The 56,567-nt window shown below is 72.8% G+C and carries 48 protein-coding genes and 1 pseudogene (2 of these 49 only partly in view); 22 read left to right on the top strand and 27 right to left on the bottom strand.

Annotated features, from left to right (window positions below; genetic code table 11):
• From J2X36_RS12230 to J2X36_RS12215, 4 genes are all read left to right on the top strand, one after another.
• Window positions 1-2,061: the 3' portion of a polysaccharide deacetylase family protein gene (locus tag J2X36_RS12230; RefSeq protein ID WP_310349977.1), read on the top strand. It extends 1,311 nt beyond the left edge of the window; 2,061 of the gene's 3,372 nt are visible here — the last part of the coding sequence; the start codon falls outside the window, past its left edge; it ends in the stop codon at window positions 2,059-2,061.
• Between the two features lie 25 nt (window positions 2,062-2,086).
• Window positions 2,087-3,442 (top strand): polysaccharide biosynthesis/export family protein, encoded by a 1,356-nt coding sequence (locus tag J2X36_RS12225; RefSeq protein WP_132253789.1) that lies wholly within the window; start codon window positions 2,087-2,089, stop codon window positions 3,440-3,442.
• Entirely contained in the window at window positions 3,439-4,425 is a 987-nt protein-coding gene (locus J2X36_RS12220) for a glycosyl hydrolase family 18 protein (protein WP_310349975.1), read from the top strand. Before J2X36_RS12225 ends, J2X36_RS12220 begins: the two co-directional genes overlap by 4 nt.
• A 117-nt stretch (window positions 4,426-4,542) precedes the next feature.
• Window positions 4,543-4,827, top strand: coding sequence for a DUF6894 family protein (locus J2X36_RS12215; protein WP_310349974.1), 285 nt, complete (start codon window positions 4,543-4,545; stop codon window positions 4,825-4,827).
• A gap of 347 nt (window positions 4,828-5,174) precedes the next feature.
• Here the strand turns inward: J2X36_RS12215 and J2X36_RS26880 are convergent.
• Window positions 5,175-5,378 (bottom strand): annotated as a pseudogene (locus J2X36_RS26880) (DNA polymerase); the annotation flags it as partial.
• A gap of 381 nt (window positions 5,379-5,759) precedes the next feature.
• Here J2X36_RS26880 and J2X36_RS12205 point away from each other — a divergent pair.
• On the top strand, window positions 5,760-7,853 hold the full coding sequence (locus tag J2X36_RS12205) for a HAMP domain-containing methyl-accepting chemotaxis protein (RefSeq protein WP_310349970.1): 2,094 nt from the start codon (window positions 5,760-5,762) through the stop codon (window positions 7,851-7,853).
• Window positions 7,854-7,962: 109 nt separating this feature from the next.
• Here J2X36_RS12205 and polA read toward each other — a convergent pair whose 3' ends face one another.
• Together polA and J2X36_RS12195 are read right to left on the bottom strand one after the other, a co-directional pair.
• Entirely contained in the window at window positions 7,963-11,073 is a 3,111-nt protein-coding gene (gene polA, locus J2X36_RS12200; protein WP_310349969.1) for a DNA polymerase I, read from the bottom strand.
• Between the two features lie 71 nt (window positions 11,074-11,144).
• A complete protein-coding gene (locus tag J2X36_RS12195; RefSeq protein ID WP_132253777.1) occupies window positions 11,145-12,305 on the bottom strand; it encodes a YihY/virulence factor BrkB family protein in 1,161 nt (386 codons plus the stop codon).
• 376 nt (window positions 12,306-12,681) lie between these two features.
• Between J2X36_RS12195 and ybaL the strand changes: the two genes are divergently transcribed.
• Window positions 12,682-14,505 carry a YbaL family putative K(+) efflux transporter gene (gene ybaL, locus J2X36_RS12190; RefSeq protein WP_132253775.1) on the top strand — a complete coding sequence of 608 codons (1,824 nt, stop codon included), beginning with the start codon at window positions 12,682-12,684 and terminating at the stop codon, window positions 14,503-14,505.
• A 19-nt stretch (window positions 14,506-14,524) separates the two neighbouring features.
• On the opposite strand, the gene J2X36_RS12185 is transcribed toward ybaL, so the two are convergent.
• From J2X36_RS12185 to J2X36_RS12155, 7 genes are all read right to left on the bottom strand, one after another.
• The gene (locus J2X36_RS12185) at window positions 14,525-14,722 is read right to left on the bottom strand and encodes a DUF2283 domain-containing protein (RefSeq protein ID WP_132253799.1); all 198 of its coding nucleotides are present in this window, start codon (window positions 14,720-14,722) and stop codon (window positions 14,525-14,527) included.
• A complete protein-coding gene (locus J2X36_RS12180) occupies window positions 14,694-14,981 on the bottom strand; it encodes a DUF4258 domain-containing protein (protein ID WP_310349968.1) in 288 nt (95 codons plus the stop codon). Before J2X36_RS12180 ends, J2X36_RS12185 begins: the two co-directional genes overlap by 29 nt.
• Window positions 14,982-15,339: 358 nt before the next feature.
• Window positions 15,340-15,516, bottom strand: a complete 177-nt coding sequence (locus J2X36_RS12175) for a nucleotidyltransferase domain-containing protein (protein ID WP_310349967.1) — start codon at window positions 15,514-15,516, stop codon at window positions 15,340-15,342.
• A 48-nt stretch (window positions 15,517-15,564) separates the two neighbouring features.
• Entirely contained in the window at window positions 15,565-17,013 is a 1,449-nt protein-coding gene (locus J2X36_RS12170) for a UdgX family uracil-DNA binding protein (protein WP_310350093.1), read from the bottom strand.
• Between the two features lie 97 nt (window positions 17,014-17,110).
• Complete coding sequence (locus J2X36_RS12165) at window positions 17,111-18,322, bottom strand: putative DNA modification/repair radical SAM protein (protein ID WP_310349966.1); 1,212 nt, start codon at window positions 18,320-18,322, stop codon at window positions 17,111-17,113.
• 207 nt (window positions 18,323-18,529) lie between these two features.
• Complete coding sequence (locus J2X36_RS12160) at window positions 18,530-18,961, bottom strand: OsmC family protein (RefSeq protein ID WP_132253767.1); 432 nt, start codon at window positions 18,959-18,961, stop codon at window positions 18,530-18,532.
• Window positions 18,962-19,068: 107 nt separating this feature from the next.
• The gene (locus J2X36_RS12155; protein ID WP_310349964.1) at window positions 19,069-19,623 is read right to left on the bottom strand and encodes a RecX family transcriptional regulator; all 555 of its coding nucleotides are present in this window, start codon (window positions 19,621-19,623) and stop codon (window positions 19,069-19,071) included.
• Between the two features lie 152 nt (window positions 19,624-19,775).
• Between J2X36_RS12155 and J2X36_RS12150 the strand changes: the two genes are divergently transcribed.
• The 3 genes from J2X36_RS12150 (at window position 19,776) to J2X36_RS12140 (ending at window position 23,342) form a co-directional block, all read left to right on the top strand.
• Complete coding sequence (locus tag J2X36_RS12150; RefSeq protein ID WP_207919191.1) at window positions 19,776-21,182, top strand: TAXI family TRAP transporter solute-binding subunit; 1,407 nt, start codon at window positions 19,776-19,778, stop codon at window positions 21,180-21,182.
• A 251-nt stretch (window positions 21,183-21,433) separates the two neighbouring features.
• Window positions 21,434-21,847 (top strand): response regulator, encoded by a 414-nt coding sequence (locus J2X36_RS12145; RefSeq protein WP_310350090.1) that lies wholly within the window; start codon window positions 21,434-21,436, stop codon window positions 21,845-21,847.
• Between the two features lie 94 nt (window positions 21,848-21,941).
• On the top strand, window positions 21,942-23,342 hold the full coding sequence (locus tag J2X36_RS12140; protein WP_310349963.1) for an HWE histidine kinase domain-containing protein: 1,401 nt from the start codon (window positions 21,942-21,944) through the stop codon (window positions 23,340-23,342).
• Window positions 23,343-23,367: 25 nt separating this feature from the next.
• Here the strand turns inward: J2X36_RS12140 and J2X36_RS12135 are convergent, their stop codons facing one another.
• On the bottom strand, window positions 23,368-24,087 hold the full coding sequence (locus tag J2X36_RS12135; RefSeq protein ID WP_310349961.1) for a DJ-1/PfpI family protein: 720 nt from the start codon (window positions 24,085-24,087) through the stop codon (window positions 23,368-23,370).
• Between the two features lie 56 nt (window positions 24,088-24,143).
• Here J2X36_RS12135 and J2X36_RS12130 point away from each other — a divergent pair, with 56 nt between their 5' ends.
• Complete coding sequence (locus tag J2X36_RS12130) at window positions 24,144-25,133, top strand: GlxA family transcriptional regulator (RefSeq protein ID WP_310349959.1); 990 nt, start codon at window positions 24,144-24,146, stop codon at window positions 25,131-25,133.
• An 18-nt stretch (window positions 25,134-25,151) separates the two neighbouring features.
• On the opposite strand, the gene J2X36_RS12125 is transcribed toward J2X36_RS12130, so the two are convergent.
• From J2X36_RS12125 to J2X36_RS12105, 5 genes are all read right to left on the bottom strand, one after another.
• Window positions 25,152-26,774, bottom strand: coding sequence for an ABC-F family ATP-binding cassette domain-containing protein (locus J2X36_RS12125; RefSeq protein ID WP_132253751.1), 1,623 nt, complete (start codon window positions 26,772-26,774; stop codon window positions 25,152-25,154).
• 95 nt (window positions 26,775-26,869) lie between these two features.
• Window positions 26,870-28,189 carry a Gfo/Idh/MocA family oxidoreductase gene (locus J2X36_RS12120; RefSeq protein ID WP_310349956.1) on the bottom strand — a complete coding sequence of 440 codons (1,320 nt, stop codon included), beginning with the start codon at window positions 28,187-28,189 and terminating at the stop codon, window positions 26,870-26,872.
• 126 nt (window positions 28,190-28,315) lie between these two features.
• Window positions 28,316-29,026 (bottom strand): phosphatase PAP2 family protein, encoded by a 711-nt coding sequence (locus tag J2X36_RS12115; protein ID WP_310350089.1) that lies wholly within the window; start codon window positions 29,024-29,026, stop codon window positions 28,316-28,318.
• An 82-nt stretch (window positions 29,027-29,108) separates the two neighbouring features.
• Window positions 29,109-29,639, bottom strand: coding sequence for a 2'-5' RNA ligase family protein (locus J2X36_RS12110; protein ID WP_132253747.1), 531 nt, complete (start codon window positions 29,637-29,639; stop codon window positions 29,109-29,111).
• A gap of 64 nt (window positions 29,640-29,703) precedes the next feature.
• Complete coding sequence (locus J2X36_RS12105) at window positions 29,704-30,798, bottom strand: spore photoproduct lyase family protein (RefSeq protein ID WP_310349954.1); 1,095 nt, start codon at window positions 30,796-30,798, stop codon at window positions 29,704-29,706.
• A gap of 95 nt (window positions 30,799-30,893) precedes the next feature.
• Here J2X36_RS12105 and J2X36_RS12100 point away from each other — a divergent pair, with 95 nt between their 5' ends.
• Window positions 30,894-31,841 carry an alginate O-acetyltransferase AlgX-related protein gene (locus J2X36_RS12100; protein WP_310349952.1) on the top strand — a complete coding sequence of 316 codons (948 nt, stop codon included), beginning with the start codon at window positions 30,894-30,896 and terminating at the stop codon, window positions 31,839-31,841.
• Window positions 31,842-31,850: 9 nt separating this feature from the next.
• On the opposite strand, the gene J2X36_RS12095 is transcribed toward J2X36_RS12100, so the two are convergent.
• From J2X36_RS12095 to J2X36_RS12070, 6 genes are all read right to left on the bottom strand, one after another.
• Entirely contained in the window at window positions 31,851-32,069 is a 219-nt protein-coding gene (locus J2X36_RS12095; RefSeq protein WP_132253740.1) for a hypothetical protein, read from the bottom strand.
• A 260-nt stretch (window positions 32,070-32,329) separates the two neighbouring features.
• Window positions 32,330-34,015: a methyl-accepting chemotaxis protein gene (locus J2X36_RS12090; RefSeq protein WP_310349950.1), complete on the bottom strand. Its 1,686-nt coding sequence runs from the start codon at window positions 34,013-34,015 to the stop codon at window positions 32,330-32,332.
• 293 nt (window positions 34,016-34,308) lie between these two features.
• Window positions 34,309-34,521, bottom strand: a complete 213-nt coding sequence (locus tag J2X36_RS12085; protein ID WP_132253735.1) for a dodecin — start codon at window positions 34,519-34,521, stop codon at window positions 34,309-34,311.
• 52 nt (window positions 34,522-34,573) lie between these two features.
• The gene (locus J2X36_RS12080; RefSeq protein ID WP_310349947.1) at window positions 34,574-37,795 is read right to left on the bottom strand and encodes a CusA/CzcA family heavy metal efflux RND transporter; all 3,222 of its coding nucleotides are present in this window, start codon (window positions 37,793-37,795) and stop codon (window positions 34,574-34,576) included.
• Between the two features lie 11 nt (window positions 37,796-37,806).
• Entirely contained in the window at window positions 37,807-39,192 is a 1,386-nt protein-coding gene (locus tag J2X36_RS12075; protein ID WP_310349946.1) for an efflux RND transporter periplasmic adaptor subunit, read from the bottom strand.
• Window positions 39,193-39,326: 134 nt separating this feature from the next.
• Entirely contained in the window at window positions 39,327-39,707 is a 381-nt protein-coding gene (locus tag J2X36_RS12070) for a hypothetical protein (RefSeq protein ID WP_310349944.1), read from the bottom strand.
• A gap of 138 nt (window positions 39,708-39,845) precedes the next feature.
• Between J2X36_RS12070 and J2X36_RS12065 the strand changes: the two genes are divergently transcribed.
• The 6 genes from J2X36_RS12065 (at window position 39,846) to J2X36_RS12040 (ending at window position 47,415) form a co-directional block, all read left to right on the top strand.
• Complete coding sequence (locus J2X36_RS12065) at window positions 39,846-40,166, top strand: hypothetical protein (protein ID WP_310349942.1); 321 nt, start codon at window positions 39,846-39,848, stop codon at window positions 40,164-40,166.
• Between the two features lie 82 nt (window positions 40,167-40,248).
• A complete protein-coding gene (locus J2X36_RS12060; protein ID WP_310349940.1) occupies window positions 40,249-41,133 on the top strand; it encodes an aldose 1-epimerase family protein in 885 nt (294 codons plus the stop codon).
• A 6-nt stretch (window positions 41,134-41,139) separates the two neighbouring features.
• Window positions 41,140-41,853, top strand: coding sequence for a uroporphyrinogen-III synthase (locus tag J2X36_RS12055; protein WP_310349938.1), 714 nt, complete (start codon window positions 41,140-41,142; stop codon window positions 41,851-41,853).
• 194 nt (window positions 41,854-42,047) lie between these two features.
• A complete protein-coding gene (locus J2X36_RS12050; protein WP_310349936.1) occupies window positions 42,048-44,348 on the top strand; it encodes a translation initiation factor 2 in 2,301 nt (766 codons plus the stop codon).
• 103 nt (window positions 44,349-44,451) lie between these two features.
• The gene (locus J2X36_RS12045) at window positions 44,452-46,041 is read left to right on the top strand and encodes a heme biosynthesis HemY N-terminal domain-containing protein (RefSeq protein ID WP_310349934.1); all 1,590 of its coding nucleotides are present in this window, start codon (window positions 44,452-44,454) and stop codon (window positions 46,039-46,041) included.
• A gap of 255 nt (window positions 46,042-46,296) precedes the next feature.
• Window positions 46,297-47,415 carry a DUF2336 domain-containing protein gene (locus J2X36_RS12040; RefSeq protein WP_310349932.1) on the top strand — a complete coding sequence of 373 codons (1,119 nt, stop codon included), beginning with the start codon at window positions 46,297-46,299 and terminating at the stop codon, window positions 47,413-47,415.
• A 4-nt stretch (window positions 47,416-47,419) separates the two neighbouring features.
• Here the strand turns inward: J2X36_RS12040 and J2X36_RS12035 are convergent, their stop codons facing one another.
• The 3 genes from J2X36_RS12035 to J2X36_RS12025 form a co-directional block, all read right to left on the bottom strand.
• A complete protein-coding gene (locus J2X36_RS12035; RefSeq protein WP_281024572.1) occupies window positions 47,420-47,542 on the bottom strand; it encodes a hypothetical protein in 123 nt (40 codons plus the stop codon).
• The gene (gene cydB / locus J2X36_RS12030) at window positions 47,539-48,585 is read right to left on the bottom strand and encodes a cytochrome d ubiquinol oxidase subunit II (RefSeq protein ID WP_132254687.1); all 1,047 of its coding nucleotides are present in this window, start codon (window positions 48,583-48,585) and stop codon (window positions 47,539-47,541) included. Before cydB ends, J2X36_RS12035 begins: the two co-directional genes overlap by 4 nt.
• A 142-nt stretch (window positions 48,586-48,727) precedes the next feature.
• A complete protein-coding gene (locus J2X36_RS12025; RefSeq protein WP_132254686.1) occupies window positions 48,728-49,018 on the bottom strand; it encodes a hypothetical protein in 291 nt (96 codons plus the stop codon).
• A gap of 296 nt (window positions 49,019-49,314) precedes the next feature.
• On the opposite strand from J2X36_RS12025, the gene J2X36_RS12020 reads away from it, so the two are divergent.
• The 3 genes from J2X36_RS12020 to J2X36_RS12010 all read left to right on the top strand — a co-directional run bounded on the left by J2X36_RS12020 (window position 49,315) and on the right by J2X36_RS12010 (window position 52,403).
• Window positions 49,315-51,249: a PAS domain-containing sensor histidine kinase gene (locus tag J2X36_RS12020; protein WP_310349928.1), complete on the top strand. Its 1,935-nt coding sequence runs from the start codon at window positions 49,315-49,317 to the stop codon at window positions 51,247-51,249.
• Window positions 51,250-51,275: 26 nt separating this feature from the next.
• Complete coding sequence (locus J2X36_RS12015; RefSeq protein WP_310349926.1) at window positions 51,276-51,983, top strand: peptidoglycan-binding domain-containing protein; 708 nt, start codon at window positions 51,276-51,278, stop codon at window positions 51,981-51,983.
• Window positions 51,984-52,061: 78 nt separating this feature from the next.
• Window positions 52,062-52,403 carry a DUF1491 family protein gene (locus J2X36_RS12010; RefSeq protein WP_310349924.1) on the top strand — a complete coding sequence of 114 codons (342 nt, stop codon included), beginning with the start codon at window positions 52,062-52,064 and terminating at the stop codon, window positions 52,401-52,403.
• 100 nt (window positions 52,404-52,503) lie between these two features.
• Here the strand turns inward: J2X36_RS12010 and dgcA are convergent, their stop codons facing one another.
• Window positions 52,504-53,499, bottom strand: a complete 996-nt coding sequence (gene dgcA, locus J2X36_RS12005) for an N-acetyl-D-Glu racemase DgcA (RefSeq protein WP_310349922.1) — start codon at window positions 53,497-53,499, stop codon at window positions 52,504-52,506.
• The gene (dgcN, locus tag J2X36_RS12000) at window positions 53,496-54,521 is read right to left on the bottom strand and encodes an N-acetyltransferase DgcN (RefSeq protein ID WP_310349920.1); all 1,026 of its coding nucleotides are present in this window, start codon (window positions 54,519-54,521) and stop codon (window positions 53,496-53,498) included. The genes dgcA and dgcN overlap by 4 nt, the downstream gene beginning before the upstream one ends.
• Before the next feature lie 229 nt (window positions 54,522-54,750).
• On the opposite strand from dgcN, the gene maiA reads away from it, so the two are divergent.
• Together maiA and J2X36_RS11990 are read left to right on the top strand one after the other, a co-directional pair.
• Window positions 54,751-55,395 (top strand): maleylacetoacetate isomerase, encoded by a 645-nt coding sequence (gene maiA, locus J2X36_RS11995; RefSeq protein ID WP_310349918.1) that lies wholly within the window; start codon window positions 54,751-54,753, stop codon window positions 55,393-55,395.
• 133 nt (window positions 55,396-55,528) lie between these two features.
• On the top strand, window positions 55,529-56,567 hold the 5' portion of the coding sequence (locus J2X36_RS11990; RefSeq protein ID WP_132254680.1) for an NAD(P)/FAD-dependent oxidoreductase. Its footprint extends 293 nt past the window's final position; only the first 1,039 of its 1,332 coding nucleotides appear in the window; it begins with the start codon at window positions 55,529-55,531; its stop codon lies beyond the right edge, outside the window.

Here is a 56,567-nt window from a genome sequence, read left to right as displayed (position 1 = left end):
CGCATCGGCCTGATCGTCGGACAGTCGATCTCGGAGGCACCCAGGCAGGCGCGCGTGGCGACGTGGTCCCCGGTCGCGAAGGACATGGTCGCGCTGACCTTCGACGATGGACCGGACCCCAACTACACCGCGAGGATCCTGGACATCCTCCGCGAGAAGGGCGCGAAGGCGACCTTCTACATCGTCGGCCGCAACGCCGTGCAGGTGCCGGGGCTGCTGCAGCGGATCTACGACGAGGGGCACGATATCGGGAACCACACCTTCTCGCACGCGCGCCTCATGGATAGCGGGCGGGAGCGCATCGCCGTCGAGCTGAACATGGCTCAGCGCGTCATCGAGGCGCAGACGGGGATCCGCACGACGCTGTTCAGACCGCCGGAGGCGTACACGAGCCTCTCCTTCCTCGACAGATCGCCGCTCCTCGTCGAGGTCGCGACCGAGCTCGGCTACCAGATCGGGTCGCTCGATGCGGATTCCTTCGACTGGGCGGCCGCCTCCTTCTCAGGCGTCCGCAAGAGCCACGTCGTCGATCACGTCGTGGGCACCGTCGCGAGTGGCCGAGGCCAGATCGTGCTCATGCACGATTCCGGCGGCAACCGGCAGCTGACCATCGACGCGCTGCCCGAGATCATCGACCAGCTTCACGCGAAGGGCTTCCGGTTCGTCACCACGCACGAACTCGTCGGCAAGCCGCGCGACGCCGTGATGCCGCCGACGCGGGCGCCGAGCTTCACGGAGTTCCTGAGCACCGAAGCCTGGCGCGCCGGGTCGCAAGCGGCGTCATGGTCCGGCGATGCCCTCCCGATCATCGCCATCACGACCTCCGTGCTCGCGATCTTCCGACTGACGCTGATCATCATCGGCGCCACCGCCCACCGTCTCCGGGGCGGCCACCGGGTCGCGGCAGGGGACTGGCAGCCGCGGGGGATCGCCGTCCTGGTGCCGGCCTACAACGAGGAGATCGTGATCCTGAAGACGATCCAGACGCTCCTCGCCTCCACCATCGCGGAGCGGATCGAGATCCTCGTCATCGACGACGGATCGACGGACGAGACCGCGTCGGTGGTGCGCATGGCCTATGCCGGGAACCCCGCGGTCCAGATCCACACCAAGGCGAACGGCGGGAAGGCCGCGGCGCTCAATTTCGGTCTCCAGAAGACATCGGCAGAGATCATCGTCGCCATCGACGGCGACACGGTGCTGCTGCCCGACGCGATCGAGCACCTGGCGCTCCACTTCGCGGACCCGGCGATCGGCGCCGTCGCCGGGACCGTCTCGGTGGGCAACCGGAAGACGCTCATCACCCGTTTCCAGGCGCTCGAATACACCCTGAGCCAGAATCTCGACCGCCGGGCCTTCGAGCTCATCAACGCCATCGGCGTCGTCCCCGGTGCGATCGGCGCGTGGCGGCGGGAGGCCCTGCTTTCAGTCGGAGGCTACTCCTCCGACACACTGGCAGAAGATGCCGACCTCACGATCTCCCTGGAGCTCGCGGGCTGGAAGGTCGTGTGCGAGCCCCGGGCCCGCGCCCTCACCGAGGCGCCCGAACGGCTCGGCGCCTTCCTCAAGCAGCGCTTCCGCTGGATGTTCGGCACCCTGCAGGTCGCCTACAAACACGCCGGCGCGAGCCTGCGGAGGCCGTGCGGGATCTCCTTCATCCTCGTCCCGAACGTCCTCCTGTTCCAGTTCCTGTTCACCCTGCTCGCGCCGCTGATGGATCTGATCCTCGTCTTCACGGTGATCACCAGCGTCGTCGACATCCTCGCGACGGGATCCAGGGGCCACGGGCACGAGACGCTCGAGCTGCTCGCGGCCTACTGGCTGATCTTCCAGATCTTCGACTGCCTCGCCGGGACCGCCGCCCTGCTCCTGCACGGGCAGTCGACGGAGTGGCGCCTGCTGCCGCTCCTCGTCCTGCAGCGGTTCTGCTACCGCCAGCTTCTCTACGCCACTGCCATCCGAACCCTGCTGACGGCCCTTCGGGGGACCTTCGTCGGCTGGGGCAAGCTCGTCCGGACCGGGAGCGTCGACCTGCCGGTCGCGCCGGCCCGAAGCCAATGACACCAGTGCAGAAGGGAGTGGAGCAATGACGGAGAGAAACCTGCCCCTGGAGGTGCCCGCGAAGCGGGTTCTGCGGATGGCTCTGTGCACCGCGGTCCTGGGCCTCGCCTCGACGGTCAGGGCCGAGGATCTCGCGGAAGCCCAGGTTCTGGCCCAACCACCGAAGGTCGAGCGGCTGACCAGCGTGGAGATCAATCGCCCCGCCGCCTACGCCATCGGCGACAAGCTCAAGATCACCGTCTTCGAGCATCTGCAGCCCGAGGCGCGGGACGGCGAGGAGCGGCGGGACATCGTCGCCTCGGCGATCGAGCGGCCCGAACTGTCGGGTGAGTACATCGTCCAGGAAGACGGCAACATCTACGTGCCCCTGGTGGGCTCTGTCGCGGTCGCCGGCACGTCGTTCCAGGATCTCGATCACGCGCTGTCGAGCGCGCTCAGCGGCAAGCTCAACGGCTCGGTGCGGGTCGGGATCCAGCTCGCGGAACGGGAACCGGTCTACGTTCTGGGGCCGGTCGCCAAGCCCGGCCCCTACAAATACATTCCGGGCATGAGCGTGCTGCACGCGCTGGCGCTCGCCGGCGCGGTCGAGACGGCGCCACAGGACCAGTGGCGCCTCCTCGACACGGCGCGGGAGAAGGAGCGCCTGCTCAAGTCGAGCGAGCGGCTGACCCGATCCCTCGCGCGGGCCGCGGTCCTCGTGGCTGAGCGCGACGGGTCGAAGCCCGCGACGAAGCGCCTGTTCGAACTCGTCGGCCCCCCTTCCGCCAAGTCACGCCTGACCGAGGCCGACACCTTCCGTCAGGTGGAACGGTCGAAGCGCAAGAAGCAGGAGGCCGCTATCGAGGCCGCCATCCAATCGTATGTGGCGGAGCTGACGATCCAGCGGAACAAGCTGGCGCAGGTCGAATCGAACATCGGCGATCGCAACCTGCGCGTGGATCACCTCAGCAAGCTTCGTGAGCGGGGGGCCACGACGGACGCGACCTTCTACACGAGCCTCACCGAACTCGGCGACGCCAAGGAGCGGTTCCAGGACGCCAAGGCCGTGATCGCCCAGACCGAGCACCGCATCTCCGATCTCCTGCACGACCGGCTCCGGATCACGGTCGAGGGCGAGGTCGACCGCGAGCGCGAGATCCGGGAGCTGCAGAGCATCATCGACGAGGAGGAGCTGACGCGGGCCGCCGTCAGCACCGCGCTCGCCCAGCTTCCGGGCATCCTGGAGAGCCAGGCCGCGAGCCGGAAGGAGATGACGCTCACGATCCTGCACCGGACGCAGTGGGGCATGAAGCGGCGCCCGGCGCAGGAGGACTCGGTCCTGGAGCCCGGCGACGTGCTGCAGATCACGCCCGCCCAGGCCGCGCGAGTCGCCTCGCAATGAGGCTCCTGGCCGTCAGCGCCCGCTTGGCCGCCCTGGTGATGACCGCCGGGGCGGCGGCCGCAGCACCCACGGGGCGGCCGGTCCATCTCGGCGCCTACTACGCCAGCTGGGCTGCGGAGGCGGGATCGGCCTCAGGTCTCGACGACCGGCTGGCCGGGGTCCCGGCCGGCGTGACCGAGGTTTTCCTCGCGTTCATGCGCCCGGATGCGACCTATTCCGGCAACCTCGATCTCACCGGCACCGGGCTGCAGGTGCCCTATCCGGGACCGGTCCTGAAGGCGTCGATCGAGGCGCTGCGGGCACGAAGCCCGGGTATCCGGATCCTGGTCTCGGTCGGCGGCGAGGAATACGCGAACTGGCGCGGCTTCGATGCGCGCACGATCCGCCGCGTCGTCGAGGATTTGGGGCTCGACGGTGTCGATCTCGACTTCGAGCCGGCCGATCCCAAGTGCCGGCAGCGCTCGGGCCAGATGTCGTGCGACAGCGATGCGCTGCTCCTCGATGTCGTCGAGGCCGCCCGCGCCGCCCTGCCGCGCCCGATCGCGCTGTGGCTCACCGCGACGAACACGGGCGCCTACGGCGAGGGCGCCTGGAGCGAGGCGCGCCCAATCGGGGGCCCGACCTATGGGGCGTTCCTGCCGCTCCTGCGCGACCCGGGCCGGCGGGCGCTCCTCGACGGCCTCAGCATCATGGCCTACGACGCCGGGCCGACCTACCGGCCGCTCGACGCCTACGCGGCCTACCGGAGCCGCTTCGAGGGCCCGATCCTGATCGGGTTCACGTCGCCGCCGGAAGCCTGGGGGGGCCACGTCTACACCCTGCCGAAGGCCGTCGAGACCGTCCGGTCCGCCATGCGGAAGGGCGCGAACGGGGCGATGGTCTGGGCGATCGGCAAGGAGGCGCCGTCCGATCCGGGCCCGGAGCGGCCGGGCCCCGACGACCTCATCACAGCCCTCATCCAGGCCGTCGCGATGAAGGACTAGGTCGGGGATCGAGCCTGCCCGGAGGCGCGGAACGGGTCCTGCGCCTCAGTCTCGCCCGCGAGGCAGCCCACCGAGCCATCGGCTAGGACGACGGACTGGGCCGAGGAGGTGCCGCAGATGGTCGAGCGCTTCTATTTCGATCTGGTGAGCGGGGAGACGGTGATCCTCGACAACAGGGGCATCGAGGCGGCGAGCCTCGAGATGGCGGTCGCCGCCGCGGAAGAGGCGCTCCACGAGCTTCGCGACACCGGCGAGGTCCGGGATTTCGACGGCGCCTGGACCCTGCTGATCCGGGATACCTGCGGGACGCTGATCCGGCGCATCGAGATCATGGCCTATCTCGCCGCGAGCTATCTTGGCGGGATCTGCGCCGGGTGGCTCCTGCTGCTGGGCGACATCTGACCGTAGGGGGACAGGGCGGGCCGCGAGACGGCGGTGGCATGGGCCTGTGGACCGCTCGGCCGCAAACGTCGTCTGCGGGCGCAGCAAGGTCATTGTCGAACCTCGCCGACCAGCCGCGCAGGAATGAGGCTCGGGAGCATGCCAAAGTCGCGGCTGGTCTCAGCCGAACCAACGGCTTAGCCGAATCGAAGGTCCGCTTCAGGGAGGGCACATGAGCCGCCTGAACGGCCGAAATGGGCTCGAACCCGAATGTCGGCTCTCGGACGGCATTCCGATGACGGCTCCCCACCCGAACCAGGCACCTCAGCACGACATCACGGTCCCGGAACACCTCGCCCGCTCAATGCGTCCGGCGCCTCGAAGACGAGCGCATCGTGCGCCGGCAGGAGCATGCGCACGGTGAGCTTCTCGGCCGCGAGCGCGCCCTCCATCCGCGTCATGGCGCGGCGGAGGATGTCGGCCGCATTGCCCTGGATCGGGGCGTTGATCGCCTGACGCTCGACGCTTCGCCTCTCCTGCCGGTCGTTCGGGCGGTTTCTGCGGATCAGAGGCCGGCCTCGTCCCGCGCCGGCCTGTCGCGTCGGAGGATCCTGCCAGGACCAGGGCCTCAGCGGCCACGCATCGGCCACGCCCTTCGGCGTCGGGCGGGACGCTTCGCGGAATCGAGGCTGAGCGCCCGACATCGCGCCAGCGGCGACGCCCGGGGCGCCGGATGAACGCGCTCGGCGCAAGCAACCCAAAGGTGCCGCCTGAGCCGAAAGGCCCGTTATATTGCGACCATAAGTAGATATGCCGTCGATCTGGGCATTATCGTCTGCAAGGTCGGCCCACTCATCCAGATATGACACCGCGTTTCACCCTTCTTTAACGAGGATCATCTATCCATCACCCTGAACACGATCACAGCAAGATCAGGGGCGGACCGCGCCGTCATGCGTCACACTCGCTCGATCAAGGTCGCCCTGCTCGCCCCGATCGCGGGCCTCTCGGGCCTGCTGCTCTTCGCCGAGAGCCGCTCCTCGCTGGAAGCTTGGCGCGAGGCGCGCGCGGCGCAGACGATCCAGGCGTTCGACGGCGGGGCGAACAAGTTCGCGGCCGGCCTCTTCGAGGTGCTCATGGAGCGCCTCGCCACCAATAACGGGCTGCAGGCGGCCGGCCCGGCGGGCCCCGAGGTGCTGAACGAGATCAAGCGGCGGCGCCTGGCGGTGGAGCAGAATTTCGACGTGGGGCTCGCCGCCCTCGAGCAGTTCGATTTTCCCGACAAGGCGCAGCTGGTCGGCAACCTCAAGGCGGCGCTCCAGGCGGCGAACGCGGCGCGCCGCCAGGCGGATGCCGCGCTTGGCGTGCCGCGGGAGCAGCGCGACGAGACCCTGCGCAAGACCTTCGTCCCCAGCATCACGGCCTCGGTCAATGCCGCCCTGAAGGTCTGGTTCGCCGCCCTCCACGACGCCGCCGCGGGCGATCCCACCCTGGCGCGCCTCGCGACGATCAAGGAACTCGGCTGGCGCATGCGCGACGTCGCGGGGCTCGAACGCTCGAACATCGCCTCCGCCATCACGTCCGGCGCCCCCCTCCCCCCGGAGCGCGTCGCGGAGAACGCCTCCATCCGCGCCCGGGTCGACCTGCTCTGGCAACAGCTCGAGAACCTGACCGCGGATGCGCAGACCCACCCGGCCATCCGGCAGGCGCTGACCGGCGCCAAGGACGCCTATTTCGGAGGGTTCCGGACGCTCGCCGACCAGATGCGGGCGGCCGGCGGCGAGGCCGGCTCGTACCCGATCCAGACGGCGCAATGGGTCGAGACGACGACCCCGCAGCTCGGCACGCTCCTGCAGGTGATGTTCGCGGCGAGCCGCGCCAGCGAGGTGCGGGCGGAGAGCCTTCGCCAGGACGCCCTCTGGACGCTCGTCTCCCAGCTCGGCGTCCTGCTCCTCGCGCTGGCCGCCGCGGCCGGTGCCGCGCTCGTCGCGCTGCGCGGGGTCGTCACGCCGCTCTCGCGCCTGACCGCGACGATCCACGCGCTCTCGGCCGGCGACACGGCCGTCGCGATCCCGGGTACGGAGCGGCGGGACGAGATCGGCGCAATCGCCAAGGCCCTGACGCTGTTCCGCGACGCCCTCGTCGAGCGGGCGCACCAAGCCGCGCTCACCGCGTCGCAGGCCGGCACGTCGGCGCTGCGGGCCCGGACGATGGCCGAGCTCGTCGGACGCTTCGAGAGCGAGGTCGGCGGCCTGGTGCAGGGTCTGGCGCGGTCCGCGTCCGAACTGGAGACGACCGCGACGATGATGACGGCGACGGCCGAGCGCACGAACCGGCACTCGGACCATGTCGCCGTGGCGGCCGAGGAGACGGCCGCGAACGTGCAGACGGTGGCGGCCGCCGCGGAGGAACTCGCGGTCTCCGCGAGCGCGATCGGGGCGCAGATCGCGCAATCCTCGGCCATCGCCGGCAAGGCGCTCGAGGATGCGCAGCGCACCAACGAGACGGTGCGGACGCTGGTCCACGGAGCCCAGAAGATCGGCGACGTCGCGGCCCTCATCAGCGGCATCGCGGGCCAGACGAACCTGCTCGCGCTCAACGCGACGATCGAGGCGGCCCGCGCCGGCGAGGCGGGGCGCGGCTTCGCGGTGGTCGCCGCCGAGGTGAAGGACCTCGCCACCCAGACCGCGCGGGCGACCGAGGAGATCACGGGCCAGATCACCCAGATCCAGACCGCGACGAGCCACACGGCGGACGCGATCCGCGGGATCGGCCAGACGATCGAGGAGGTCTACCGGATCGCGGGCACGGTCGCGGCCGCGGCCGCGGAGCAGCAGGCGGCGACCCAGGAGATCGCGCGAACGGTCGCGAAGGCGGCGCAGGGCACCGACGCGGTGTCGCGCACGATCGTCACCGTGCGCGAGGCGGCGACGCAGACCGGATCGGCGGCCGGTCAGGTCCTCGACGCGGCGGGCGCGCTGGCCGGGCGGTCGACCGTTCTCGACCGGGAGGTCGGAACGTTCCTCGCGGGCATCCAGGCCGCCTAGGGCCGCGACGGCCGAACGGCCCGGCCGTCCCGATTCCCGACCGCAGCGCGCCTGCGGGCTGCACGCCACCTTCCGAACGCGGGCCCCGCCGGAGCGCGGCCCCCTTCCCTCAATGCGCCTCTTCCCAGTTCCCGGCGGCCCGCGCCTCCACCGCCAGCGGCACCCGCAGCGTGATGCCGGGATGCGGGGCCTCCTCCATCACCCGTGAGATCACGGGCAGCGCCCGCTCCACCTCGTCCTCCGGCGCCTCGAAGACGAGCTCGTCGTGCACCTGCAGGAGCATGCGCACGTTGAGCTTCTCGGCCGCGAGCGCGCCCTCCATCCGCGTCATGGCGCGGCGGATGATGTCGGCCGCCGTGCCCTGGATCGGGGCGTTGATCGCCTGGCGCTCGACGCTCGCCCGCTCCTGCGGGTTGTTCGAGCGGATCTGCGGGTAGTGGCAGACGCGGCCGAACAGGGTCGTGACGTAGCCCTTGTCCCGGCAGAAGCGCTTGGTGTCGTCGATATAGGCGCGGATGCCGGGGAAGCGCTCGAAATACTGCTTGATGAAGGCCGAGGCCTCCTGCTGCGGGATGCCGAGCCGGTCGGCGAGGCCGAAGGCCGAGATGCCGTAGATGATGCCGAAATTGATGGTCTTGGCCCGGCGCCGCAGGTCCGGCGTCATCTCGCCGAGCGGCACGCCGAACATCGCGGAGGCGGTGGCCGCGTGGATGTCGATGCCGTCCTCGAAGGCTTGGCGCAATTGCGGGATGTCGGCGATGTGGGCCAGGAGCCGCAACTCGATCTGGCTGTAATCGGCCGAGATCAGCTTGTTGCCCTCGGCCGCCACGAAGGCGCGGCGGATGCGGCGGCCCTCTTCTGTCCGGATCGGGATGTTCTGCAGGTTCGGGTCGGAGGAGGAGAGCCGGCCCGTGGTGGTGGCGGCGAGCGAGAACGAGGTGTGGACCCGGTCGGTCCGCCGGTCGGCGTGCTCCTGCAGCGAATCCGTGTAGGTCGATTTCAGCTTCGAGAGCTGGCGGTATTCGAGGATTTTCTTCGGCAGCTCGTGGCCTGCCTGCGCGAGCTCCTCCAACAGCGTCGCGGGCGTGGCCCACTGGCCGGACGGTGTCTTCTTGGCACCGGGCAGGCCCATCTTGCCGAACAGGATGTCGCCGATCTGCTTGGGCGAGGAGACCGAGAATTTCTCGCCTGCGTCCTCCTGGATCTCCTCCTCGAGCCGCGCCAGGATCTGGGCGAAGTCGCCCGACAACCGGCTCAGCATGTTGCGGTCGACCCGGATGCCCTGGCGCTCCATGCGGGCGACGACGGGGAGCAGCGGGCGCTCCAGCGTCTCGTAGACGGCGACGCGGCGCTCGGCGACGAGGCGGGGCTTCATCATCCGCCAGAGCCGCAGCGTCACGTCCGCGTCCTCGGCGGCGTAGGCGGTGGCCTTGTCCAGCGGCACCTTGTCGAAGGTGACCTTGGCCCGGCCCGTGCCCGCCACGTCCGAGAAGGTGATGGGCTGGTGGCCGAGATGGCGGCGGGCGAGCTCGTCCATGCCGTGGCCGCCCTTGCCGGCATCGAGCACGTAGGAGATCAGCATCGTGTCGTCGAAGGGCCCGACCTCGATGCCGTAGCGAGACAGGACCAGCCAATCGTATTTCAGGTTCTGGCCGACCTTGAGCACGCCCGGGTTCTCGAGGAGCGGCTTCAGGCGCTCCAGCGCCGCGTCGAGGGCGATCTGCTCGGGGAGCAGGCCGTCGCCGCCGGCCGCCGCGCCGTCGCCGAAGAGATCGCCGGCCTTGGCGTCCTTGCGGTGGGCGAGCGGGATGTAGGCGGCGCGGCCCGGCGCGGTGGCGAGCGAGACGCCGACGAGGCCGGCGCGGTTGGCGTCGAGGTCGTCGGTCTCGGTGTCGACCGCGAGGACGCCCGCCTCCTCCGCCTCGGCGATCCAGGCGTCGAGCTGCTCCAGCGACAGGATCGTCTCGTAGGACGCCGTGTCGAAGGGCTTCACGGCCTCCGCGGCGCGGGACGCGACGAGGTTCGAGGGTCCGGGCTCGGCCGCCGCGCGGGGCTTCGGCGCGGCATCCGGCAGGCCGAGATCGGCGAAGGGGTCGACCTCGGGGGGGCCTGCCCCCTCCGGCCGGTCGAGGCCGCCGGCCGCGGCCTCGGGGTCGGGCGGCACGTCGCCGAAGAAGGGCAGCGCGTCGCTGCCGCCATTCGCGTTGGCGTAGGCGTGCGGGGCGCCGCCGGGCAGGAGGCTCGGGTCCGGCTTCACCGCCTCGGGGTCGACGTGGAGCATCTGGGCGATGCGCCGCGTCAGGGTGTTGAACTCCATCGCCTTGAGGAAGCCGACGAGCCTCTCGGGGTCGGGCTTGGGCAGGCGCAGATCGTCGAGGGGGACGGGGACCGGCACGTCCTCCATCAGCGCCACGAGCTGTCGCGAGAGGCGGGCCTGATCGACGTTGGCGAGCAGCGTCTCCCGGCGCTTCGGCTGCTTGATCTCGCCCGCGCGCTCCAGCAGCGCCTCCAGGCTGCCGAATTCCTTGATCAGCGCGGCGGCCGTCTTGAGGCCGATGCCCGGCACGCCCGGCACGTTGTCCGAGGTGTCGCCGATCAGCGCCAGCGCGTCGCCGATCTGGCCCGGCTGCAGCCCCTCCCACTTGGCGATGATGGCCTCGACGTCGAGGTTGCGCTCGGGCCGGTAGCCCGGCTTGCCCTTGGCGCCCGATTCGAAATCGTAGAACCGCACCAGCGGCCCCACGAGCTGCATCAGGTCCTTGTCGGAGGAGACGATGATGACGCCGGCGCCCCGCGCCTCCGCCTGCCGGGAATAGGTGGCGATGAGGTCGTCCGCCTCGTAGCGCTCCAGCTCGACCGCGTGCAGGCCGAAGGCGCGCACGGCCTCGCGCATCAGCGGCATCTGGCGCTTGAGGTCGTCCGGCGCGTCGGGGCGGTGGCCCTTGTAGTCGGGGAACATCTCCTTGCGGAACGAGCCCTCCGACTTGTCGAACACGATGCCGAGATGGGTCGGGCAGACGCCCGCCGCCCCCTCCTGCACGAACTGGGCGATCTTGGCGCAGAACAGCCGCACGGCCCCGGTCGGCAGCCCGTCCGAGGGCCGGAAATTGTAGCGCTCCGGCTGATTTATCGACTGGAAATAGGCGCGGAAGATGAAGGAGGAGCCGTCGACCAGGAGAACCTGATCGCCGGGGCCGACGGGGGGGCTGGTGTCGGTCATGGTCTCTGCGGGCGGACGGACAAGGAGGCGGCCTCCTGTCTAAAGGGCCGCCCGCCCGAAGGCTACGCCGCTCAGGTCGCGGCCCCCACCGTATCGGCCATCCGCGCCTGCCGCGTGCCGAGGGGCTGGGGCCGGCCGACCGTGGTGTCCTTGGCGGTCTGGTGCTCCATCTCGGCGTTGATCTCGGCCCCGACCAGCACGATGATCGTCGAGATCCAGATCCAGGTCATGAAGCCGATCGCGGCGCCGAGAGACCCGTAGGTCTCGTTGTACTTGCCGAAATTCGACACGTAGTACGAGAAGCCGACCGAGGCGACGAGCCAGAGCACGGCGGCAATCGCCGAGCCCCAGGTGACCCAGCGCCAGCGCGGCGCGTCGCGGCTCGGGCCGTAGCGGTAGAGCAGCGCGAGGCCGAGCAGGACGCCGAAGAGCAGCACGGGCCAGCGCAGGAGCGCGAGGTACCACGCGTCGGAGGAGAGCCCGATCGTGTTGAACACGACCGGCAGCACCACGATGCCGACGAGGGCGAAGACGATGAACAGCAGCGCCCCCGCCGTGAAGGTCAGCGAGCGCAGGTTGAGCCAGAGGAAATTGCGCTTCTCCCGCTCCTCGTAGACGATGTTGAGCGCGTCGAAGACCGCCTTCATGCCGCCGTTCGCGCTCCAGATCGAGAGCAGGAGGCCGGTGAAGAAGGTGAGGCCGAGCGTGGTGTCGCCCTTCTCGGCGATGCGCTTCACCTGCTCGCCGACGATGTCGAGGGCGCCTTGCGGCATTACGCCCTGCAGGCTCGCGAGGTGCTGGTTGATGGTCGAGACATCGGCCACCAGCCCGTAGCAGGAGACAAGGGCGGCGACCGCCGGGAAGATCGCCAGCAGCACGTAGAAGGTGACGCCCGCCGCGACCGAGACGAGGCGGTTCTCGCTGATGTCGTGAAAGACCCGCAGGCCGATATCCTTCCAGCCGCTCGCCGGGATCTCGGAGGGCGTGGTGGCGTCCCGGCCGCGGCTCGTCTCGGTCGCGGCGACGCGGTGCGCGTCCTGGCCCTCATGGGAATCGGACGGCTCGCGCGGCGCCTCCGCCGGGCCGTTTCCCGCCGCCCGTGCGAGGGGTGCGCGGCGGCGCGGCAGGGCGACGAGGCCGAGAAGCGCGGTCGCGAGCGCCACCGTCCACACGGTCGAGTTCCGGCGCTCGAGGTTGTCGGTGCCCGTCACCGCGTCGTTTCGCGTAACCATCGTCTGCCCGTCCTCGATCTGACGCGTGATCCAGCGCAACAACGGACATCCTGCGGCGCGGTTTCACGCAATCGTGTTCGGCATCCACAGCGAGACCTTGGCCGCAGGCCGGTGAAATCTGGTCGCGTCATCCGCCAGCGGCCGCGAGATCGTTCGCCGACCGGCCGAAACGAGACCGCTCCGGGGCGTTGTCCCGTCGAGACCCCATTCCGGGATGCGACGGGCTTGTCCGACGTCGGATGTCCGTGCGGTTCGGCACGTCGAGTGCCCTGCGGCACGGATTTCGGCGCCAAGCTCGGCTAGGACGTGCCATCCCCGCTCAGCCGCAGCGTCCCGGGCTCCCCGCCCGGCGATCGCCACAGGAGACCCAACGCCCGTGCCGCACGCGACCGAGCTGATCGCCATCATCGCCCTAGGCCTCGTGCTCGCCTTCGTCTGCGGAATGGTCGCGCAGCGCCTCAAGCTGCCCCCGCTCGTGGGCTACCTGCTGGCGGGCGTCCTCGTCGGCCCCTACACGCCGGGCTTCGTCGGCAACAGCGAGCTCGCGGGCCAGCTCGCCGAGATCGGCGTGATCCTCCTCATGTTCGGCGTCGGGCTGCACTTCTCGATCAAGGACCTCATGGCGGTGCGCAGCATCGCGCTGCCGGGCGCCGTGGTGCAGATCGCGGTGGCGACCGCGATGGGCGGCGGCCTCGCCCTGGCCTGGGGCTGGAGCCTCGGGGCCGGCCTCGTCTTCGGCCTCGCCCTGTCGGTGGCGAGCACCGTGGTGCTCCTGCGCGCGCTTGAGGAGCGCGCGCTCCTCGACAGCGACAAGGGCCGGATCGCGGTGGGCTGGCTCATCGTCGAGGATCTGGCGATGGTGCTGGCCCTCGTGCTCCTGCCCGCCCTGGCGCCCTCCCTCGGCGGCAGCGAGGGCGGCGGCCATCACGGCGGGGGCGGCAATCTCTGGCTCACCCTCGGCCTGACGCTCGCCAAGGTCGCAATCTTCGCGAGCCTGATGCTGATCGGCGGGCGCCGCTTCGTGCCCTGGCTCCTCGACCAGGCGGCCCGGACGGGCTCGCGGGAGCTCTTCACCCTGGCCGTGCTGGCGCTCGCGCTCGGCATCGCCTTCGGCTCGGCGGAGCTGTTCGGCGTCTCCTTCGCGCTGGGCGCCTTCTTCGCCGGGATGGTGCTCGCCGAATCCGACCTCAGCCATCAGGCGGCGGCCGATTCGCTGCCCCTGCAGGACGCCTTCGCGGTCCTGTTCTTCGTCTCGGTCGGCATGCTGTTCGACCCCGGCATCCTGATCCGGGAGCCGCTCTCGGTGCTCGCCGTCCTCGGCGTCATCCTCCTCGGCAAGTCGCTCGCGGCGGTGGCGATCGTGCTGGCCTTCCGGCACCCGGTCGGCACGGCGCTGACCATCGCGGCGAGCCTCGCGCAGATCGGCGAGTTCTCCTTCATCCTCGTCAGCCTCGGCCTGTCGCTGAAGCTCCTGCCGACGGAAGGGCGCGACCTCATCCTCGGCGGCGCGCTCCTCTCGATCACCCTGAACCCGCTCTTCTTCGCCCTCGTCGCGCGGATCGAGCGCCGGCTCGCCGACCGGCCGGAGCTGGCCGCCCGGTTCGAGCGCAGGGGCGCGGGCGAGGTCGCGATGGCGGTCGAGACGGCGCCGCGGCGCGGCCACGCGGTGGTGATCGGCTACGGGCGCGTCGGCAGCAGCATCGGCAAGGCGCTCCAGACCTGGGACCTGCCCTACGTGGTGGTGGACCGCGACCGGCGCCGGGTGCTCGAACTGCGCGAGCAGGGGATCGACGCCGTGTTCGGCGACGCCACCGCGCCCGGCATCCTGGAGGCCGCCGACATCGGCAGCGCGCACCTCCTCGTGCTCGCGACGCCGGAATCGCACAATACCCGCCGGCTGGTGGAGATCGCGCGGGGCGCCAACCCGCGCATCGACACGCTGATCCGCACCCACAGCGACGCCGAGCGGCGCCGCCTGGAGGAGCAGAAGGTCGGCCTCGTCCTGATGGGCGAGCGCGAACTCGCCCTCGGCATGACGCTCTACGCCCTGCGCAGCCTCGGCGTGAAGGAGGGCGAGGCCCGCCTCTTCGTGGATTCGAGCCGCCAGCAGAGCCGGGCCGAGCCGGAGGCCGAGATCGAGGCCGGCCCGGTGGCGCCGGAACTGCGCCCGCACAAGGAGGCGGACGCGGCGGAGGCGTGAGGGGCGCCCTGCGGCCCGCTCAGGCGGCGGCGAGCGCGGCCAGATCCGCCCCGGCGGCGATGTGCTCGGACGCATCGAGGATCTCGATGCCGACGAGCCGACCCTGCGCGTCGTAATCGAGGACGATTCCGGCCCGCACCTCCTCGCTCTCGACGATGCGATCGTCTGCGAGGCGAAGATAGAGGGCGTCAGCCTCGGGGTCGTAGCGTGTCTTCACGTCTGATCCTCCTCCGGCCACGATCGAAGAACGCCGTGACGATCCTGCACACGTCACCTTCGAGAACAAATACCACGCGCAAGATGCGCCCACCACGTTGCGGCACGCTACCATAGGCGCGTCTGCGTTCGGGATGCTTCGCATCCGCCTCGACCGCCTCAGGGGCTCCGAGAACGGCCTCGACCCAGGCGCGTTCGATCTCGCGCTCTGCGAGACTGCCTAAAGCATGGGCAGTGTAGATGATCGCGCTCGCAGTCACCGCCTCGCTCTGTTCGCTGCAAGAGACTGATTACGGAAGCCTATAATATATTTGCAAGAGAAATAATGGCTCAGAATTGAATTCTCTTCGATCGAATGTTACCGTATCATGAGGCGGCGTCGTCCGAAGGGTTTAGGAATCATCCAGAATTCGCAGCGGCCCCCGACACCTCCTTTGAGGCCGCTGGTGCGGCAGCTCAGGATCGAGCCGAGAGCGAGAGTCCGATCGATCTCCGTTCTCAGAACGCATCGATCAGGTCGCGCAGGGCGTCCGGCCGGACATGGTCCTTCAGGCACGCCCTGTTCGCGACATCGACCGGCCTCGGGAACAGGTCTTCGATGAACTGCACCACGCCGACCTAGTCGTAGACGTCACGGACGGTGCTCTCGTCGATCTCGATCGGCACATCGACGTCGCTGTCGGGACCGGATTCGCGGCGCGCGGTCGAGCCGAACAGCCCGGCATGCCGAATGCCGAGGCGGCGCAATTCCCCCTCGTGGGATCGCAGGATGTCGATGGCGGCGGCACGGTCCATGGTCGGGAGCCTAGCCGGATCGTCGCGCTCCGCAACAGCCGGGCGCCCTCACCCCGCCAGTTCCCGCCCCAGCGCCTCGACCCGACGCAGGTCGCCGACGAAGGTCTCGTAGGCCTCCTGCTTCGCCTCGTCCGGCAGGCGCAGCAGGTAGGAGGGGTGGACCGTGATGAAGCCCTGGAAGCGGTTGTCGAGGCGCTCGAAGCGGAAGGGGCCGCGCGCCCGGGTGATCGGGATCGCCTTGCCGGTCAGCGCCAGGACCGCGGTCGCGCCCAGCGCCACGACGAGCTTGGGGGCGACGAAGTCGAGCTCGCGGTCGAGCCACCAGCGATAGTGGCTGACCTCGCCCGCCGTCGGCTTCTGGTGGATGCGACGCTTGCCGCGCTCCTCGAACTTGAAGTGCTTGACCGCATTCGTGAGATAGCAGGCCGACCGGTCGATCCCCGCCTCCGCCATCGCCCGGGAGAGGAGCTGGCCCGCCGGGCCGACGAAGGGCCGGCCCTGGCGGTCCTCCTGGTCGCCCGGCTGCTCGCCGACGAAGGCGATCGCCGCGCCGACCGGCCCCTCCCCCAGCACGGCTTGCGTGGCGCCCGGCACCAGCGGCTCCGAGCGGCGGATGATGCCGTTCAGCGCGTCGAGCGAGGCGGGATCCTGATCCGCCATCGCGGCGAGCGCGCGGGCGGGCTGGCGCTTCGTGGGCATCTGCGGCTCCCTCTCGATCATCGCGGCGGTGCGGGACGAGGCCTGGCGGATCAGCGCCGGGATCGCGGCGGTCTCGGGCATGTTGTGCCAGTACTTCTTCGGCATCTCCGCCCGCATGGCGCGCAGGTTCGTGCGGGCCGGGTTGAACGTGCTCTCGTAGTAATCCCGCCAGCCCGCCTCGAACCCGTCGCCCGGCGGCACGTCCTCGCGCCGGCCCGGCGGGCCGAAGCGGAGCGCCTCCCCATCCCATCGCGCCGAGCCCTCCGGCGTGAGAATCGTCCAGGCGAGCGAGCGGAACCGGTCCACGAAGAAGGGCGCGGCGGCCTCCAGGATGTGGTGCTCCGGCTCGAACCAGGCGACGAAGCGCTCGGTTCCGGCCTCCGGCACCCGCCGGAAGCGCAGGAAGGCGTGCATCTTGTGAAGGTCGCGCTGGATCGCCTTGCGCATCCCGTTGAGCCGGTGAACCAGGGGATCGCTGGCGATCTCGAGGAGATCGCGCTCGCCCGCGCGGATGCGCCAGATCAGGGCGTAGAGCAGCGCGTAGCGCTCGGGGTCGCGGTGGGGCACCACCATCGGCACGAGCGCGGCGGCCGCCCGCGGCAGCGCGACCGGCGCGTCCGAGGCCACGGGCGCCTCCGCCCCGAACAGGCAGGCCGAATCCGCCGCGGCGGACCAGACCACGCGCTCCGGCGGCACGCCCTCGGCGACGAGCCCGCGCACGGCGGCGCGGAAGCCCTCGAGGTCGGCGCCGGGGCGCAACGAGACGGCGCGGGTGACCTCTCGCTCAGAGAGGGACAGGGTGAGGGGGGCGAGTTCTCCGGATGCACCGGTGTCCCTCACCCCTGCCCTCTCCCGGAGGGGAGAGGGGGTCCGGCGCGGTTCCTGCCCGGCCATCTCAGAACAGGCTCAGCTGCGCCGCCGGCTCGGCGAGGCGCGCGCGCAGGTCGAGGCGGTCGGTCAGCGCGGTCGGGCGATAATCGGCCGCGATCAGGAACGGCCGCGCCCGCTTGAGCCCCGAGGTGAGGCGGGCGACGTCGTCGAGGCGCAGGCTCGTGTGGCGGCGGGCCTTGAGGATCTTGTCCACCGCGCGCGCCCCGAGGCCGGGGATCCGCAGCAACATCTCCCGGTCGGCCCGGTTCACGTCGACGGGGAAGCGGTGGCGGTTCTTCAGCGCCCAGGCGAGCTTCGGGTCGACGTCGAGGGCGAACATGCCGCCCTCGGTGGCGTCGGCCACGTCGTCGGGGCTGAATTCGTAGTACCGGATCAGCCAGTCCGCCTGGTAGAGCCGGTGCTCGCGCTGGAGCGGGGGGGCCTTGAGCGGCAGGATGGTCGAGCCGTCGGGGATCGGGCTGAAGGCCGAGTAATAGACCCGCTTGAGGCCGAACGTGCCGTAGAGATGCGCGCTCTTGCGGATCAGGGCCTCGTCGGAGGTCGCGTCCGCGCCCACGATCACCTGCGTCGACTGGCCGGCCGGCGAGAAGCGGCGGCGCTCGGCCTTGGCCTCCACGATGCGGCTGCCGATCTGCTCCATCGCCCCCTGGATCGAGGCGCCGTCCTTCTCCGGGGCGAGGCGCTCCAGGCTCGCCTCGGTCGGCAGTTCCAGGTTGATCGAGAGGCGGTCGGCGTAGAGGCCCGCCTCCTCGATCAGCCAGGGGCTCGCCTCGGGAATCGACTTCAGGTGGATGTAGCCGCGAAAGCCGTGCTCGCGGCGGAGCGTCTTCGCGACGCGGGTCAGGAGTTCCATCGTGTGGTCGGGCGACTTGATGATGCCCGAGGAGAGGAACAAGCCTTCGATGTAGTTGCGCTTGTAGAACTCGACCGTGAGCGTCACGACCTCGTCGACCGTGAACTTCGCCCGCCTCACGTTGGACGAGCGGCGGTTGACGCAATAGGCGCAGTCGAACAGGCAGTAATTCGTCAGCAGGATCTTCAGGAGCGAGATGCAGCGCCCGTCCGGCGTGTAGGCGTGGCAGATGCCGGCGCCCGTCGTCGAGCCGAGCCCGTCCTTGCCCGCGACCCGCTTCGGCGCTCCCGACGAGGCGCAGGAGGCATCGTACTTCGCGGCATCGGCCAGGATGCGCAGCTTCTTGGCAAGCGTCTCGTCCATGGGGACAAGATGCCGCTCGTTCGCGGTTTGTTCAAGGAGCGGGTCGGCACCGTCCCGCGCCGTGGCGCCGCACCCCGCCACACGCGGGCCCCCTCTCCCGTTCGGGAGAGGGTTGAGTGAGGGGTGCGACGTCCCCGGGCGGACCTGACCCCCTCACCCGGCCGGCTGGCGCAGACGCGACCTCTCGAAGGAGAGAGGCGGGGTGCCTCAGCCCTGCTTCAGCGTGGCGTTCAGCGTGATCTCGGCGTTGAGCACCTTCGAGATCGGGCAGCCCGTCTCGGCGGCGTGGGCGAGCTCCTCGAACTTCGCCTGGTCGATGCCGGGGATCGTGGCGGTGAGCGTGAGGGCGGACTTCGTCACCTTGAAGCCGGCGCCGTCCTTCTCCAGCGTCACGACCGATTCCGTCGTCATCTCGGTGGCGGCGAGGCCCGCCTCCTGGAGCTGGAAGGCGAGCGCCATCGTGAAGCAGCCCGCATGGGCGGCCGCGATCAGCTCCTCGGGGTTGGTGCCGGGCTTGTCCTCGAAGCGGGTGTTGAAGCCGTAGGGCTGGTCCGAGAGCACGCCCGACCCGGTCGTGATGCGGCCCTTCCCCTCCTTGCCATTGCCCTGCCAGACGGCGTGCGCCTTGCGATTGATCATCGGGATGTCCTGTCGTGGCGGGCGCCCCGCGCGGGATGCGCGGGCAGGGCCCGGATGCCATCCCGAGGTGGAGCGGCCTCGCGCGAAATCCAGCGGCGCGGGGTGGCTCAGCTGAACCCGCCCGCGCCCTCGTCGTCCCTGCCGGCCTCGCCCTCCGCGTCCACGGTGCGGCGGGCGAGATCGTAGGGGAAGCCCGCCCGGGCGAGCGCGGCGAGGTCCCGGTCGCGGTTGACGGCCCGCGCATCCGGCCGGCGGAAGGGTCCGAGGCGGCGGCGCTTAGCGTAGGCCAGGGCGGCGGCCTCCTCGGCCAGGGCGGGCTCGCCCTCGGGCGCCGCCTCGCGCTCGGCCTCCATCGCCGCCTCGATCGTGTCGCGGGGGACGCCCTTGGCCGCGAGCTTGGCGGCCGCGCCCCGGGCCGAGGCGCCGCGTCGGCGGAGCGTGGCGAGCCGGGCCGCGGTGAAGCGGGCATCGTCCACGAGGCCCGCGCGGACGGCCCGCGCCACGGTCTCCTCCACGAGGGGAGCGAAGGCGCCGGCCTCCTCGCCGCGGGCGCGGGTCCGTTTCTCGACCCGCCGCCGCAGGGTTCGCCGCAGCATCTCGGTCGAGGCGCTGTAGCGCTCGAGATAGTGGAGGGCCGCCCGCTCGAGCCAGGCCGCCGTCACGGGCGGCGCGGGCCTTGCTTCACGATTTCGCGGCGGCGCAACGTTTGGCGGAGTCACCGGTTCTTCACCTTTCGGACAGGATTACGATTCATGACTGGGTCATGGAAAGCACGAAACGCAGAGGGAAGCGGCCCGCGCTGCCCGCGCTCCTCGTGAGACGCGAGTGGCTCCTCGTCCTGCTCGCCCTCGGGCTCGCCGCCACCGCGGCGGCCGTCGTCTACCTGTCGCGCCCCACCACCCTCACCGTCGCCGTCGGCCCCCGCGACGGCGCCGAGGCCGCCCTGATGGAGGCCTACGCCAACGCGCTGGCCCGCGGCCGAGAGGACGTGCGCCTCAAGATCATCCCCTACGACGACGTGCGCGACAGCGCCGCCGCGCTCCAGGGGGGCCGCGCCGACCTCGCCGTGGTGCGGCCCGACGTCCACATGCCCGAGAACGGGCTGACCCTCGCGATCCTGCACGACGAGGCCCTCGTCATCGCCGCCCCCGAGGCCAGCGAGATCGACAGCTTCCCCGATCTCGCCCGCAAGCGCCTCGGCATCGTGGTGCGCCACAACGCCGACCTGCCCTTCCTGACGAACCTGCTCGCCTTCTACGACCTCGCCACCGCGAGCGTCGAGAATGCCGAGCCCGAGCTGAACCCGGGCCGGGTCGCCCTCGTGCAGCTGAAGCCCTCCGAGGTCACCGCGGCCATCGCCGAGAAGCGGGTCGACGCGGTCGCCGTCATCGCCAACCCGGCCTCGAAGGTCGCGGGCCAGACGGTACGGGCGGTCGAGCTCGGCACGCCCGACCGCAAGATCGACCTCGTCTCGGTGCCGGACGGCGAGGCGATCCTGACGCGCTTCCCCGAATTGCAGGCGGTCACGATCCCCGCCGGCACCTTCGGCGGGCGGCCCAAGCGCCCGGACGAGGAGGTGAAGACGGTGGGCGCCTCCTACCGGCTGATGGCGCGCGGCGCGGTCAGCCGCGTCGCCGTGGCCTCGGCCACCCAGCACCTGTTCGAGTGGCGCTCGAAACTCGCTGCCTCGGCGCCGATCGCCAAGCTGATGAAGGCGCCCGACTTCGACACGACGGTCGCGGCGACCTCCGCCCGGCTTCCGAACCACCCGGGCGCGGTCGACTATTTCGAGCGCGAGCAGCAGACCTTCCTCGACCGCTACGAGGACTACATCTACCTGTTCGCCTTCTTCGGCGGCACGATCGGCTCCGGGATCGCGTGGCTCGGCCAGCGGCTCGCCCGCAAGCGCCGGGAGCGCATCGACGTGGTGCTCGACCGGCTCCTCGACATCCTGCGGGAGGTGCGGGCCGCGACGGGCGCGGCGGAGCTCGACGCCATCGCGATCGAGACGGACGAACTCGTGGCCGACGTGGTGCGCTATGCCCGCGAGCGCACGATCGACAACCGGACGGTGAGCGCGCTCATCCTCGCCGTCGACGCGGTCCACGCCGCGATCGGCGACGCCCGCCGCCAGCTCGGCACGGCCGAGGCCGAGACGCGCTCCGGCGCCCGGGCGCGCACGGCGCGGCTGCTCTCGCTGAACATGCCGGCGGCGGAGTAGGCCGCCCCGCCTCTCGCCTCCGGGAAAGGTCGAGTCCCCGTCGGCGGGCGACGTGAGCTGTGCGACCTCTCCGGAAGACCCTGCAGCCCTCGCCCCACTCACGAACGGGAGAGGGGGCGCCGCGCCCCGCATTTGCTCCGCTTCCCGATCCTGATACAGGAGGCCGGTCCCGACCGCGGAATCCCATGCATGACCGAGACCCGCCCGCCCTGGACGCCAGGGAATCCGGCGTGAACCCCGTCCACATCATCATGGTGGAGGACGACGAGGGGCATGCCCGCCTGATCGAGCGCAACATCCGCCGCGCCGGCGTCAACAACGAGATCACGGGCTTCCGCGACGGCACCGCGGCGCTCGCCTACCTCCTCGGGCCGGACGGCTCGGGGCGGGTCCAGGCCGGGCGCTCCCTGCTGATCCTGCTCGACCTCAACCTGCCGGACATGACCGGGATCGACATCCTGGCCAAGGTGAAGGGCAACGAGCACCTGCGCCGCTCGCCCGTCGTGGTGCTGACCACCACCGACGACCAGCGCGAGATCCAGCGCTGCTACGATCTGGGCTGCAATGTCTACGTGACGAAGCCCGTGAACTATGAAGGTTTCGCCAACGCGATCCGCCAGCTCGGACTGTTCTTCTCGGTCATGCAGGTGCCCGAGACTCCCTGATCCGCGTTGCCCTTTTGCGGCTTCAATGGCGTGCGATGAATCGGCGTCGCGCTTGCCCGGCCGTCCGGTCTGCCGATGGAGTTCGTGACCCGCGGTGGCCCTGCGCATCCTCTACATCGACGACGATTCGGGCCTCGTCCGCCTCGTGGCGCGGGCGCTGCGGTCGCGCGACATCCTCGTCGAGCACGCGGCCGACGGCGCCGCCGGGCTCGCCCGCGTCGCGGAGGGCGGCATCGACGCCATCGCCCTCGACCATCACCTGCCCGGCGAGACCGGCCTCGACATCCTGGCGCGCATCCGGGCCCTGCCGAGCCCGCCGCCGGTGATCTACGTCACCGGCTCGGACGACCTGCGGATCGCCGTCTCCGCCCTCAAGGCCGGCGCCGCCGACTACGTGCTGAAGGACGTGGCCGGCCATTTCCGGGAGCTTCTGGCGGAGGCGATCGAGGCCGCGCTCGCCCAGGAACGGCTGCGTCGGGAGAAGGCGAAGGCCGAGGAGCGCCTCGCCGCGAGCCAGGAGCGCCTGAGCCTCGCCCTCGGAGCCGCCGGCATGATCGGCACCTGGGACTGGGACCTCGTCGACGACCTCGTCTACGCCGACGGGAACTTCGCCCGCATCTACACGGTCGATCCCGAGCGCGCGGCGCGCGGCGCGCCGCTCTCCGAGTACATCCGCAATTTCCACCCCGCCGACATGCCCGCCTTCCAGGCGGCCCTCGACCGCACCTTCGCGCAGGGCGACGAGTTCTCCTGCGAGTACCGCATCCTCCAGCCGGACGGCAGCGTCCGCTGGATCCTCGCCCGCGGGCGCCTCGTGCCGGATGCAGACGGGAAGCCCGCCCGCTTCGCCGGCGCCTCGGTCGACATCACCGAGCGCAAGCTCGCCGAGGAGCGCCAGCGCCTGCTGATGCAGGAACTCGCCCACCGGGTGAAGAACACCCTGACCCTGGTCCAGGCCATCTGCCTGCAGACCCTGCGCGGGGACGCCACCCTGCCGGAGGCCCGGGAGGCCGTCACCGCGCGGCTCCTCGCGCTCGCCCAGGCGCACGACCTCCTGCTCCAGGGCAGCTGGACCGAGGCGAGCCTGCGCACCCTCGTGGAGGGCACGGCGCGCCTGCACGGGCACGGCGACGCCGAGCGCTTCCGGATCTCGGGGCCGGACATGACGCTCGGGCCGAAATCCGCCCTCTCGGTCGCCCTCGTCCTGCACGAGCTCGGCACCAACGCCGCGAAGTACGGCGCCCTCTCGACGCCGGAGGGGCACGTCGCGGTGACCTGGGGGCAGGAGGCGGATTCCGGCGAGCCACGCCTGAATTTCCGCTGGCAGGAGGTCGGCGGGCCGCCCGTGAAGACGCCGAGCCGGCGCGGCTTCGGCTCCCGCCTGATCGAGCGCAGCCTCGCCGACGGGATCGGCGCGGAGGTGCATCTCGGCTATCCCGAGACGGGGGTGACGCTCGCCCTCAAGGCGCCGCTCGCGGCGCTGCAGGCGAGCTGAGGGGCCGCCCGGACGATCCGCCGCCTCAGGCCGCCCGCCGCGCCGCCGCGGCGATGCGCGCCTCCGCCTCCGCCCGGTCCGCCTCCATCCACGCCGCGCAGCGGGCGAGGATCGCGGGCGAGGCCGTCTCCGGCCGGCCCGAGGCGAAGGGCGGGGCGGGAGCGTATTCGAGGAGCAGGCCCACCGCCTCGGCGTCGACCGGGTCGGCGAGCTCGGCCGCCAGCGTGAGCGCGAAATCGATCCCGGCCGTGACGCCGCCGCCGGTGACGACGCTCCCGTCCCGCACCACCCGCTCCGCCACGGGAATCGCCCCGAAGGCGGCCAGCGCGTCGTGGAGCGCCCAATGGGTCGTGGCCCGCCGCCCGCGGAGGAGCCCGGCCGCCCCCAGCACCAGCGCGCCCGTGCAGACCGCCGTGACGAAGCGCGCGCCCGCCGCCTGCCGGCGGAGAAAGGCGAGCGTCGCCTCGTCCTCGAGGAGCGCCAGCATGCCGAGCCCGCCGGGCACGCAGACCACGTCGAGGGGCGGGCATTCGGCGAAGGTCGCGGTCGGCATCAGGGGGAGGCCGGTGACGCTCCGGACGGGGCCGTGCTGCGCCGCCACGAGATGGATCCGGGTGCCGGGCAGCGTGGCGAAGACCTCGTAGGGGCCGGTCAGGTCGAGCTGCTGGATTCCGGGGAAGAGCAGGAAGCCGATCTCCAGCGGCGGACGGGTCTCGGGGTTCGGGGAGGGTGTCGCGTCGTTCATGGGGCTCGAGCTCAGGGATGGACGACCGGAGACTAGCGGGCGATGCTGCGGCCGAGATGCCAATCCCCCCTCGCTTTCGGCCAAAGCCCCGGCATAGCGTCGAGGTCCTCGCCTTCGCGGACCTGCAGGTCCTCGACGCGGCGGGGCCGCTGCAGGTCTTCGCCAGCGCCAACGAGCTGACGGGAACGGAGGCCTACGCGACGCGGCTCGTCTCCGAGGGCGCAGGCCCGGTCGCGGCCTCGGCCGGGCTCAGCCTCGCGACCGACCCGCTGCCGGACCCGGGGACGCCGCTCGGGACGCTGCTGATCCCGGGCGGGACCGGGATCTTCGCGGCCGCCGAGCGGGCGCCGCTGCGGGACTGGGTGGTGCGGCGCGCCGCCTCGGCCGAGCGCGTCGTGTCCGTCTGCACCGGCGCCTTCCTGCTGGCGGAGGCCGGCCTGCTCGACGGGCGCCGGGCGGTGACGCATTGGGGCTGCTGCGCGCGCCTCGCTGCGCGCTACCCCGCGGTGCGGGTCGAGGCCGACCCGATCTTCGTGCGCGACGGCTCCGTCTGGACCTCGGCCGGCGTGACGGCGGGGATCGACCTCGCCCTCGCCCTGGTCGAGGCCGATCTCGGACGCGCCGCGGCCCTAGCGGTGGCCCGCCACCTCGTCGTCTTCCTGAAGCGGCCGGGCGGGCAGGCCCAGTTCTCGGCGGCCCTCGACCTCCAGGCGGCCGACGACCGCTTCGGGCCGCTCCACGCCTTCATGGCCGACAACCTCGCCGCCGACCTCTCGGTGCCCCGGCTCGCGGCGCGGGCCGGGATGAGCCTGCGCAGCTTCGGCCGCCACTACCAGAGCGCCACCGGGCGCAGCCCCGCCGAGGCGGTGGAGGAATTGCGCATCGAGGCGGCGCGCCGGCTCCTCACCGACACCCGCCTGCCGGTCAAGCAGGTCGCGGCCCGCTGCGGCTTCGGCTCGGAGGAGACGCTGCGGCGCGCGTTCCTGCGCCGCCTCGGCGTCAGCCCCCAGGATTACCGCGCCCGGTTCTCCGGCGGGGCGCCCTGAGCCCGGCGCGCCGGGGCTTCAACTCCGCAGGCCCGGCGCCTCCTGGCCGGTGCGGGCCACGTACTCGGTGTAGCCGCCGCCGTACTGGTGGATGCCCTCGGGCGTCAGTTCGAGCACCCGGTTCGAGAGCGCGGACAGGAAGTGCCGGTCGTGGGAGACGAACAGCATGGTGCCCTCGTAGCCCGAGAGCGCCGTGATCAGCATCTCCTTCGTCGCCATGTCGAGGTGGTTGGTGGGCTCGTCGAGGACGAGGAAGTTCGGCGGGTCGAACAGCATCAAGGCCATCACCAGCCGGGCCTTCTCGCCGCCCGAGAGCACCCGGCAGCGCTTCTCCACGTCGTCGCCCGAGAAGCCGAAGCAGCCGGCCAGCGCCCGCAGCGAGCCCTGCCCCGCCTGGGGGAAGGCGTCCTCCAGGGACTGGAACACCGTGCGCTCGCCGTCGAGGAGGTCCATGGCGTGCTGCGCGAAGTAGCCGAGCTTGACGCTGCCGCCGAGCGCCACCGTGCCGTCGTCGGGCTGCGCCGTGCCCGTGACGAGCTTGAGCAGGGTGGACTTGCCGGCGCCGTTGATGCCCATCACGCACCAGCGCTCCCTGCGCCGCACCGCGAAGTCGAGGCCGGCATAGATGCTGCGGCTGCCGTAGCGCTTGTGCACGTTCTTCAGGCTGACCACGTCGTCGCCCGAGCGGGGCGCGGGCGGGAAGTCGAACAGCACCGTCTGCCGGCGCTTGGGCGGCTCGACGCGCTCGATCTTGTCGAGCTTCTTCACCCGGCTCTGGACCTGCGCGGCGTGGCTCGCCCGGGCCTTGAAGCGCTCGATGAACTTGATCTCCTTGGCGAGCATCGCCTGCTGGCGCTCGAACTGCGCCTGCTGCTGCGACTCGTTGAGCGCCCGCTGCTGCTCGTAGAAGGCGTAGTCGCCCGAATAGGTGGTGAGCGCGCCGCCGTCGATCTCGACGATCTTGGTGACGATCCGGTTCATGAACTCGCGGTCGTGCGAGGTCATCAGCAGGGCGCCGTCGTAACCCTTGAGGAAGGATTCGAGCCAGATCAGGCTCTCCAGGTCGAGGTGGTTGCTCGGCTCGTCGAGCAGCATCACGTCGGGCCGCATCAGGAGGATGCGGGCGAGCGCGACGCGCATCTTCCAGCCGCCCGAGAGGCGCCCGACATCGCCGTCCATCATCTCCTGGCTGAAGCTGAGGCCGGCGAGCACCTCGTAGGCGCGGCCTTCGAGGGCGTAGCCGTCGAGCTCCTCGAAGCGGGCCTGCACCTCGCCGTAGCGCTCGACGAGGGCCTCCATCTCGTCCATCCGGTCGGGATCGGCCAGCGCCGATTCGATCTCCTTCAGCTCCGCCGCGACGACGCTGACGGGCCCTGCGCCCGCCATCACCTCCGAGACGACGCTGCGCCCCGACATCTCGCCGACATCCTGGCTGAAATAGCCGATCGTGATGCCGCGCTCGGCCAGGACCTGGCCCTCGTCGGGCTCCTCCTGGCCCGTGATCATCCGGAACAGGGTCGTCTTGCCGGCGCCGTTCGGGCCGACGAGCCCGACCTTCTCGCCCTTCTGCAGGGCGGCGGACGCCTCGACGAAGACGAGTTGCCGGCCGTTCTGCTTGCCGATCTTCTCGAGGCGTATCATGCGTGCCGAAGGGGTCCGGGAGCTGTCGGGGGGTGGATCCCCGGCCCCTTACGGCATGGGCGGCGCGGGCGAAAGGGGCCGCCCGGCCGCGGGGCTCAGCCCGCCTCGTCGAGTTCCGGCCCGCGGGTCACGTCGAGGCCGCCGCCCGCGCCCGGGGGCGGCCCGACCGTGACGGGCGCACCCGTGCGGGCGGATTCGTAGATCGCCTCCATCAGCACGTGGTCCTGCAGCCCCTCCTCGCCGGGCGTGCGCGGGCGGCGGTTCTCCAGCACGCAGCGGGCGAAGTGGTCGATCTCCAGGGCGAACTGGTTCTTCTGCGCCAGCACGCGGTTGTCGCGCGATTCCTGCGGGCCGTCCTTGTGGGAGACGATCAGGCGCTGGCCCTCGTAGGCGAAGGCGTTCTCGAGCGCGATGTCGGCGGCCTGCGTGTGCACGCTCATGCGCCGCGCCTCGTGGACGCCGTAGCTCGTCAGGCATTGCGCGATCGTGCCCGAGGGGAAGCGGAGGGTGAAGCTCACCGTCTCCTCGACCTCGGCGAATTTCGGATCCTCGGGCGGCGAGAAGATCTGCGCCTGCACCGAGACCGGCTCCTCGCCGAGGACGGCGCGCGCCGTGTTGAGGCAGTAGATGCCGATGTCGGGCAGCGCGCCCCCGCCCGCCAGCGCCTTCTTGAGGCGCCATTGCTCGGGCAGGCCCGTGGTCTGGCCATTGAACGCCTGGATCAGCCGCGGCCGGCCGTAGGCGCCGGAGCGGACGAGGCGCGCCACCTCGCGGTTGTAGGGCTCGTACTGGCAGCGATAGGCGATCATCAGCCGCACGTTCGCCCGCTCGCAGGCGGCGATCATGTCGCGGGCCTCGGCGGAGTTCGCCGCCATCGGCTTCTCGCAGAGCACGTGCTTGCCCGCCCCGGCCGCCGCGATCACCTGGTCGCGATGGACCGCGTTCGGGGTGACGATGTAGACCGCCTGCACCGCGGCGTTCTGCTTCAGCCTGTCCCAGTCGCCGTATCCGTAGACCGCGTCCGGCGCGACCCCGTATTGCTGCGCGACGAGCTTGGCCTTGTCGGGCGAGCCCGACATCAGCGCGACGATCCGGGCCTTCTTGCTCTCCGCGAAGGCCGGCAGCAGCTCTTCCAGGCTGAGGCGCCCGAGGCCGACGAGGCAGAAGCCGACGCGCTTCTCCAGCGGCATCGGCGCGGGCGGGGGCGGCGGCGTCCGGTCGCCGGGGCCGCGCCAGTTCGGGAAGACGATCCGGCTGCCCTGGACGGCCCCCGTATCGGCCGGCACGGCCGGCCCGCCCGGCGGGTTCTGCGCCGCCGAGGCCGGGCTCGCCATGGCGAGCGCCGCGCCGGTCAGCGTCGCGCCGCCCGCCCGCAGGAGGTTGCGCCGGGACAGATGGAGATCGTCGTCCGCCATGGGCTCTCGCGTGCTCGAAGGGGGTCGTGAGGCCGGGTGCGATCGGTGGCCGGGCGCGGCGGCCCGGCCGGATCGGCGGCCGCTCAACGGGGCGAACGCGGGCTTCGGAGGGAGTGTTCCGAGGCTTCAGGCCGGCGGGGGCGGGTCCGGCGCCTCGACCTCGCCCCGGCGCTGGAGCTGCAGCGCGACGAACCAGCACAGGGCCGCCCAGGCCGCGCCGACGCACCAGCCGGCCAGGACGTCGCTCGGCCAGTGCACGCCGAGATAGACCCGGCTGATCCCGACGCAGAGCGTGATGAAGATGCCGAGCGTGAGAACCAGCGCCTTGACGCGCCGGTGCGGATCGACCCGGGCGAGCAGCGTGGCGAGCGTGAGGTAGGCGATCGCCGACATCATGGCGTGCCCGCTCGGGAAGCTCGCGGTGAACACCTCCATGCCGTGCGGCACGAGGTCCGGCCGCGGCCGGTGGTAGAACAGCTTCAGCACCGTCGAGACGATCTCGCCCCCGCCCACCGCCGCCACCACGAAGGCGGCGAGGCGCTGCTTGCCCGCGAGCGCGAGGTAGGCGGCGACGGCCGCCGTGACGAAGACGATGGTGAAGACGCTGCCGAGCCCGGTGATGTCGCGCATCGTCTCCTCGAGCCAGCGCGGGCCGACCGGGTCGGCGAGGTCGGCCGGGTTGCGCAGCGCCAGCAGGATCCGGCGGTCGAGGGCCGCGGTCGATCCCTCGCCCACCGCGTCGGCGAGCGCGAAGAAGCCGAAGCCGAGGAGGCTGAGGATGAGCAGGGCGGCGAGCGGCCCGACCTCGTTGAGGCGAAGCCGCAGCCACACCCCCATCGCCCGGCCGAAGAGCGGATTCCCGCGGGCGGAGTGGAGCGCCTTCACCGGCTTGCCTTCCGAGAGGGGGTTGCGGGCAGGCTCACGAGAAGGCTCCGAACGCGAACCGGGCGCGCTCCTCCCAGGGACCGCCGAGATAGCGCCACAGGATGAGCCCCGGAGCGGTGAAACGGAATGGGCGGAAATCCTGTTCCAGCCCAGCCTGGAGCGCGCGGGCGACCTCCGGCTCCACCTTGTTCTGAACGGTGACGTGCGGGCGGAATCCCTGCCGGTCCTGCGCGGTGAGGTGCCCCTCGAAGGCGCGGGCGAGGCGCGCCCGGAGGCCCGACAGCGCCTCCGATTCGAGGTTGAAGGCGACGCCGCGGCCGAGGAAGCGCAGGCCCGTCACCGCGACCTCGGGCGGCGCCACCGTGCGCACGAGGGCCGCGACCGTCTCGGTCACGCCGCGCTCTTCCGGACCCGGCAGGTGGTGGAACAGGGTGACGTGGGCCGGGATGTGGTTCAGCCGCTCCGGGAAGTGGCGCCGCCGCAGGCCATCGAACCGCGCGAAGGTCTCCGCGTCGAGTTCGAGCGTCAGGATCAGCGGGTCGGAGGGGTCGCCGGGGCGGTGCATCGGCCCGAAATGGCGCGGGCGGGCGGCAGGTCCAGGGCAGGCTGCGCGATCCGGCGCGCATCCCTCACGTCCAGTACAGGACCCGCGCCGCCGGCAGGTCCCGCGCCAGGAGCGCCGTCAGCGTGCCGCGCATCTCCGCCATCAGGTCGCGTGGGAAGACGTATTTCACGCCGCCGAACTTGGTGAGCTTGCGGCTGCGCGCGGCCTCCTCCATCGGCAGGTCCGAGCCCGGATACCAGCCCTCCAGCACCTTCTTCGAGCCCGGCGTGAAGCGGTGCGTGATGAGCTCGGCCGTCAGGTCGAGGTCGGGCACGCCCGCGAGCGCGCGGGCGGCATCCGCGATCAGCGCGGCGTAGCCCTCGCGCCAGCCCTCGAAGGCGAGGATCGGCGCGATGGTGAGCCCGACCGGGTATCCCGCCCGCGCCGCCGCGCCCATCGCAGCGAGGCGCTCGGGCAGAGGGGCGGTGCCGCCCTCGTAGCGGGCGGCCTTCGCGGCGTTGACCGAGAAGCGCAGGCGGGTGCGCCGGTTGTGGGGCAGCCCGAGCAGGGGCTCGACCGCGGCGAACTTCGTGGTGACGCGCAGCTGCACCGGCGCGTCCCAGGCGCCGAAATGCCGGATCGCGGCGCCGAGCGAGCCCGTCAGGTGCTCGATCCCGAGGGGGTCGGTGTAGCAGGAGGCCTCGAAGGTGGTCCCCTCCCCCGCGCGCGCCTCCGAGGCCGAGGTGACCGCGCCGTGCCCGGCGTAGGAGGCGAGGTTTCCCAGGATCGCGTCGAGATTGGCGTAGACCCGCGTCACCGGCGGCCCGGAGAGCGAGCCCGCGAGATAGCAGTACTGGCAATGCGCCGGGCAGCCCTCGGCGAGGTCGAAGCGCCAGTCGGCCGAGGGCGGGATCGGCTGGAGCCTCAGCTTGGTCGGCGGCGCGACGACGAGGGCGAGCGTCGCCTTGGCCTGCGCGTAGGCCCGGCGCGGGTCCGCCCCCCGCAGGCCCGTGAGCCGGTTCGCGGGGAGCCGCTCGACGGGAAGCCCCTGCCCTTCGAGGCGGGCCAGCATCGCGCGCCCGTGGGCGTGGTCCAGGGCCGCCGGGGTGACGAGGACGCGGCGCGGGCGCCAGAGGCGGGCGGGGCGCGCCGCCGGGCGAGGCGCCGGCGCGTCGGGCATCCGAAGGTCGAGGCTCTCCATGCCCGGCAACGCAGAGGAGGCAGCCCGGGTCCCGGGCGGTATCGCCGCTGGCGCCCCTCGGCTACAGACGCGCCATGCTCCGCAAATCTCGGGATACCGTCCATGTCGGGCGGGACGGCTGGCTCTTCCTCACCGGCGGCAGCAACCGCGCCCTCGACCAGTACGGCGGGGGGCTGCTGCGCTGGTGGCACCTGCGCCGCTGGGCCCGCCTGATCGAGGCGCGCACCGCGCGGGCGGCCGGGCTCGGCATCCGCTGCGTCCACGCGATCGTGCCCGCCAAGCTCTCGGTCTACGACAACATGACCCGCGACCTCGCCTACGATCCGGGCCGGGCCTCGACGCGCCTCCTCGCCCGGCGGCTGATGGGGCTTCCCGGCTATGTCGACCTGCTGACGCCCTTCCGCGCCGCCCGCGACGGCCCGGTGCCCCTCTACCAGCGGACCGACACCCACTGGACGGTCGACGGCTGCCTGCTCGCCTACCGCGAAGTGATGCGGGCGCTCGGCGCCGTTCCGCCCGCCGATATCGGCGAGCGCCCCCGCTTCGACCTCGACCTCGTGCGCGACCTCGGCGGCAAGCTGCCGGGCGCGCCCCGCGAGACCGCAACGCATTGGGACCTGCAGCGCCACGCGGTGCGACGCTACGCGAACGCCCTCGTCGAGGCCCACGAGGCGGCGGGGCGTGGGGACGCGCCGCACACGGGCGCGCACGTGATCTACCGGAACGCCGGTCCCGGCATCGATCCGCGCCGGCTGGTCCTGTTCGGCGATTCCTTCGCGCATTTCGCCCCGATCCTGCTCACGGGGCTGCTGGCCGAGAGCTTCGCGGAGGTGCACTTCGTCTGGTCCGCCCATCTCGACTGGGAATACATCGAGCGCGTGCGGCCGGACGCCCTCGTCGTCGAGCTGGCCGAGCGCTTCCTCGCCCGGCTGCCGAAAGACGATTTCGACGTGGTCGCGGGCCGGCGGCGCGGCGTCCCGGCCCGCGGGGCCGGCCCCGCCGCGCGGGCGCGGGCGGCCTGAAGGCGGGGCTCAGTCGAGCGCGGAATCCGGGTTGAAGGCGATCGGGGCCTGCTCGCGCAGCAGGCCCTCCGGCAGGCTGGCGATGCCCAGCGCGAAGGCGAGCAGCACCACGAGGCAGGCCAGCGCCACCGTCACCTGCTCCGCGCGACCGCGCTGAGCGTGGATGACGGCGCAGCCCGCGGTGAAGAGCGCGGCTTCGGTGATCGGCATGGCCAGCGAGATCGACATCGTGACGGCGCACCCTGCAAGGAACGATCCAGGCCCCGGCGCGGACGACGTTCCGCCCCGGGCTTCCAGCAACGCACGAGACAAAAAAAGGGAGCGTCGTTTCCGACGCGCCCGAGATGGAGGTTGCCCGCCGGAAGCTACGGGCGGGCAAGGCTGAGGCTAAGCCGCGCGCCGGCCGGCACAAGGCGCCGGGCCGGAAAGTCCTGCGCGCGGCCTGAATACACTTCAGGTTGTGGCTTCCGCGCCGCACCGCGCCCGGATCAGGCGGCCCTGACGGTGGCGAGGAAGCGCGAGACCTCGGCGTTGAGGTGCTCCGACTGCCGCGACAGGTCGGAGGCCGCGCCGAGCACCTGGGTCGCCGCCGCGCCCGTCTCCTCGGCGGCCTGGGCGACGCCCGCGATGTTCGCCGTGACCTCCCCCGTGCCCGTGGCGGCCTGGGTGATGTTGCGCACGATCTCCTGCGTCGCCGCGCCCTGCTCCTCGACCGCCGCCGCGATGGTGGTGGCGACCGCGCTGATCTCCTGGATCCGGCCCGCGATGCCGCCGATGGCCGAGACCGCCTGGCCGGTCGAGCCCTGGATGCGGGTGATCTGGCCCGAGATCTCCTCGGTCGCCCGCGCGGTCTGGTTGGCGAGCTCCTTCACCTCGGCCGCCACGACCGCGAAGCCCCGGCCCGCCTCGCCGGCGCGCGCCGCCTCGATCGTCGCGTTGAGCGCGAGCAGGTTGGTCTGGCCCGCGATCGTCGAGATCATCGCCACGACGTCGCCGATGCGGGTGGCGGCCGCGCTGAGTTCCTGCACCAGCGCGCTCGTCTGGCCCGCCTCGCTGGCGGCGAGCTGGGCGAGATGGGCCGAGCCCGAGACCTGCCGGCCGATCTCGGAGACCGAGGAGCCGAGTTCCTCCGCCGCCGCCGCGACGGTGTTGACGTTGGAGGCGGCCTCCTCGGCGGCGACCGCCACGGTGCCCGACTGGCCCGCGGTCTCCGAGGCGGTCGCCGTCATGGTCTGGGCGGTGGCCTGCAACTCGGTCGCGGCGGCGGTCACGGTGCCGACGATGCCGCTCACCGCGCGCTCGAAGCCGTCCGCCATCTCCCGCATCGCCGCCTTGCGCTGCGCCTCGGCGCCAGCGCGGGCGAGCGCCGTCTCCTCCTCGAGCTGCCGCGTGCGGATCAGGTTGTCCTTGAAGACCTGCACGGCCGCGGCCATGTCGCCGATCTCGTCGCGCCGCCCCTTGGCCGGAACCTCGGCGGCCGCATCGCCCCCCGCCAGACGGCTCATCGCCGCCGTCATCCGCTCGATCGGCCGGGCGATGCCGAGCAGGCTGAACAGGGCCGCCGCGAGGCCGACGACGAGGGACAGGGCCGTCGCCACGTAGGCCGCGACCGTCGCCGAGCCGATCGCCTGAACGGCGGCGGCGCTGTTCTCGGCCGCGCCCTTCTTGTTGAGATCAACGCTGCGGGCGAGCGCCTGCATCGCGTCCTTGTTGAGGCGGGCCATCTCGGAACTCGTCACCAGGGCGAGCGCCTCCGCCTTGCGGCCGGCATCCATCAGGCCGCGCGCCTGGGTCTCCTGATCAATGTAGCGCTTCCAGCTCGCCTGGAACGCGTCGTAGAACGCGCGCTCCTCGGGCGAAGAGATCAGCGGCTCGTAGGTGCGCCGCAGGGCGTCGAGGCTGCGGTGGCTGTCGTCGAGGGCCCTGCCGTTCTCGGCGAGCGCCTGCGGCGTCTCGGAGGCCACGACGTAGCGGTAGATCTTCACGCGGATCTCGCGGGTCCCCGTGCTGATCTCCTGGATCGCGGTGACCGAGGGGAGCCAGTTGACGGCGACCTCGTGCACGTCCTGCCGGATCGAGGAGAGCTTGGCGACGTTGACGGCGCCCTGCCCGGCCGCAGCCAAGCCGAGCAGGCCGATGGAGCCGATCAGGACGACTTTCAAGGACAGACGCATAGGGGAGGACCGCGCATTCTCAAGAGACGTATTTTGAATGCGACGAGGACTGATAAGCGAGAGTTAATCTTGGAACGATTTTGCAATTGAAGGTTGCGCCAGCAACGATGCCGGGCGCCGGACCATTCCGCGACTCCGCGCAAGATCAAGGCGCGCGGATCTTCATGGGCGATCCGCGCGACCGCGACCCGCCTCGTTCAGGCCCGGCGCATCCCGAGGCAGGGAGCCCGGCCGCGCGGGTGGGCTGACCGCCCCATTCCGCTCCCTGGAGACGTCCGTCGCGGCCGCCGCGCTCAGGCATCCTCCATGGTGAAGCCGACCTTCAGCGTCACCTGATAGTGCTGGACCTTGCCGTCGGCGACCTGGCCGCGCGTCTCGAGCACCTCGAACCAGCGGAGGTTCCGCACCGTCCGGCTCGCGCGCTCGATGGCGCCCTGGATCGCGTCCTCGATCGATACCGTCGAGGAGCCGACGAGTTCGACCACCTTGTAGACGTGCTCCGACATCCGAGCCTCCTCCTGCGGGGAGCGGGCAATGTGTGCCCGAAGCCGGGCCGGCTCAAGCCCGCCCCTCCTCCGCCCCGGCGACCCAGGCGGGCGCCTCGGCCCGGTCGGCCGCCCCGAACAGCCGGTACAGGGCCGGCAGCACGAGGAGGGTGAGCAGCGTGGCGCTGATCAGGCCGCCGACGACGACGGTGGCGAGCGGGCGCTGCACCTCGGCCCCCGTGCCCGTCGCGAGCGCCATCGGCAGGAAGCCGAGGGAGGCCACGAGGGCGGTCATCACCACGGGCCGCAGCCGCGCGAGCGCGCCCTCGCGGATCGCGGCCGCGAGCGGGAGGCCCGCCTCCCGCTCCTGGCGCACGCGGGTGAGCATCACGAGGCCGTTCAGCACCGCGATTCCCGAGAGCGCGATGAAGCCCACCGCCGCCGGCACCGAGAGCGGCATGCCCCGGAGCCAGAGCGCCGCGAGGCCGCCCGTCAGCGCGAGCGGCACGGCGCTGAACACGAGGATCGCGTCGCGGAACGATCCCAGCGCCCCGTAGAGGAGGACGAGGATCAGGACGAAGCAGGCGGGAACGGCGAGCGCGAGCCGCTGGCGCACGCCCGCGAGGTTCTCGAACTGGCCGCCCCAGGCGATCCAGGACCCGGCCGGCAGCGCCACGCCCGCGACGCGCGCCTGCGCCTCGGCCACGACGGAGGCGATGTCGCGCCCGCGCACGTTCGCCGTGACGACGACCCGCCGCTTGCCGTTCTCGCGGGAGATCTGGTTCGGCCCCTCCGTCACCGCGAAATCCGCGACCTGGCGCAGGGGCACCGTGGCCGCGCGCTCCCCCCGCGGCAGCGGCACGGGCAGCGCCTTCAGCACGTCGAGGTCGGCGCGCGGATCCTCGGCGAGGCGCACCACGATGGGGAAGCGCCGGTCCCCCTCGAACAGCGTGCCGGCCTCGTGGCCGCCGATCGCCGCCCCGATCACGTCCTGCACCGCCCGGTGGCTGAGGCCGAGTCGCGCGATCTCCCCCTTGTCGATCCGGATGTCGAGCACCGGCAGCCCGACCGCCTGCTCGACCTTCACGTCCTCGGCGCCGCGCGTGGCGCGAAGCGCGGCCGCGACGCGGTTCGCCACCGGCAGCATCGTCTCGAAGCGCTCGCCGAACACCTTCACGGCGAGGTCGCCGCGGGTGCCGGCCAGAAGCTCGTTGAAGCGCATCTGGATCGGCTGCGTGAACTCGTAGGCGTTGCCGGGCAGGGCCTCGACCGCCGTCTCGATCCGGGCGACGAGCGCCGCCTTCGGCAGGCTCGGGTCCGGCCACTCGGCGCGGGGCTTCAGCATCACGAAGGTGTCCGAGACGTTGGGCGGCATCGGGTCGGAGGCGATCTCGGCGGTGCCCGTCTTCGAGAAGACGAAGGCGACCTCGGGCTGGCCGGAGACCGCCCTCTCGACGCCGATCTGCATGGCCTGGGACTGGCCGAGGGCGGTGGAGGGGATGCGCATCGCGTGGAGCGCGATGTTGCCCTCGTCGAGCTGGGGCATGAATTCCTGGCCCAGCCGACCGGCCAGGACGAGGCTGCCGGCGACGAGGAGCCCGGCGGCCGCGACCACCGGGACGGGCCGGCGCAGGGCCGCCCCGAGGAGCGGCCGGTAGAGGGCCGCGAGCGCCCGCACGGGCCGGTTCTCGCCCTCCGCGACCGGCCCCCGGATCAGGATCGCGATCAGCGCCGGCACGAAGGTAAGGGAGAGGACGAAGGCCGAGACGAGGGCGAGGATCACCGTCAGGGCCATCGGCGCGAACATCTTCCCCTCGACCCCCGTGAAGGTGAGGAGCGGCACGTAGACGAGGATGATGATCGCCTGCCCGTAGACGGTCGGGCGGATCATCTCCTCTGCGGAGAGCCGCACGGCCTCGACGCGCTCCGCCTCGCGCAAGGGGCGCCCGAGCGCGCGCTGCGCCTCGGCGAGGCGGCGCAGCGCGTTCTCGGTGATGATCACGGCACCGTCGACGATGAGGCCGAAATCGAGGGCGCCGAGGCTCATCAGGTTGGCGCTGACCCGGGTCTCGACCATGCCGATGACGGTCATCAGCATGGCGATCGGGATCACGAGCGCCGCGATCAGGGCCGCCCGGACGTTGCCGAGCAGCAGGAACAGCACCGCCACCACGAGGAGCGCGCCCTCGGCGAGGTTCGTCGCCACGGTGCGGATGGTGGCGTCGACGAGCACGGAGCGGTCGAGCACCGTGCGCAGTGCGACTCCGGGCGGCAGGGTGCGGGCGATCTCCTCGAGCCGCGCGTCGACGGCGGCCGCCACGGTGCGGCTGTTCTCGCCGATGCGCATGAGCGCGGTGCCGATCACGGCCTCCGCCCCGTCGGCGCTCGCCGAGCCGGTGCGGATCTCCCGCCCGATCCCGACCCGCGCCACGTCCGAGACGCGCACGGGCACGCCGTTGCGGGTCGCCACGACGATGCGGCCGATCTCCTCCGGGCTCTCGACGCGCCCGTTCGCGCGCACCACGAGGCCCTCGCCGTTGCGCTCGATCGTCGCCGCGCCCCGGTTCTGGTTGTTGCCCGAGATCGCCGCCGCGAGGTCGGCGAAGGAGAGGCCGAGGCCCACCAGCTTGGCCGGGTCCGGCTCGACCCGGTATTCCTTGCGGTAGCCGCCGATGGAATCGATCCCGGCGACGCCCGGCACGGTGCGGAGCTGGGGCGCCACGATCCAGTCCTGGACCGTGCGGAGATAGGCGGCCTGCTGGAAGCCCGGCGCCAGCACCTCGCCCTCCGGCGTCAGGTAGCTGCCATCCGCCCGGAAGCCGGGCCGGCCGGGCTCGGCCGTCCGGTGCGGGAGGGCGAAGGCGAGGCTCCACATCGTCACCTCGCCTAGGCCCGTCGCGATCGGCCCGAGGCGCAGCTCGGTGCCCGGCGGCATCCGCTCCTTGGCCTCGGCGAGGCGCTCGCTCACCTGCTGGCGGGCGAAGTAGACATCCGTCGCCTCGCTGAAGATCGCGGTGACCTGGGCAAAGCCGTTGCGCGAGAGCGAGCGGGTGACCTCCAATCCCCGGATACCGGCGAGCGCCGTCTCCAGCGGGTAGGTGACCTGCGCCTCGATGTCGGCGGGCGAGAGCTGGGGCGCCAGCGCGTTCACCTGCACCTGGTTGTTGGTGATGTCGGGCACGGCGTCGATGGGAAGCCTCGCGGCCGCCGCGAGACCGAGGGCGGCGAGCCCCAGGGAAGCGAGCAGCACGAGCCAGCGATGGGCGATGGCGCCCGCGACGATGCGGTCGATCATGGCGCGCCTCCTCAGTGGCCGTGCTCGGCCTCGGCCTTGCCGAGCTCGGCCTTCAGCACGAAGCTGTTCTCGGCGGCGACCTCCTCGCCCTCCGCCACGCCCGACACCAGGGCGACCGCCTGCCCGTCGCCGCGCCCGAGCGTGACGGGGCGCTTCGCGAAGCCCCCGGCGCGGGCGACGAACACCACCGTCTCGCCCTCGACGGTCTGCAACGCCGCCTTCGGCACGAGGATCGGGGCCGGCTCGCCCGGGAGCGCGATGCGCACGCTGGCGAAGGCGCCCGGGCGCCAGGCCAGATCCGGGTTCTCCACCGAGGCGACGACCTTGGCGGCGCGGGTCTCGCGATCGAGGATCGGGCTCACGAAGACGATGCGGCCCGGGGTGGCGGGCTCGTCCCCGCGCATCAGCGAGACCGCCTGCCCGGGCCGGATGCCGCCGAGATCGGCCACCGGCACCGCGAGCTCGACCCAGACGCGGGAGAGATCGGCGATCGTGTAGATCTCCTTCTCCTGGCCCTCGTCGTTGACCGGGGCGCCGAGATCGACCCGGCGCTCGATGACCTGACCGCCGATCGGCGCGCGCAATTCGTAGCGCTGCAGGCCGAGGCGGGGCGCGCGCCGCAGGCCCACCGTGTGCTCGTCCTCGCCCGGCCCGGGCTTCGCGGCGACCGGGTTGTCGGCGAGCGCGGCGACCTCGGACTCGGGCACGCCGAGGGCCGAGAGCTTCTGGCGGGCGAGATCGACCTTGAGCCGGGCCTCGACGAGGCCGGTGCGGGCGCGCAGGAATTGCTGCTCGGCCGAGATCTTCTTGTCCCAGAGGGCGTGGTCGCGCTCGAACAGGGTTTCCTGCAGGTCCTGCCCGACGAGGGCGGCGATGTAGTCGTTCTTCGCCTCCGCCACCTCGCGGCTGTCGAGCACGGCCACGACCTCGCCCGCCTCGACGGACTCGCCGAGGCGCTTGCGCAATTCGGCCACCGTGCCGATCACCTTGGCGGCGACCCGCGCCACGCGCTCCCCGTCGGGCACGACGATGCCCGGCACGGCGAGGCTGCGCGCGAGGGTGCCGGGACGGGCCGCCACGACGCGGATGCCGGCGGCCTCGATCTGCGACGCGTTCAGGGTCACGACACCCTCCTCCCGCCCGGCCGCGTGATCGTGGCCGGCAGGTTCGTGATCGGCATGGTCGTGATCGGCATGGTCGCGACCGGGATGATCGTGACGGGCGTGATCCCGGTGCCCGTGATCGTGCCCGGCCTGCCGCTCGGCGACCGTGGCGGCACCCAGGCGCGCGAGGAGGGGCTCCGCCGCGCTTCGGAGCGCGGGCGAGAAGGCGGGCGCGGCAAGGCCCGCCGCGACGCCCGCGGCGAGGGCGGCCGGAACCGCGAGAATGCGAAACATGGCTGTGACAATCCCGTGACGCCGCGTGGCGCGGCAGGGCCCGGCGGATCACCGCGGGGCGCGGACAGGCATCGGCGACGCCGCGGGGCTTTTTCCCGCGCGCGTCGTTGGCGGCGACCGGGCCGCCTCGGGATTCAGGCGCGGGGCGGCCGGCGGGGCGGGGATGCGGGCCGTGCGGGGCCGGTCTCGGCGCGGGCGGGGAAGCGGATCTCGGCCGCGGCGGCGCACGAGGCGGGCTCGGCCGGCGACGCCGTCACGGCCTGATGGCAGGCGCAATGGGCGCAATGATGGGCGAGCGCCCCGTCGGGATGTGCGTCGGAGCCCGGCTCCGCCAGGTCGAGGCTGAGATGCTCGGCGAGCGCGTGATGGGCGCCGACCTCGGCGCGGCCCTCGGAGGCCGGCACGGCCAGCGCGAGGATCGCCAGCAGGGCGAGGAGGCAGCGCGCCAGCCGCCAGCGGGCGCCGACCGCGACGCGGGCGCCTGCCGAGGGGGTGCGCGTGGGTGCCGGCCTCACGGGCTCTGCCGATTCCTGCTGATCCGTGCCCTTCCTAGCGCAGGACCGGGCCTCGCGGGAAGCGCACGCGAAGACGCGGCAACCAAGCGCCGCGCTCCGCGTCTCATCCGGACAGACAGGAGCCGGATGATGGACCCGATGGAACCGATGAAGCCGCTCGAACCCATGAAGCCCTTGGAGCCGATGAAACCCTTGGAGCCGATGAAGCCCGCCTCCGGCGGCGGGGCGTGGTGGCCGCAGGATCTCGGCGCGCCCGCCTCCAGCGGCAGCCAGGACGGGATGCGCTACGCCGTCTTCCCCGAGGCAAGGCGCCTCCTCGTCGAGCGGGACGGGCGCATCACCACCTACGACAGCGGCGAGCACCGGATCGGCGGCGTCTCGCAGCAGGAGGCGGGCCGCCTCCGCTTCGAGGCCGAGGGCGGCCCGGTCGATCTCGACAGCTTGCGGCGGCTCGACTGAGCGGGGCGCCGCGCTTGTGCCCGCGCCCCGCCCCTGCGAGACCTGTCCTGCCCGCGGGACGGGCCGGAACGGGGTGTGAGACATGAGCGACGTCGTCGAACTCGGCGCCTCGGACGGCAGCACGGCGCGCATCGCCCTGACGGGCGCGGAGCCCGTCTCCTGGCGGGCCGGCGGCCGCGAATACCTGTGGAGCGGCGATCCCGAGCACTGGAACCGGCACGCACCCTGGCTCTTCCCCGTGGTCGGCGCCTCCGCGGGCGGGCTCATCCGGGCGGGGGGAAACACCTATCCGATGGCCCAGCACGGCTTCTCCCGCGACCTGACCTTCGCCGTCGTCGAACGCCGCGACGATGCCGTGACGCTGCGCCTGACGGATGGGGACGAGACCCGGGCGCATTACCCCTTCGCCTTCCGCCTCGACATCACGGCCCGGATCCGGCCGGCGGGGCTCGACTTCACGGTCACGGTCGGGAATCCCGGCGGGACCGCGCTGCCCTACGCGGTCGGCTTTCACCCGGCCTTTCCCTGGCCCTTCGCCGGCGGCACCCGCGCGGCGGGCGGCGGCTACGCGGTGGAATTCGAGGCGGCGGAGACGCCGCGCGTGCCGGAGGTGGGCGCGGGCGGCCTGCTCGTGCGCGAGGAGCGCGAAGTGCCCCTCGACGGGCGCCTCCTGCCCCTCGACCCGGCGCTCTTCACCGAGGCCCTGGTGTTTCGCAACGCGCGGAGCCGCTGGCTCCGCTTCGCCGGGCCGGAGGGCGCGGCGATCCGCATGGCGGTGGAGGATTTCCCGCATCTCGCGGTCTGGACGAAGCCGACCGCCCCCTTCCTCTCCCTCGAATGCTGGACGGGGCACGCCGATTGGGCGGGCTTCGCGGGCACCCTTGCGGAGCGCGATTCCCAGCGCAGCCTGCCGCCGGGCGCGAGCGCGCGCCACGCCGTGCGCCTCGATCTCGAAGGTTTGAGCTGAGCGCCGATGCGGATCTGGGTGTCGCGCCCCGAGCCCGGGGCCTCGCGCACGGGCCGCCGCCTCGCGGAACTCGGGCACGAGCCCCTGGTGGCGCCCGTCCTCGCGGTTCGGCCGACCGGCACGCCGCTGCCGCCCGGCCGGCCGGACGCGATCCTGCTCACGAGCGCGAACGGAGCCGAGGCGCTGGGTCGCACGCCCGGCATGGAGGGCCTGCGCGCCATCCCCGTCCTGGCGGTCGGCGCGCGCACGGCGGCGGCGGCGCGCGCGGCCGGGCTCGGGCCGGTCGAGGAGGCGGAAGGGGACGGCGCGGCGCTGGCCGGCCGGGTCCGCGCGCGGTTCGCCCCGGGCTGCCGCCTCCTCCTCGCGGCCGGGGAGGACCGCAAGGCCGAGCCCGCCGCCTCGCTCGCAGCCGCGGGCTACGAGGTCGCACTCCTCGTCGCCTACGCCGCGGAGGCCGTGGCGGGGCTGCCCGAGGCGGCGGCGCAGGCCCTCGCTGCCGGGCGGCTCGACGCGGCCCTCCACTACTCGCGGCGCAGCGCGGAGGTGGCGTACGAACGGGCGGCGGCCGCCGGTCACGGCGGAGCTTTCGGCAGGCTCAGGCATTACTGCCTGTCGGACGACGTGGCCGCGCCCCTGGAAGCGCGGGGGATCGCGGCCCATTTCGTCGCCATGCGACCCCGGGAGGAGGACCTCCTCGCCGGGCTCGCGGACAGGTTCTGACGTCCGTCCCGGCAACGGGTCTCGCCCCGGCGAGGCTCGCGGTGCTAGGAGGGACCGATATCGCGGCCCCGGGAAGAGGGCCGCAGCGGCGCGGCGCACCGTCATGCCCGTCCCGGTCCGAGCGGCGGCGCGCCTGCGTCCGCTGCCTCGTTGCCCGGGGCGGCGCGGACCGTCGAGAAGGGAGAAGAAGGGCCGTGAAACCACCCTCGAGCGACGCCAACCGTCCCGGCACCGGGTCTTCGGGACCGAACCCGGGATCCTCGCAAGGTGCCAAGGATGGCCCCAAGGACGGTCTCAGGGATGCCGCCAGGGGCGGCGCCCCCGACCCGGGCAAGCCCGGCAGCGGCCCCGCCGTGAAGGCGGACGCGCCGAAGCCCGGCGCGTCGAAATTCGAGCCCGCCAAGGCCCCGGGCACGGGCCCCCTCCCCGGAGGCCGGCCGGGCGATGCCCCGAAGCCCGCCCCCGGAACATCCGACCCGACCCGCTCCGGCCCCGTCATTCCGGGCGCGAAGCCGGCAACGCCCGGCACCGAGCCGGCGAAGCCCGCCGCGGCCGGCCCGGGCACGGCCGCCTCCCCGGCCGCGTCGAAGCCGGAGCCCGGCAAGACCGAGCCGGCGAAGGCGGATGCGGGCAAGCTCGAGCCCGGCAGGATTGAGCCCAGCAAGACCGAGCCCGGCAGATCCGAGCCCGCCAAGGCCGGCGCGACGGCGGCCGGCGCGGCGATGGCCGGGGCGCCGATCCCCGGCCCCGCGAAGCCGGACGCCGTCAAACCCGAGCCCGGCAAGCTCGAAGCCGGCAAGCTCGAACCCGGCAAAACCGAACCCAACAAGACCGAGCCCAACAAGGCCGAGCCGCCGCGCTCGGGCTTCGCGGGCAGCACCCCGCCGGGCGGAAAGCCCGGCGAGAAGGTCACGGACGGGCCGATCCTCGACTTGAAGGCGAAGCGCGTGCCCGATCCGGAGCCCGCCAAGCCCGCCCCGGGCGCCGCCGCGGCGGGAGCCGGCGCGGCCGCCGCCGCGAAGCCCGCCCCCGACAAGCCCGCGTCCGGCCCCGCAGCCGGCCCCGCATCGCAGGCCACGGCCGAGCCGGTGCGCCGCGGCGGCGCGGGCTTCGGCTCGCTCCTCGCCGCCAGCCTGCTCGGCGGCGTGATCGGCGCCGGCCTCCTGCTCGCGGTCGAGCAATCGGGCGTGATCCCGAACCGCGGCGCCCAGCAGCAGAATGCCGCCCTCGACCAGCGCCTCGCCGGGCTCGCCCCCCGCGACGCGATCGCCGGCCTGGAGAAGCGCGTCGCGGCGAACGAGGCCGTGCTGAAGCCGCTGCCGGAGGCCGTGCGCAGCGCGGAGGCGCAGGCCAGGCAGGCCCTCGACAAGGCGGGGGCGGCCCCGGCCGCGCCCGGCGCGGAGGGCGCGCCCACCGCCCCGACGGCCGCGCCGGCCGACCTGATCGCCCGGCTCGACAGCCTCGACCAGCGCGTCTCGGCCCTGCAGGAGGAGCCCGGCCGTGAGCAGCCGGGGGACGCGAAGCTGACGACGCAGCCAGCGGGAGACGGCAACCAGAAGGTCGCCGCCCTCGACGCCCGCCTGAAGGCCCTCGAGGACAGGCCCGAGGCGAAGCCGGCGGGCAACGACCTCGCGCCCAAGCTCGCCGCGCTGCAGGCGGACGTCGAGTCGCGCATCAAGGCGAATGCGGAGGCCGACCAGGCCATCGGCCAGCGCCTCGACGGGCTTCAGCAGGCCCTCGACGCCCGCGTCAAGGCGGCGACCGAGGCCGTGCAAACCGCGACCCAGGCGGCCCAGCAGGCGGCCGAGGCCGGCAAGGTGCAGGCCCAGGAGACCGCCAAGGGCCTGGAGCGCCAGCTCCAGGAGCAGCAGGACCGGCTCGCCGCCCTCGACAAGGCGGTCGCGCAGCGCGCCGAGGCCACCACCGTTCAGGCGGCCCTGCGCGTCGTCACCGCCGACCGGATCGCCACCGCCCTCAATACCGGCGCGCCCTACGCCGAGCCCCTCGGCGTGCTGCGCAAGCTCGGGGCGGGGGATGCGAGCCGCCTCGACGCGCTCGGCCCCTTCGCGGAAGGCGGCGCCCCGAGCGCGGCCGAACTCGCCGCCGAGTTCCGGCCGATCGCCCAGAAGATCGCGGCGAGCCGCCGTTCGGCCGAGGCGAGGGACGTGGCGGAGACGGGCGACCTGAAGCAGCGCTTCCTCAGCATGGCGGATTCGATCATCCAGGTCCGGAAGGTCGATGCCCCCCCGGCCGAGGCGGCAGGGGGCGACCCCGCCGCCAAGGTCCAGGCCGCCCTCGACCGGGGCGCCCTGCGCGAGGCCGCCCAGGCCTTCGACGCGATGCCCGAGGATGCGCGCGCCCAGGCCGGCGGGTTCGGCCCGAAGCTGAAGGCCCGGGCCGCCGCCGCGCAGGGAGCGCAGGCGCTCCTCTCGGACGCCTTCAAGGGTCTTCCGGCCCCGGCTCCCCAGGCCGCCCCGCCCGAGGCGGGCCGCTGAGGCGCTGCCCCGATCGATCCATGAGGCCGGCTTGCGCCGGCCTCGCCCGTGTTTCACGCGTTGACGAGCCTCTCGCAGGCGCCTGACAGGAGTTCCCGATCCCATGTGGCGCGCCCTCGCCTTCCTGGCCCTGCTAGCCCTCGCCGCCTTCGGGGCGGTCTGGATCGCCGACAGGCCCGGCACGGTCACCATCGTCTGGAACGGCTACGAGGTGGCCACCAGCCTCGCCATCGCCCTCGTCGGCGTGCTGGTCGCCGCCCTGGTGATCGGCTTCATCTGGGCCATCGTGCGGGGCGTGATCGGCCTGCCGGGCTCGATCGTGCGCGGCTCGCGGGAGCGGCGCCGGGCCAAGGGCTTCACGGCGCTCTCCCGCGGCATGGTCGCGGTCGGCTCCGGCGACCCGCTGGCCGCCCGCCGCCACGCGGGCGACGCCGAGCGCCTGCTCGGCGCCGAGCCCCTGGCGCTGCTCCTGAAGGCCCAGGCCGCCCAGATCTCGGGCGACCGGGAGGCCGCCGAGCAGGCCTTTCAACGCATGGCGAACGACCCCGAGACGCGGGTGCTCGGCCTGCGCGGCCTGTTCGTCGAGGCCCGCCGCCGCGAGGACGAGACGGCCGCGCGCGCCTACGCCACCGAGGCGGCCCGCCTCGCGCCGAGCGTCACCTGGGCGAACGAGGCCGTGCTGGAGGCGCAATGCGCCGACGGCGACTGGGCGGGTGCTCAGGAGACCGTGGAGCGCCGCGCCTCGCTCGGGCTGATCGAGAAGGGCTCGGCCCGCCGCCAGCGCGCCGTGCTGCTCACGGCCTCCGCCCAGACCCGCGAGGCGGGCGAGCCCGAGATCGCCACCGAGCGGGCGCTGAGGGCCGTCAAGCTCGCGCCCGACCTCGTGCCGGCCGCCGCCATCGCGGGGCGGCTCCTCGCCCGCACCGGCGACCTGCGCAAGGCCGCCAAGATCGTCGAGGCCGCCTGGAAGGCGAACCCGCACCCGGACCTCGCCAAGGTCTATCTCAACCTGCGCACGGGCGATTCCGTGCGCGACCGGCTGGCCCGCGCCGAGACGCTCGCCAAGCTCTCCTCCTGGCACCCCGAGGCGCGGCTCGCGCTGGCCCAGACCGCCTACGAGGCGCGGGAGTTCGGGCAGGCCCGCGAGGCGCTGCAGCCGCTCCTCAACGACCGCCCGACCGTGCGCGCCTGCCTGACGATGGCCCGCATCGAGGAGGCCGAGCACGGAGCGGGCTCCGGCCGTGCCCGCGAATGGCTGGCCCGGGCCGCCCACGCCCCGCGCGACCCGCTCTGGATCGCGGACGGCATCGCCTCCGAGACCTGGGCGCCGGTCTCCCCGGTGAGCGGGCGCCTCGACGCCTTCGAGTGGAAGGCGCCGACCGAGCTGCTGGCCGGCCCCGGCAGGGGCGATCCCGCGGGCGAGTTCAGGGAGGACGTGACCGGGGATCTCGACGACCGCGGCGAGAGCCGCCCGGCCGCCCCGCTCGCCACCGCCGCGCCCGCCGCGACGACGGGCGCATCCGCGGCGCCGGCGGCCGAGGCCGCGAAGCCCGCCGCCGCGGCACGGCCCGAGACCGCCGCCCCGCTCGCGGCCGGCACCGCGACCCCCGTCGTGCTGCCTCTGCCGCGCACGCCGGACGATCCGGCTGCCGGCCCCGAGGAGGCGGAGGCGAAGGCCCGCCGGTTCGGCTGACGCCGGGCCGCCCCGGCGCGGGCCCGGCGGATTCACGAAAGCGGCGCGACGCTGGCGCCTCGAGCGCGGGTCCCGTCTCGTTCGAGAGAGGGACAGGGTGAGGGGTTCGACCTCTCCCGGACGGGGGGGAGGCCGGGCATCTGTGACGAGACGGGCTGGCGCAGGGCGGGACGCCGACCCGCGCACCCGCTTAAAGGTCGATTCACGCAACGCGCTTAGCCTTCGGTTACTCTAGTTCCGCGTACCCGAAGTGCCATGCCCTCATCCGCCGACGATGCGCCGGACCTGTCCGGGCTCATCGAACTGTCGCGCATCGAGCATCTCGACCTCAAACCCGTGGTCCTGCGGGTGCAGACGGACCTGTTCCTGCAGGCGGCGCGGCGGGACCGGGCGGCGACCGAGGCGTTTTCGTCGCTGGCCTGCGGGCTGATCCCCACTGTCGACGACGACACGGCCGCCATCGTCGCGCGCAAGCTCGCCCCCTTCGCCGAGACGCCGGAGCCGGTGCTCCTCAGCCTCGCCCGCCGCGGCGGCGCGGTGCGGGACATCGTCGTGGCGCGGGTGCCGCGCCTGACCACGCCGCTGATCGAGGCGGCGGAGGCGGACGGGACCGACATGGGGCCGGCGCTCGCCGCCCGCACCGACCTCGGCCGCGCCACCGCCACCGATCTCGCCGGGCGCGCCGACCCCGCCGTCGACCTCGCACTGGCGCGGAACATCGGCACCCCGCTCTCGGGCGAGGCCCTGACGCGGCTCCTGGTGCGGGCGCGCAAGAATCCGGACCTCGCCGCCGCGCTCCTCGCCCGCCCCGACCTCGCCCCCGCCGAGGTGGCGCCGCTCTACCTGCACGCGGATGCGGAGCGCCGGGAGGCGATCGCCGCTTCGGTCGCGGCCACCGCCGCCCTGCGCCCGTGCCCGCCGCCGCCCCGCGAGGCCGGGGCCATCCTGACCGGGTTGTCCGCGAGCCACGATGTCGGCGGGTTCGTGGCCGCCCTCGGCGACATCCTCGGCCTGCCCAAGGCCTTCCTCTCGGCCGCCCCCGACCCGGCGAGCCGCTACGACCTGCTGACGCTGGCGCTGCGCGCGGCGGACCTCCACGAGGAGGAGGCGGTCTACGTCTTCCTGACGCTGAACGAGACTGTCGCCCGCTCGGCCGAGCGCGTCTTCGAGCTGGTGCGCCTGTTCCGCACGATCCCGCGCGCCGCCGCCCGCGACCTCCTCTCGGACATCCTCGACGCGCCGCTGAAGGAGCGGGCCGCCGCGCCCGACGCCCACCGGCCCTACCACGCGCCGGAGACGGGCAAGGTCCGCCCCGCCGCCGAGCGCGCGCCGCTGCGCCCCGCCCTGCCGGGCCGGGTGCGCAAGACGTCGTGAGGGCCTAGCCCCGCACGATCGCGCGCAGGAAATAGACGAGACCGGTGAAGACGAGCAGGCTCGCGGCGTAGAAGGCCACGAACCAGAGGAGCCGCCACGCCTTCCCCCTCGGCGGGGCCGCGCTCAATGCCCGTAGCCGCCGGACTGGATGTCCTCGGCGACCTTCCCGCGGAAAACCCAGTAGGCGTAGGCGGTGTAGGCCAGCGTCAGCGGCATCACCACCGAGTAGCCGATCAGGGCGAATTGCAGGGCGCTCACCGCGTTCGCCGCCTGCCAGATCGTCATCTTCGGAGGCACGATGTAGGGGAACAGGCTGATCGCGAGCCCGAGGAAGCCGAGCAGGAACAGGGCGATGGTGAGGAGGAAGGGCGCGATGTCCCGGCCCTCGTCGAGGGTCCGGTAGATGCGCCAGCAGACGAAGGCCGTCACCAGGGGCACGGGCGCCACGTAGAGCACGTTCGGCCAGGAGAACCAGCGCCACTGGATCTCGAGGCCGAGGAAGGGCACCCAGGCGGAGACGATCGCCATCGACAGGATGGTGCCGGCCAGGAACTGCTTGCTCTTGCGGCGCGACCAGATCTCGAGCTCGCCCGAGGTCTTCATCACGCACCACGTGGCGCCGAGGAGCCCGTAGCCGCAGACGAGGCCGATCCCGGTCATCACGCTGAAGGGGGTGAGCCAGTCGAAGGTGCCGCCCGCGTAGCCGCGCCCCTCGATGTGGAAGCCCTGGACGAAGGCGCCGAGCACCATGCCCTGCGCGAAGGTCGCGACGAGCGAGCCGTAATGGAAGGCGTAGTCCCAGATCGGCTGCGACTTCTCGGCCTTGAAGCGGAACTCGAAGGCGACGCCCCGGAAGATCAGGGCGATCAGCATCAGGATCAGCGGCAGGTAGAGCGCGGGCAGGAGGATGGCGTAGGCGACGCTGAAGACCGCGAACAGGCCGCCGCCGCCGAGCACCAGCCAGGTCTCGTTGCCGTCCCAAATGGGAGCGACCGAGAGCATCATCCGGTCCCGCCAATTGCCCCGCTCGGCCGCGGTGAACAGGATGCCGACGCCGAGATCGAACCCGTCGATGACCACGTACATGGCGACCGCGAGCGCGAGCAGGGCCGACCAGACCAGGGGCAGCCAGAAGGCCGCGCCCTCGTACTCCATGCCGAACCCGAACATGCCGACCTCGCCCCGCTCTCGTATCCGCCCCGGAGCAACCCTAAACGCGGGGGGTCGGATCCGCCAAGATGCAGGCTTCGCCAATGTCCCGGATCCGCGAAGATGCCGGGTTCGCCAAGATGCCCGGTTCGCGGGGGCAGCCTCAGCGCGCCTCCGCGCCGCGCCAGGACGGGCGCCGGTCGGCCTCGGCCAGGGTGTCGTGCGAGGGCGGCACCGAGAGGCGGCGCGTCAACTCGGCGAGGCCCTCGCGGGCGATGCGCTCGCGGGCCTCGGGCGGCAGGGCGTTGAAGGCGGCGGGCAGCGCCTCGGAGAGCGCGGGCACGGAGCCGGCGAGCGTCGGGGGCGCGGGCAGCGCGGGGGGCGAGCCGTCCTTGCGCAGGGCGAAGTACGAGAGCGTGCCGATCACCAGCGCGGCGCGCAGAAGGAACGACATGGCAGCGGCATCCTCGCCCGGCCGCGGAGGCGGCCCGTCCGCGCCCGAGCCTCGCCGGGATTGGTGAAGCGGGCCTCAAGGCGGCGGGGAAATCCCGCCTCATGGTGAACGGAGCCGGCCGGCCCCGTTTCGGGCCGGCGCCGCGGCCGGGGCGGTTACCTTACGGAAAGCATCCGCAAAAAAACGACGGGTGTCCCGCAACACTCGCTTAAGCCGCCTCTGCGAACGTCAGGCTCAGTCGTGTGAAGTCGAGCGAAGGGGCGCGGAAAGGCCGGGAAGGCTATACCGCGCTGCGCGTGCCTGTATTGCGTATCCACACAGCCTTGACCACGCTCGTCGACGCGCGCCTCGCCGGCCTCGTCCACGAGTCGGTGATCGACGATCCCGGCGTGCGCTTCCGGCACGAGCGGTTCCTCGTCTCCCGGCTCGCCACCGGCGCGGTGATGATGGCGGCGCTGCCGCCCTACCTGCTCTGGCGCGGCGTGCCCTCGGGCATCGAGACGCTGGCCATCGCGAGCCTGTTCCTGCCCCTCTTCGCCGCCCTCCTGCTGTCGCGCACAGGCTCGCTCTGGAGCGCGCACGCCCTCTCCTCCGCCGGGCTGACCGGCCTCGTCGTCTGCGTGGCCGGCATGACCGGCGGCGCGAACTCGGCGGCCGCGATCTGGCTCGTGGCGATCCCGCTGGAGGCGGTCGTGTCCGGCTCGCGCCGGGCGACGGCGGCGGCCGCGTTCATCGCGATGCTCGGCGCCATCGCCGTCGCCTGCGGCGGCGCCTGGATCGCGGGGGCGCCCACGGTCGGCTGGTCGGCCGAGATCGCGATGCCCGTCTTCGCCATCACCGCGATCGGCCACGTGGCGGCGCAGGCGCTGGAGCACATGCGCAACGAGGGCAAGTGGCGGGCGCGGATGCGCGACAACGAGGCCCGAGACCGGATGCTGCTCTCGGCGATCGACGACCTCGTGACCTGGCACGACTGCAACGGCCGCGTGCTGGAGGCGAGCGCCTCGGCGTCGCGCTTCGTCGGCGCCGACGCCCTGCGCCTGCGCGGCCACGGCCTGCTCGACCGGGTCCACGTCGCCGACCGGCCGGCCTTCCTGCAGGCGATCAGCGACGTGGCCGCGCTCGGCCGGCCCGCGACCGTGCCCTTCCGCCTGCACCTCGAACCCGGCGCCGCCCGCGAGGACGGGGCCCGCATCATCCACGCCGAGATGCGCGCCCACCGCATCGCGAGCGAGGAGCCCGGCCTCCCGCCGACCGTGGTCGCCGTGACCCGCGACGTCTCCGAGCACCGCCGCCACGCCGCCGAGTTGGAGCGCGCCCGCGCCGAGGCCGAGCGCGCCGACGCGGTGAAGAGCCGCTTCCTCGCCAATGTCAGCCACGAGCTGCGCACGCCGCTCAACGCCATCATCGGCTTCTCCGAGGTGCTCGCCGGCGAGGGCGCGGTGACGCTCGGGCCGGAGCGGGCGCGCGAATATGCCGGCATCATCGGCGCTTCCGGCCAGCACCTCCTCGACGTCGTCAACACCCTGCTCGACATGAGCCGCATCCAGAGCGGCAATTTCGACTACCAGCCCGAGACGATCGACGCGGCCGCCCTCCTGCGGACCTGCTGCGACCTGATGCAGCTCCGGGCCGACGCGGCGGGCGTGACGCTCGTGCGCAGCGGCTCCGCGCAGGCCGTCGAGATCACCGCCGACCCCCGCGCCTGCCGCCAGATGATGATCAACCTGATCTCGAACGCCGTGAAGTTCACGGGCTCCGGCGGCCGGGTCGAGGTGGGCCTGCGCCCCGTCGGCCAGCAGCTCCAGGTCGTCGTCGCCGACACCGGGATCGGCATCCGCGAGACGGACCTGCCGCATCTCGGCACGCCCTTCTTCCAGGCGGGCGGCGGCGGCTACAAGCGCGCCCACGAGGGCACGGGCCTCGGCCTCTCCGTGGTGCAGGGCCTCGTCGGCCTGCACGGCGGCACCATCGCCATCGAGAGCGCCGAGGGCGAGGGCACCACCATCACGGTGACGCTGCCGCGCGATTGCCGCCGCGGCAATCCGGGTGGGGCGCCCGCGCCGATCACCACCGCCGTGCGCCGCCTGGCGCCGGCGCCCGCGCGGGCCGAGCCCGCCCTGGTGCGGCTCCCGCTCGGCCTGTTCGACGCCGGGCCGGCGCCCGCCGAGGCGATCGGGCTTCCCGAGGCGGTCGGCCGGGTGGCGCCCCCGCTGCGGCGGGCGGGATGAGCGGCGGCATGCGAGGGGAGCACGGGATGCGCGACAGCCAGAGGCCGCGGGACCCCCGCGAGATCACCGTGGCCGGAGAGGGCCGCCCCGCGGCCGGCGCGCGCCGCCGCGCCGCCGACCGGCCGCCGCCCGGCGAGATGCGCGCCGCGCTCACCGCCTTCGCCCGCGGCGTCGGCTCGGCCTGCCGGCGGCATCCCGGCGAGATGGCCGGATCGCTCCTGGCGGTCGCCGCCGCGGGCTATGTCGCGGTGAACGCGCTCGGCCTGCAGCAGGGCCGCCACCCGGCGCCGATCCTGCCGAAGGTCGCCGCCCGAGCGGAGCCCCCCGTGAAGAAGGCGGCAGCCGCCGAGCGGCCGGCCCCGGACAAGGCTGCGGCCGCCGCCGAGGGAGCCCGGGAGGCGCCGCGGCCCGCCAGGGCCGCCGAGGCACCGCAAAAGCGCGACGCGATCGGCGACCTGATCCGCTCGGACGAGACCACCGCCTCCGTGACGCCGAAGGCCGACGCCAAGGCGGAGACGAGGGCGGACGTGAAGGCGGACCGCTCGGTCATGCAGGCGCAGCGCGCCCTCCTGAAGCTCGGCTACGGCCCGCTGAAGGCGGACGGGATGATGGGCGCCAACACCCGCGCCGCGATCGAGAAGTTCGAGCGCGACCGCAAGCTGCCGGTGAAGGGCGAGGCCGCGGGCCGCACCCTGCGCGAGCTCGCCGCGCGATCCGGCCTGCCGCCGGGCTGAACCCTCCGCGGACGGTTGCCAGGCGCCGCCGTCTCGCGCATGCGGAAGGCTCCCGCCGCCCCGCTCCGCGAGACCGCCATGCCGCGCCTGCGCTCCGATTTCTTCGTCTCGGCCCAGATCCGGCGCCTCGACGTCGCGGGCATCCCGGCGGTTCTGCGCCGCCGCGGCGCGGCCGAGGCCGGGGCGATCTTCGTGAAGGTCGACCGGCTCGACGGCTCGGCCGACCTCTACGGGCCGGCGCCCCAGGCGCTCTTCGACGCCGAGACCTCGGGGGACCGGCGCTTCGCGCAGCTGCTGGCGGGCGCAGAGCCCCTCGCCGTCGAGGAGCGCCTCGCCAGGGAGGCCCGCTTCGACGACGACCTCTGGATCGTCGAGATCGACGACCGGCAAGGCCGGCATTTTCTGGATCTGGCGGAGTGAGCCCGGGCCAGACCTCCGCGATCGGGCAGGCGCGTCGGAGATCGGGGCCGGTCCCTTCGGGAGCGCAGGAACCCGGCGCGACCTCATCGCCCGAGGTGCGTCACCCCCACAATTCCGCCTCCGGCGGGTGGATCGTGCTGCCCTCGAAGAGCAGGCCCGGCTCCCGGTCGCGGGCGAGCAGCAGGGGGCCGTCGAGGTCGACATACGCGGCGTGGTGGGCGAGCAGCATGGCCGGCGCCATGGCGAGCGAGGTGCCGACCATGCAGCCGACCATCAGGGAGAGGCCGCGCGCGCGGGCCTCGTGGGCGAGCATCACGGCCTCGGTCAGCCCGCCCGTCTTGTCGAGCTTGATGTTGATGGCGTCGTAGCGCTCGGCCACCGCGTCGAGGCCGGCCCGGTCGTGCAGGCTCTCGTCGGCGCAGATCGGGATGGGGCGCGGGATGCGGGCCAGGAGATCGTCCTCGCCCGCCGGCAGGGGCTGCTCGATCAGGCCGATTCCCGCCTCGACGCAGGCCGCGAGGTTCGCCGCGATGGTCGCCTCGCGCCACGCCTCGTTGGCATCGACGATGAGGCGGGATTCCGGCGCGCCGCGGCGCACGGCGGCGATCCGCTCCGGGTCGCCCTCGCCGCCGAGCTTCACCTTGAGGAGGGGGCGGTGCGCCGCGGCGCGGGCGGCCGCCTCCATGCTCTCCGGGCTGCCGAGGCTCAGCGTGTAGGCGGTGGTGGCAGGGCCGGGCGCCGAGAGGCCCGCGATCTCCCAGGCCGGGCGCCCGGCGAGCTTCGCCTCGAGGTCGAACAGGGCGCAGTCGAGGGCGTTGCGCGCCGCGCCCGCCGGCATCCGTTCGAGGAGGTCCGTGCGGGTGAGGCCGGAGGCCACCGCCTCGGCCTGCGCGCCGATCAGGTCGGCGACGCTCTCGACGCTCTCGCCGTAGCGGGCATAGGGGACGCACTCGCCGCGGCCGGCCAGCGTCCGCCCGCCCTCCTCGCAGGCGATGCTCGCCACCACCACCACGGCCTCGGTGCGGCTGCCGCGGGCGATGGTGAAGGCGCCCGCGATCGGGAAGCGCTCGACGGCGACGGAGAGGCGGCGGCTCACGCGGTCGCTCCTGCGGTGGAAAATTCGGCGACCAGACGGTCGACGAGGCTGTCGACGCCGAAGCGCACCGGGTCCGTCGCCGGCAGATCGTGCTCGGCCGCGATCGCCTCCAGGATGCGGCGCGCCTCGTCCTCGGGCAGGGCCTGCGTGTTCACGGCGATGCCGACCGGGCGGATGCCGGGATTCGTCAGCCGGCCGAGCCGGATCGTCAGGTCGATCACCTCGATGATCGCCGGCAGCGGGTGCTCGACGCCGCGCATCTTGGTGCGCGTCGGCTCATGGCAGACCACGAAGGCGTCGGGTTGCGCCCCGTGCAGCAGCCCGAGGCTGACGCCGGCGAAGGAGGGGTGGAACAGGGAGCCCTGCCCCTCGATCAGGTCCCAATGGTCCAGGTCGGCGGCGGGCGCAATCCACTCAACGGCGCCCGAGATGAAATCGGCCACCACGGCGTCGATCGCCGCGCCGCGGCCCGAGATGAAGACGCCGGTCTGACCCGTGGCGCGAAAATCCGCGTCGAGGCCGCGCGCGCGCATGCCGCGCTCCAGCGCCAGCACCGTGTACTTCTTCCCCACCGAGCAATCGGTGCCGACGGTGAGCAGGCGCCGTCCCGGCCGCTTCGTGCCCTTGCCGGTGGCGAAGGTCTCGGTGGTGTGGCGGACGTCGTGGAGCCGGCGCCCGTGGGCCTTGGCCGCCTCCGCGATGGCGGGGACGGAGCCGAGGCGCACGTGCAGGCCGCTCGCCACGTCGAGGCCAGCCTCGAGCGCCGCGACGATCTCGGCCACCCAATGGTCGGGCAGGGTTCCGCCCGCGTTGACGACGCCGATCACCATCGTGCGGCAGCCGCGCTCCACCGCCTCGGCGAGCGTCAGGTCGGGAATGCCGAGATCGGCCGCGCAGCCGGGCAGGCGCAGCTGCCCGACGCACCAGTCGGGGCGCCAGTCGACGATGCCGTAGGCGGTCTTGGCGGCGAGGCGGTCCGGCACGTCGCCGAGGAACATCAGGTAGGGGGTGTCGATCTGCATCGGTCTCGCTCGCCCGAGGACGCCCGCTTCGGGGTCCCCGCCTCTATGCGGGATCGCGGGCGCGAAGGCCAATGCAGGTTGCCGGCCAGGGGCTTCGGATTCCCCGCCCGCGCCCGAAATCGCGCGCGCCGAAATTGCGCCATCGGCTTGAGCCGCGGGCGGCAAGATGGCAATCCGGATCTGCCGAAAGGTCCCGGGTCGCGGGCGTCGGTGGAGGGCTCATCCCCGCATGAAGATGTACGGCAACTGGCGCTCGGCCGCGGCCTTCCGGGTGCGGATCGCGCTCAACCTCAAGGGCATCCCCTACGAGGAGACCTTCATCGACCTCGACGCGGGCGACCAGCACGCGCCGGATTTCCGCCGGATCAATCCCCAGGGGGCGGTCCCCGCCCTGTTCGACGGCGAGGGGCCGCCGCTGACGCAGTCGCTCGCGATCCTCGACTATCTGGAGGAGACGCATCCCGCGGTGCCGCTGCTCCCGGAGGATCCGCGGGCCCGTGCCCGGGCGCGCTCGCTCGCGCAGGTCGTCGCCTGCGACACCCACCCGCTCTACGTGCCGCGGGTGCGCAATTACCTGATGCAGGCCTACGACCTGCCGAAGGAGCGGATGATGGGCTTCGTGCGCCACGCCTTCGAGACGGGGCTGACGGTGCTGGAAACCCGCCTCTCCACGGAGGACGGCACCGGGCGCTACTGTCAGGGCGACCGGGTTAGCCACGCCGACCTCTGCCTCGTGAGCCTCTGGGTCGGCACCGGCATCTTCGGCGTCGCGCAGGAGCCCTACCCGACGGTGCGGCGCATCGCCGAGACCTGCCTCACGGAGGAGGCCTTCGCCAAGGCCCACCCGCTGCGCCAGCCGGGCGCGCCGGCCTGAGGCGCGACGCGGGACCGGATTGGAATTTTTCTCAAACTCGTGCCTAGGCTGGCATCGGCCTCGCATCGCGGCGCGGCCGCGGATGGACGGGGCGGCCGAGCCTGCCGCACGCTGGAACGGGACGGGAGTGCGTATGGTACCGGGCGAGAACGAGGTTGGCCTTCACCGGATCGTGGTCGTCGGCGGGGGCGCGGCCGGGCTGCAGCTCGCGACGAAGCTCGGCGAGAAGCTCGGGCGCCGCCGCAAGGCGCATGTCACCCTGGTCGACCGGGCGCGGACCCACATCTGGAAGCCGCTCCTGCACGAGGTCGCGGCGGGCAGCCTCGATGTCGGCCACCACGCCGTCGACTATCTGCACCACGCCCACGAGCACCATTTCCGCTACCGGATCGGCGAGATGACGGGGCTCGACCGGGCCAGCCGCACGATCCAGCTCGCGGCGAGCCTCGATGCGGAGGGGCGCGAGGTGACGCCCGTGCGCTCGATCTCCTACGACACGCTGGTGATGGCGGTGGGCTCGACCACCAACGATTTCGGCACGCCGGGGGTGAAGGACCACGCCATCGCCCTCGACACGCAGGAGCAGGCGGTGCGCTTCCAGCAGCGGCTGATCAACGCGATGCTGCGGGCGCACACGCAGACCGGGCCGGTCCGGCCGGGCCAGCTCCACGTCACCGTGATCGGCGCGGGCGCGACGGGCACCGAGCTCGCCGCCGAGCTCCACCGCACCACCCGCCAGGTCGCCTCGACGGGCCTCGACCGGATCGACCCGGCCAAGGACCTCAAGATCACCCTGGTGGAGGCGGCCGAGCGCATCCTGCCCGCGGTGCCCGCCCGCCTCTCGGGCGAGGTGATGGCCCTCCTCGACAAGATCGGCGTCGAGGTGCGCACGAATGCCCGCGTCACCGAGGTGCGGGCGGACGGCGTGCAGCTCGCCGACGGCGGCTTCATCCCCTCCGAACTCGTGGTCTGGGCCGCGGGCGTGAAGGCGCCCCCCTTCCTGAGCGAGATCGGCGGCCTCGAGACGACGCGCACCAACCAGCTCGTGGTGACGCCCACCCTGCAGACGACGCGGGACCCGGACATCTTCGCGATCGGCGACTGCGCCTATCTCGTGGAGCCGGGCACGAACACGCCGATCCCGCCCCGCGCCCAGGCCGCGCACCAGCAGG

Origin of the sequence: Methylobacterium sp. BE186 (assembly GCF_031457035.1) — a bacterium.
GTDB lineage: Bacteria > Pseudomonadota > Alphaproteobacteria > Rhizobiales > Beijerinckiaceae > Methylobacterium > Methylobacterium segetis.
This window is presented reverse-complemented; position numbering and strand designations above follow the sequence as displayed.

What these genes read in the sequence shown, in the direction of transcription:
- J2X36_RS12225 (WP_132253789.1), top strand. Translation starts at nt 2,087, where the DNA reads ATGACGGAGAGAAACCTGCCCCTGGAGGTGCCCGCGAAGCGGGTTCTG.
- J2X36_RS12220 (WP_310349975.1), top strand. Translation starts at nt 3,439, where the DNA reads ATGAGGCTCCTGGCCGTCAGCGCCCGCTTGGCCGCCCTGGTGATGACC.
- J2X36_RS12215 (WP_310349974.1), top strand. Translation starts at nt 4,543, where the DNA reads ATGGTCGAGCGCTTCTATTTCGATCTGGTGAGCGGGGAGACGGTGATC.
- J2X36_RS12205 (WP_310349970.1), top strand. Translation starts at nt 5,760, where the DNA reads ATGCGTCACACTCGCTCGATCAAGGTCGCCCTGCTCGCCCCGATCGCG.
- polA (WP_310349969.1), bottom strand. Translation starts at nt 11,073, where the DNA reads ATGACCGACACCAGCCCCCCCGTCGGCCCCGGCGATCAGGTTCTCCTG.
- J2X36_RS12195 (WP_132253777.1), bottom strand. Translation starts at nt 12,305, where the DNA reads ATGGTTACGCGAAACGACGCGGTGACGGGCACCGACAACCTCGAGCGC.
- J2X36_RS12175 (WP_310349967.1), bottom strand. Translation starts at nt 15,516, where the DNA reads ATGGACCGTGCCGCCGCCATCGACATCCTGCGATCCCACGAGGGGGAA.
- J2X36_RS12165 (WP_310349966.1), bottom strand. Translation starts at nt 18,322, where the DNA reads ATGGACGAGACGCTTGCCAAGAAGCTGCGCATCCTGGCCGATGCCGCG.
- J2X36_RS12160 (WP_132253767.1), bottom strand. Translation starts at nt 18,961, where the DNA reads ATGATCAATCGCAAGGCGCACGCCGTCTGGCAGGGCAATGGCAAGGAG.
- J2X36_RS12145 (WP_310350090.1), top strand. Translation starts at nt 21,434, where the DNA reads ATGGTGGAGGACGACGAGGGGCATGCCCGCCTGATCGAGCGCAACATC.
- J2X36_RS12135 (WP_310349961.1), bottom strand. Translation starts at nt 24,087, where the DNA reads ATGAACGACGCGACACCCTCCCCGAACCCCGAGACCCGTCCGCCGCTG.
- J2X36_RS12130 (WP_310349959.1), top strand. Translation starts at nt 24,144, where the DNA reads ATGCCAATCCCCCCTCGCTTTCGGCCAAAGCCCCGGCATAGCGTCGAG.
- J2X36_RS12125 (WP_132253751.1), bottom strand. Translation starts at nt 26,774, where the DNA reads ATGATACGCCTCGAGAAGATCGGCAAGCAGAACGGCCGGCAACTCGTC.
- J2X36_RS12120 (WP_310349956.1), bottom strand. Translation starts at nt 28,189, where the DNA reads ATGGCGGACGACGATCTCCATCTGTCCCGGCGCAACCTCCTGCGGGCG.
- J2X36_RS12115 (WP_310350089.1), bottom strand. Translation starts at nt 29,026, where the DNA reads ATGGGGGTGTGGCTGCGGCTTCGCCTCAACGAGGTCGGGCCGCTCGCC.
- J2X36_RS12110 (WP_132253747.1), bottom strand. Translation starts at nt 29,639, where the DNA reads ATGCACCGCCCCGGCGACCCCTCCGACCCGCTGATCCTGACGCTCGAA.
- J2X36_RS12105 (WP_310349954.1), bottom strand. Translation starts at nt 30,798, where the DNA reads ATGCCCGACGCGCCGGCGCCTCGCCCGGCGGCGCGCCCCGCCCGCCTC.
- J2X36_RS12100 (WP_310349952.1), top strand. Translation starts at nt 30,894, where the DNA reads ATGCTCCGCAAATCTCGGGATACCGTCCATGTCGGGCGGGACGGCTGG.
- J2X36_RS12095 (WP_132253740.1), bottom strand. Translation starts at nt 32,069, where the DNA reads ATGTCGATCTCGCTGGCCATGCCGATCACCGAAGCCGCGCTCTTCACC.
- J2X36_RS12090 (WP_310349950.1), bottom strand. Translation starts at nt 34,015, where the DNA reads ATGCGTCTGTCCTTGAAAGTCGTCCTGATCGGCTCCATCGGCCTGCTC.
- J2X36_RS12085 (WP_132253735.1), bottom strand. Translation starts at nt 34,521, where the DNA reads ATGTCGGAGCACGTCTACAAGGTGGTCGAACTCGTCGGCTCCTCGACG.
- J2X36_RS12080 (WP_310349947.1), bottom strand. Translation starts at nt 37,795, where the DNA reads ATGATCGACCGCATCGTCGCGGGCGCCATCGCCCATCGCTGGCTCGTG.
- J2X36_RS12075 (WP_310349946.1), bottom strand. Translation starts at nt 39,192, where the DNA reads ATGTTTCGCATTCTCGCGGTTCCGGCCGCCCTCGCCGCGGGCGTCGCG.
- J2X36_RS12065 (WP_310349942.1), top strand. Translation starts at nt 39,846, where the DNA reads ATGGAACCGATGAAGCCGCTCGAACCCATGAAGCCCTTGGAGCCGATG.
- J2X36_RS12060 (WP_310349940.1), top strand. Translation starts at nt 40,249, where the DNA reads ATGAGCGACGTCGTCGAACTCGGCGCCTCGGACGGCAGCACGGCGCGC.
- J2X36_RS12055 (WP_310349938.1), top strand. Translation starts at nt 41,140, where the DNA reads ATGCGGATCTGGGTGTCGCGCCCCGAGCCCGGGGCCTCGCGCACGGGC.
- J2X36_RS12045 (WP_310349934.1), top strand. Translation starts at nt 44,452, where the DNA reads ATGTGGCGCGCCCTCGCCTTCCTGGCCCTGCTAGCCCTCGCCGCCTTC.
- J2X36_RS12040 (WP_310349932.1), top strand. Translation starts at nt 46,297, where the DNA reads ATGCCCTCATCCGCCGACGATGCGCCGGACCTGTCCGGGCTCATCGAA.
- cydB (WP_132254687.1), bottom strand. Translation starts at nt 48,585, where the DNA reads ATGTTCGGGTTCGGCATGGAGTACGAGGGCGCGGCCTTCTGGCTGCCC.
- J2X36_RS12025 (WP_132254686.1), bottom strand. Translation starts at nt 49,018, where the DNA reads ATGTCGTTCCTTCTGCGCGCCGCGCTGGTGATCGGCACGCTCTCGTAC.
- J2X36_RS12015 (WP_310349926.1), top strand. Translation starts at nt 51,276, where the DNA reads ATGCGCGACAGCCAGAGGCCGCGGGACCCCCGCGAGATCACCGTGGCC.
- J2X36_RS12010 (WP_310349924.1), top strand. Translation starts at nt 52,062, where the DNA reads ATGCCGCGCCTGCGCTCCGATTTCTTCGTCTCGGCCCAGATCCGGCGC.
- dgcN (WP_310349920.1), bottom strand. Translation starts at nt 54,521, where the DNA reads ATGCAGATCGACACCCCCTACCTGATGTTCCTCGGCGACGTGCCGGAC.
- maiA (WP_310349918.1), top strand. Translation starts at nt 54,751, where the DNA reads ATGAAGATGTACGGCAACTGGCGCTCGGCCGCGGCCTTCCGGGTGCGG.